57 protein-coding genes and 1 tRNA gene (2 of these 58 only partly in view) are annotated in these 56,417 nt (G+C 41.5%); 17 read left to right on the top strand and 41 right to left on the bottom strand.

Features of this window, described 5'->3' with window-relative positions; all coding sequences use genetic code 11:
- Positions 1-1,264: the 5' portion of a BMP family lipoprotein gene (locus ACZ5NL_RS04860; RefSeq protein ID WP_464843218.1), read on the bottom strand. 5 nt of this gene lie to the left of the window's left edge; the window shows 1,264 of its 1,269 coding nt (coding positions 1-1,264); it begins with the start codon at positions 1,262-1,264; its stop codon lies off the left edge, out of view.
- Positions 1,265-1,390: 126 nt separating this feature from the next.
- On the opposite strand from ACZ5NL_RS04860, the gene ACZ5NL_RS04855 reads away from it, so the two are divergent.
- From ACZ5NL_RS04855 to ACZ5NL_RS04845, 3 genes are all read left to right on the top strand, one after another.
- Positions 1,391-1,846, top strand: a complete 456-nt coding sequence (locus tag ACZ5NL_RS04855; RefSeq protein ID WP_464843217.1) for a hypothetical protein — start codon at positions 1,391-1,393, stop codon at positions 1,844-1,846.
- Between the two features lie 72 nt (positions 1,847-1,918).
- Complete coding sequence (glmM, locus tag ACZ5NL_RS04850; protein WP_464843215.1) at positions 1,919-3,268, top strand: phosphoglucosamine mutase; 1,350 nt, start codon at positions 1,919-1,921, stop codon at positions 3,266-3,268.
- 2 nt (positions 3,269-3,270) lie between these two features.
- Entirely contained in the window at positions 3,271-3,693 is a 423-nt protein-coding gene (locus ACZ5NL_RS04845) for an EamA family transporter (RefSeq protein ID WP_464843214.1), read from the top strand.
- On the opposite strand, the gene ACZ5NL_RS04840 is transcribed toward ACZ5NL_RS04845, so the two are convergent.
- The 9 genes from ACZ5NL_RS04840 to ACZ5NL_RS04800 form a co-directional block, all read right to left on the bottom strand.
- Positions 3,682-4,137 (bottom strand): flavodoxin family protein, encoded by a 456-nt coding sequence (locus ACZ5NL_RS04840; RefSeq protein WP_464843213.1) that lies wholly within the window; start codon positions 4,135-4,137, stop codon positions 3,682-3,684. The genes ACZ5NL_RS04845 and ACZ5NL_RS04840 overlap by 12 nt on opposite strands.
- Entirely contained in the window at positions 4,137-4,715 is a 579-nt protein-coding gene (locus ACZ5NL_RS04835) for a hypothetical protein (protein WP_464843319.1), read from the bottom strand. Before ACZ5NL_RS04835 ends, ACZ5NL_RS04840 begins: the two co-directional genes overlap by 1 nt.
- Positions 4,716-4,749: 34 nt before the next feature.
- The gene (locus ACZ5NL_RS04830) at positions 4,750-5,331 is read right to left on the bottom strand and encodes an AAA family ATPase (protein ID WP_464843212.1); all 582 of its coding nucleotides are present in this window, start codon (positions 5,329-5,331) and stop codon (positions 4,750-4,752) included.
- A 12-nt stretch (positions 5,332-5,343) separates the two neighbouring features.
- Positions 5,344-6,144, bottom strand: a complete 801-nt coding sequence (locus ACZ5NL_RS04825) for a hypothetical protein (protein WP_464843211.1) — start codon at positions 6,142-6,144, stop codon at positions 5,344-5,346.
- Entirely contained in the window at positions 6,144-6,419 is a 276-nt protein-coding gene (locus ACZ5NL_RS04820; RefSeq protein ID WP_464843210.1) for a hypothetical protein, read from the bottom strand. Before ACZ5NL_RS04820 ends, ACZ5NL_RS04825 begins: the two co-directional genes overlap by 1 nt.
- A gap of 68 nt (positions 6,420-6,487) precedes the next feature.
- On the bottom strand, positions 6,488-7,063 hold the full coding sequence (locus tag ACZ5NL_RS04815; RefSeq protein ID WP_464843209.1) for a hypothetical protein: 576 nt from the start codon (positions 7,061-7,063) through the stop codon (positions 6,488-6,490).
- Between the two features lie 29 nt (positions 7,064-7,092).
- Positions 7,093-8,295 carry a hypothetical protein gene (locus tag ACZ5NL_RS04810; protein WP_464843208.1) on the bottom strand — a complete coding sequence of 401 codons (1,203 nt, stop codon included), beginning with the start codon at positions 8,293-8,295 and terminating at the stop codon, positions 7,093-7,095.
- A 181-nt stretch (positions 8,296-8,476) separates the two neighbouring features.
- Positions 8,477-8,911, bottom strand: coding sequence for a class I SAM-dependent methyltransferase (locus ACZ5NL_RS04805; RefSeq protein WP_464843207.1), 435 nt, complete (start codon positions 8,909-8,911; stop codon positions 8,477-8,479).
- A gap of 229 nt (positions 8,912-9,140) precedes the next feature.
- Positions 9,141-10,337 carry a cysteine desulfurase gene (locus ACZ5NL_RS04800; RefSeq protein WP_464843318.1) on the bottom strand — a complete coding sequence of 399 codons (1,197 nt, stop codon included), beginning with the start codon at positions 10,335-10,337 and terminating at the stop codon, positions 9,141-9,143.
- Positions 10,338-10,467: 130 nt separating this feature from the next.
- Between ACZ5NL_RS04800 and ACZ5NL_RS04795 the strand changes: the two genes are divergently transcribed.
- On the top strand, positions 10,468-11,055 hold the full coding sequence (locus tag ACZ5NL_RS04795; protein ID WP_464843206.1) for a hypothetical protein: 588 nt from the start codon (positions 10,468-10,470) through the stop codon (positions 11,053-11,055).
- On the opposite strand, the gene ACZ5NL_RS04790 is transcribed toward ACZ5NL_RS04795, so the two are convergent.
- Entirely contained in the window at positions 11,035-12,159 is a 1,125-nt protein-coding gene (locus ACZ5NL_RS04790; RefSeq protein WP_464843205.1) for a D-glucuronyl C5-epimerase family protein, read from the bottom strand. The two genes, ACZ5NL_RS04795 and ACZ5NL_RS04790, sit on opposite strands and share 21 nt — an antisense overlap.
- Positions 12,156-13,691, bottom strand: a complete 1,536-nt coding sequence (locus ACZ5NL_RS04785) for a D-glucuronyl C5-epimerase family protein (protein ID WP_464843204.1) — start codon at positions 13,689-13,691, stop codon at positions 12,156-12,158. The genes ACZ5NL_RS04790 and ACZ5NL_RS04785 overlap by 4 nt, the downstream gene beginning before the upstream one ends.
- A 95-nt stretch (positions 13,692-13,786) precedes the next feature.
- Here ACZ5NL_RS04785 and ACZ5NL_RS04780 point away from each other — a divergent pair, with 95 nt between their 5' ends.
- The 3 genes from ACZ5NL_RS04780 to ACZ5NL_RS04770 are packed head-to-tail and all read left to right on the top strand — an operon-like array spanning position 13,787 to position 15,367.
- A complete protein-coding gene (locus ACZ5NL_RS04780) occupies positions 13,787-14,683 on the top strand; it encodes a thiamine-phosphate synthase family protein (protein ID WP_464843317.1) in 897 nt (298 codons plus the stop codon).
- The gene (locus ACZ5NL_RS04775) at positions 14,680-14,979 is read left to right on the top strand and encodes a VanZ family protein (protein WP_464843202.1); all 300 of its coding nucleotides are present in this window, start codon (positions 14,680-14,682) and stop codon (positions 14,977-14,979) included. The genes ACZ5NL_RS04780 and ACZ5NL_RS04775 overlap by 4 nt, the downstream gene beginning before the upstream one ends.
- The gene (locus ACZ5NL_RS04770; protein ID WP_464843200.1) at positions 14,954-15,367 is read left to right on the top strand and encodes a secondary thiamine-phosphate synthase enzyme YjbQ; all 414 of its coding nucleotides are present in this window, start codon (positions 14,954-14,956) and stop codon (positions 15,365-15,367) included. The genes ACZ5NL_RS04775 and ACZ5NL_RS04770 overlap by 26 nt, the downstream gene beginning before the upstream one ends.
- 82 nt (positions 15,368-15,449) lie before the next feature.
- Here ACZ5NL_RS04770 and ACZ5NL_RS04765 read toward each other — a convergent pair whose 3' ends face one another.
- Both ACZ5NL_RS04765 and ACZ5NL_RS04760 read right to left on the bottom strand, forming a co-directional pair.
- Positions 15,450-16,205: an MBL fold metallo-hydrolase gene (locus ACZ5NL_RS04765; protein WP_464843198.1), complete on the bottom strand. Its 756-nt coding sequence runs from the start codon at positions 16,203-16,205 to the stop codon at positions 15,450-15,452.
- Complete coding sequence (locus tag ACZ5NL_RS04760; protein WP_464843197.1) at positions 16,202-16,861, bottom strand: M48 family metallopeptidase; 660 nt, start codon at positions 16,859-16,861, stop codon at positions 16,202-16,204. Before ACZ5NL_RS04760 ends, ACZ5NL_RS04765 begins: the two co-directional genes overlap by 4 nt.
- Positions 16,862-16,945: 84 nt before the next feature.
- Here ACZ5NL_RS04760 and ACZ5NL_RS04755 point away from each other — a divergent pair, with 84 nt between their 5' ends.
- Complete coding sequence (locus ACZ5NL_RS04755; protein ID WP_464843196.1) at positions 16,946-18,070, top strand: MFS transporter; 1,125 nt, start codon at positions 16,946-16,948, stop codon at positions 18,068-18,070.
- Positions 18,054-19,115 carry an MBL fold metallo-hydrolase gene (locus ACZ5NL_RS04750; protein WP_464843195.1) on the top strand — a complete coding sequence of 354 codons (1,062 nt, stop codon included), beginning with the start codon at positions 18,054-18,056 and terminating at the stop codon, positions 19,113-19,115. Before ACZ5NL_RS04755 ends, ACZ5NL_RS04750 begins: the two co-directional genes overlap by 17 nt.
- 49 nt (positions 19,116-19,164) lie before the next feature.
- On the opposite strand, the gene ACZ5NL_RS04745 is transcribed toward ACZ5NL_RS04750, so the two are convergent.
- The 7 genes from ACZ5NL_RS04745 to ACZ5NL_RS04715 all read right to left on the bottom strand — a co-directional run bounded on the left by ACZ5NL_RS04745 (position 19,165) and on the right by ACZ5NL_RS04715 (position 24,730).
- A complete protein-coding gene (locus ACZ5NL_RS04745; protein WP_464843193.1) occupies positions 19,165-19,584 on the bottom strand; it encodes an ester cyclase in 420 nt (139 codons plus the stop codon).
- Positions 19,585-19,794: 210 nt separating this feature from the next.
- A complete protein-coding gene (locus ACZ5NL_RS04740) occupies positions 19,795-20,502 on the bottom strand; it encodes an acetate--CoA ligase family protein (protein ID WP_087035732.1) in 708 nt (235 codons plus the stop codon).
- A 35-nt stretch (positions 20,503-20,537) separates the two neighbouring features.
- Entirely contained in the window at positions 20,538-21,959 is a 1,422-nt protein-coding gene (locus ACZ5NL_RS04735) for an acetate--CoA ligase family protein (RefSeq protein ID WP_464843191.1), read from the bottom strand.
- Positions 21,960-22,092: 133 nt separating this feature from the next.
- Positions 22,093-22,857, bottom strand: coding sequence for a sugar phosphate isomerase/epimerase family protein (locus ACZ5NL_RS04730; protein WP_464843189.1), 765 nt, complete (start codon positions 22,855-22,857; stop codon positions 22,093-22,095).
- A gap of 45 nt (positions 22,858-22,902) precedes the next feature.
- Positions 22,903-23,571 (bottom strand): TIGR00266 family protein, encoded by a 669-nt coding sequence (locus ACZ5NL_RS04725; RefSeq protein WP_464843187.1) that lies wholly within the window; start codon positions 23,569-23,571, stop codon positions 22,903-22,905.
- 45 nt (positions 23,572-23,616) lie between these two features.
- A complete protein-coding gene (locus tag ACZ5NL_RS04720) occupies positions 23,617-24,330 on the bottom strand; it encodes an endonuclease III domain-containing protein (protein ID WP_464843185.1) in 714 nt (237 codons plus the stop codon).
- Complete coding sequence (locus tag ACZ5NL_RS04715; protein ID WP_464843184.1) at positions 24,299-24,730, bottom strand: DUF6849 domain-containing protein; 432 nt, start codon at positions 24,728-24,730, stop codon at positions 24,299-24,301. The genes ACZ5NL_RS04720 and ACZ5NL_RS04715 overlap by 32 nt, the downstream gene beginning before the upstream one ends.
- Positions 24,731-24,825: 95 nt before the next feature.
- On the opposite strand from ACZ5NL_RS04715, the gene ACZ5NL_RS04710 reads away from it, so the two are divergent.
- The 3 genes from ACZ5NL_RS04710 to ACZ5NL_RS04700 are packed head-to-tail and all read left to right on the top strand — an operon-like array spanning position 24,826 to position 27,039.
- Positions 24,826-25,281, top strand: coding sequence for a PadR family transcriptional regulator (locus ACZ5NL_RS04710; RefSeq protein WP_464843183.1), 456 nt, complete (start codon positions 24,826-24,828; stop codon positions 25,279-25,281).
- Between the two features lies 1 nt (position 25,282).
- Positions 25,283-26,263 (top strand): ATP-binding cassette domain-containing protein, encoded by a 981-nt coding sequence (locus ACZ5NL_RS04705; protein WP_464843181.1) that lies wholly within the window; start codon positions 25,283-25,285, stop codon positions 26,261-26,263.
- Positions 26,264-26,268: 5 nt separating this feature from the next.
- The gene (locus ACZ5NL_RS04700) at positions 26,269-27,039 is read left to right on the top strand and encodes an ABC transporter permease (RefSeq protein ID WP_464843179.1); all 771 of its coding nucleotides are present in this window, start codon (positions 26,269-26,271) and stop codon (positions 27,037-27,039) included.
- Between the two features lie 13 nt (positions 27,040-27,052).
- On the opposite strand, the gene ACZ5NL_RS04695 is transcribed toward ACZ5NL_RS04700, so the two are convergent.
- The gene (locus tag ACZ5NL_RS04695; protein ID WP_464843178.1) at positions 27,053-28,267 is read right to left on the bottom strand and encodes a phosphoglycerate kinase; all 1,215 of its coding nucleotides are present in this window, start codon (positions 28,265-28,267) and stop codon (positions 27,053-27,055) included.
- 127 nt (positions 28,268-28,394) lie between these two features.
- Here ACZ5NL_RS04695 and ACZ5NL_RS04690 point away from each other — a divergent pair, with 127 nt between their 5' ends.
- Positions 28,395-29,207 carry a restriction endonuclease gene (locus ACZ5NL_RS04690; protein ID WP_464843177.1) on the top strand — a complete coding sequence of 271 codons (813 nt, stop codon included), beginning with the start codon at positions 28,395-28,397 and terminating at the stop codon, positions 29,205-29,207.
- A gap of 4 nt (positions 29,208-29,211) precedes the next feature.
- Positions 29,212-30,549, top strand: coding sequence for a hypothetical protein (locus ACZ5NL_RS04685; protein WP_464843175.1), 1,338 nt, complete (start codon positions 29,212-29,214; stop codon positions 30,547-30,549).
- On the opposite strand, the gene ACZ5NL_RS04680 is transcribed toward ACZ5NL_RS04685, so the two are convergent.
- From ACZ5NL_RS04680 to ACZ5NL_RS04650, 7 genes are all read right to left on the bottom strand, one after another.
- Positions 30,550-31,161, bottom strand: a complete 612-nt coding sequence (locus ACZ5NL_RS04680) for a hypothetical protein (RefSeq protein ID WP_004069798.1) — start codon at positions 31,159-31,161, stop codon at positions 30,550-30,552. It abuts the gene before it with no gap.
- An 84-nt stretch (positions 31,162-31,245) separates the two neighbouring features.
- Complete coding sequence (locus ACZ5NL_RS04675; RefSeq protein ID WP_464843174.1) at positions 31,246-33,210, bottom strand: metallophosphoesterase; 1,965 nt, start codon at positions 33,208-33,210, stop codon at positions 31,246-31,248.
- Positions 33,211-33,262: 52 nt separating this feature from the next.
- Positions 33,263-33,865 carry a DUF447 domain-containing protein gene (locus tag ACZ5NL_RS04670; protein WP_464843173.1) on the bottom strand — a complete coding sequence of 201 codons (603 nt, stop codon included), beginning with the start codon at positions 33,863-33,865 and terminating at the stop codon, positions 33,263-33,265.
- Positions 33,866-33,894: 29 nt separating this feature from the next.
- Positions 33,895-34,959: an ABC transporter ATP-binding protein gene (locus ACZ5NL_RS04665; RefSeq protein WP_464843171.1), complete on the bottom strand. Its 1,065-nt coding sequence runs from the start codon at positions 34,957-34,959 to the stop codon at positions 33,895-33,897.
- 9 nt (positions 34,960-34,968) lie between these two features.
- Positions 34,969-36,813, bottom strand: coding sequence for an ABC transporter permease (locus ACZ5NL_RS04660; protein ID WP_004069808.1), 1,845 nt, complete (start codon positions 36,811-36,813; stop codon positions 34,969-34,971).
- Entirely contained in the window at positions 36,810-38,204 is a 1,395-nt protein-coding gene (locus ACZ5NL_RS04655; RefSeq protein WP_252743152.1) for an ABC transporter substrate-binding protein, read from the bottom strand. The genes ACZ5NL_RS04660 and ACZ5NL_RS04655 overlap by 4 nt, the downstream gene beginning before the upstream one ends.
- 89 nt (positions 38,205-38,293) lie before the next feature.
- The gene (locus tag ACZ5NL_RS04650; RefSeq protein ID WP_004069812.1) at positions 38,294-39,361 is read right to left on the bottom strand and encodes a CGP-CTERM sorting domain-containing protein; all 1,068 of its coding nucleotides are present in this window, start codon (positions 39,359-39,361) and stop codon (positions 38,294-38,296) included.
- Positions 39,362-39,475: 114 nt separating this feature from the next.
- Here ACZ5NL_RS04650 and ACZ5NL_RS04645 point away from each other — a divergent pair, with 114 nt between their 5' ends.
- A complete protein-coding gene (locus tag ACZ5NL_RS04645) occupies positions 39,476-40,603 on the top strand; it encodes a tyrosine--tRNA ligase (protein ID WP_087035701.1) in 1,128 nt (375 codons plus the stop codon).
- A 77-nt stretch (positions 40,604-40,680) separates the two neighbouring features.
- Here ACZ5NL_RS04645 and iadA read toward each other — a convergent pair whose 3' ends face one another.
- The 12 genes from iadA to ACZ5NL_RS04585 all read right to left on the bottom strand — a co-directional run bounded on the left by iadA (position 40,681) and on the right by ACZ5NL_RS04585 (position 54,309).
- Positions 40,681-41,862 carry a beta-aspartyl-peptidase gene (gene iadA / locus ACZ5NL_RS04640; protein WP_464843169.1) on the bottom strand — a complete coding sequence of 394 codons (1,182 nt, stop codon included), beginning with the start codon at positions 41,860-41,862 and terminating at the stop codon, positions 40,681-40,683.
- Between the two features lie 53 nt (positions 41,863-41,915).
- Entirely contained in the window at positions 41,916-43,295 is a 1,380-nt protein-coding gene (nhaC, locus tag ACZ5NL_RS04635) for a Na+/H+ antiporter NhaC (RefSeq protein WP_464843167.1), read from the bottom strand.
- A 266-nt stretch (positions 43,296-43,561) separates the two neighbouring features.
- Positions 43,562-44,083, bottom strand: coding sequence for an Lrp/AsnC family transcriptional regulator (locus ACZ5NL_RS04630; RefSeq protein WP_464843166.1), 522 nt, complete (start codon positions 44,081-44,083; stop codon positions 43,562-43,564).
- Positions 44,084-44,197: 114 nt separating this feature from the next.
- On the bottom strand, positions 44,198-45,376 hold the full coding sequence (locus ACZ5NL_RS04625) for an amidohydrolase (protein ID WP_464843165.1): 1,179 nt from the start codon (positions 45,374-45,376) through the stop codon (positions 44,198-44,200).
- Between the two features lie 46 nt (positions 45,377-45,422).
- Entirely contained in the window at positions 45,423-46,319 is an 897-nt protein-coding gene (locus tag ACZ5NL_RS04620) for an ABC transporter permease (protein ID WP_464843163.1), read from the bottom strand.
- Complete coding sequence (locus ACZ5NL_RS04615) at positions 46,316-47,299, bottom strand: ABC transporter permease (protein WP_464843161.1); 984 nt, start codon at positions 47,297-47,299, stop codon at positions 46,316-46,318. Before ACZ5NL_RS04615 ends, ACZ5NL_RS04620 begins: the two co-directional genes overlap by 4 nt.
- A gap of 72 nt (positions 47,300-47,371) precedes the next feature.
- Complete coding sequence (locus ACZ5NL_RS04610; protein ID WP_464843160.1) at positions 47,372-49,180, bottom strand: ABC transporter substrate-binding protein; 1,809 nt, start codon at positions 49,178-49,180, stop codon at positions 47,372-47,374.
- 417 nt (positions 49,181-49,597) lie between these two features.
- A tRNA-Leu gene (locus ACZ5NL_RS04605) sits at positions 49,598-49,685 on the bottom strand.
- A 53-nt stretch (positions 49,686-49,738) separates the two neighbouring features.
- Positions 49,739-50,383, bottom strand: coding sequence for an alanyl-tRNA editing protein (locus tag ACZ5NL_RS04600; protein WP_252743153.1), 645 nt, complete (start codon positions 50,381-50,383; stop codon positions 49,739-49,741).
- Positions 50,384-50,431: 48 nt separating this feature from the next.
- A complete protein-coding gene (locus ACZ5NL_RS04595; protein ID WP_252743154.1) occupies positions 50,432-51,865 on the bottom strand; it encodes an exodeoxyribonuclease VII small subunit in 1,434 nt (477 codons plus the stop codon).
- Positions 51,866-51,954: 89 nt separating this feature from the next.
- Positions 51,955-53,232 carry a dicarboxylate/amino acid:cation symporter gene (locus ACZ5NL_RS04590; RefSeq protein ID WP_087035689.1) on the bottom strand — a complete coding sequence of 426 codons (1,278 nt, stop codon included), beginning with the start codon at positions 53,230-53,232 and terminating at the stop codon, positions 51,955-51,957.
- Between the two features lie 330 nt (positions 53,233-53,562).
- Positions 53,563-54,309: a biotin--[acetyl-CoA-carboxylase] ligase gene (locus tag ACZ5NL_RS04585; protein ID WP_464843316.1), complete on the bottom strand. Its 747-nt coding sequence runs from the start codon at positions 54,307-54,309 to the stop codon at positions 53,563-53,565.
- A gap of 94 nt (positions 54,310-54,403) precedes the next feature.
- Here ACZ5NL_RS04585 and fba point away from each other — a divergent pair, with 94 nt between their 5' ends.
- Both fba and oadA read left to right on the top strand, forming a co-directional pair.
- Positions 54,404-55,252, top strand: a complete 849-nt coding sequence (gene fba, locus ACZ5NL_RS04580) for a class I fructose-bisphosphate aldolase (protein WP_464843159.1) — start codon at positions 54,404-54,406, stop codon at positions 55,250-55,252.
- Positions 55,253-55,330: 78 nt separating this feature from the next.
- A protein-coding gene (oadA, locus tag ACZ5NL_RS04575; protein ID WP_464843158.1) for a sodium-extruding oxaloacetate decarboxylase subunit alpha crosses the window boundary here: on the top strand, positions 55,331-56,417 show its 5' portion. 698 nt of this gene lie beyond the right edge of the window; the window shows 1,087 of its 1,785 coding nt (coding positions 1-1,087); the start codon lies at positions 55,331-55,333; its stop codon lies beyond the right edge, outside the window.

Below are 56,417 nucleotides of genomic sequence, written 5' to 3'. Positions count from 1 at the left end.
TGCTTTCCCACTGCTTTGCTAACTCCTCCATTTCTTGCCACGTTTGGGCATTTCTTAGGGCTTCTATCTGGTCTTTTGTAGTTGCCATTGGAACTTTTATCTCTCCGCTCTTGATCTTCTCTTCAAGCTCTTTCACAGCTTGCCATATCCAATCTGGAACCTGCTTTCTTGTCTCCTCGAGCTTGGCAAATAGCTCATCTTCGCTAGTAAAGCCGAGTTCCTTAAGCTTCTGCTTCTTGGTTTCCTCTGGAAGCGAGTTGAACATCTCCTTTACATCGTCGATAGTGCTTACTCCAACACCGCCCTCTTTTAGTCCGAGCTCCATTATTCCTCCTTGCCAGTTGCCCTTGACGGCCATTTCTACAGCCTTGTAAACACCGACGTCAACTCTCTTCATCATTGAAGCGATTATAACTCCCGGCTTAATCCAATCTTGTGCTGAATCTACACCAACGGCAAATGGTGGACCCATGTCTTTTCCTTGGCTTTGGAGGTATTCGTAAACTGCGTCAAATACACCCAATCCTACCGCACCTGCTATCTGGTAAATCACCCATGCTCCCTGCCCGAGCTGTGCTTGAGCTGCAGTTTTGCCCTTTGCAGGGTCTGTGAATGAACCAGTGTAAGTGTATAGGATGTCAATGTTGACGTCTTTTCCAGTCTTTTGCTTGTAGTAGTCTTCTGCCCAAGCCACACCAAACCTATATCCACCTTCAAACTTGTAGAGAACGGGAATTTCAATACCAAGAACGGCACCTACTTTGTCTTTACCGTCGTTTGCAGCTATTAACCCGGCTAAAGCTCCGATTAGAGCTGAGCCTTCATTCTCTTTAAAGAGAATGCTTACAACATTTGGCTTATCTGGGACAAATCCATCAACTATGGCGAACTTTTGGTTGGGGAACTCGTCTGCTACCTGCTTTATTGCATCGGTCATCATAAATCCAACTGCGATAATGATGTCATACTCTCCCTTTTGGGCTAAGCTTCTGAGGTTTGGCAAATAATCGGATTCACTGTTGCTCTGTACTTCCTTAAGCTCAAGGTTGAAGTCCTTTGCGGCCCTTGAAGCTCCTAGGTATGCCATATCGTTGAAGCTAAGATCACCTCTTCCACCGACATCATAAACCACTGCAATTTTCCCCGCGTATTGGGGAGTGCTTGTTTGTGTTTCTGTCTTTCCTCCTCCGCCAATACAGCCACTTACAGCAACGCTAAATAGTAAAATTCCTACTAAAAGCACTGCTAATCCTCTATTCTTCATTAGATCGACCTCCATGGGGAGTTATCGTATGAGAGTGAGAACAATAGGAATATATACTTTATGGTCATTTTTGGGCAACTGCCTCAGGTTTTTAAGGGGTTCAATTCTATTAACTGGGGGAAAGATATGCTTAAGGAGATAACAAACCTTGAAAGAGGTGTAGTTTTACTTACAGGGAATGCTAAGAAGCTCGCAAAGATATTTCTCAATGTGTGGCTTTCTAAAGGTAAAGTTTTCCTTGTGGAATACCTTCCCTTCGAGGTGGATTATCCGGAGAAGGTCTTTATAGGAGACATTGAAGAAGGATTCGAGTTTGACGGCTATGTGCTCTATTCAGTTTTATCCAGACTAAAACCAGAGAGAGCTAAGTATTATTCGTTCATAGCAGAACATAGGGATAAGCTTATCCTTATATACGAGCCCAAATACTTTAAAGACTCTGTTTTTAGATATGCGCTTAAGGACTTTATAGACTATCTGGTCGCTTATAAGCGTGAAACCATGGGAATGGAGAAGGTTGACGTGTACAAGCTTGAAGAGGGTAGAGTCACTAAAAAGAAAACCTACGTGAGGAGATTTTGAGGGGGATAGAATAAAAAATCTTTTAACTTAACCTCGTATTTCTTAGTGTTTAGCGCTCATTAGGTGATCCACATGGGGAAGTACTTTGGGACAAGCGGTATAAGGGAAGTCGTTAATGAAAAATTAACCCCAGATCTTGCTCTGAAAGTCGGGAAGGCATTGGGGACTTTCCTCGGCGAGGGGAGAGTAATCGTCGGGATGGACACCAGGACAAGCGGTGAGATGCTTAAAAATGCACTGATAAGCGGACTTCTAAGTACTGGGATAGATGTTATTGACATAGGTCTCTCTCCAACTCCATTAACGGGCTTTGCAATAAAGCTATACGAAGCTGATGCGGGAGTAACCATCACAGCTTCTCACAATCCTCCCCAGTACAACGGCATAAAAGTGTGGCAGCCGAATGGAATGGCATATACAAGTGAGATGGAAAGTGAGCTGGAGAGAATTCTTGAAGAAGAAAAGTTCCAGCAGGCATCTTGGGATAGAGTAGGAAAGCTAACAAAAGCTGATCCAAAAAAGGAATACATAAAAAAAGCTCTTGAGATGATAGAGCTTTCAAAAAGCTATAAAGTTGTTCTTGACTGTGGAAACGGCGCTGGTTCAATTTTATCTCCCTATCTTCAGAGGGAGCTCGGAAATAAGGTTGTCTCACTCAACTCCCATCCATCGGGATTTTTTGTAAGAGAGCTTGAGCCAAATGCTAAAAGCCTTTCAACCCTTTCAAAGGTTGTAAAGTCACTTAGGGCTGACGTGGGCATAGCACACGATGGAGATGCAGATAGGATTGGTGTTGTTGATGATCAAGGCAACTTTGTTGAATATGAAGTGATGCTTTCTCTCATAAGTGGATATATGCTGAAAAAGTTTGGGAAAGGGAAGGTTATTACCACAGTGGATGCAGGCTTTGCCTTAGATGATTACGTTAGGCCTCTAGGGGGTGAAGTTGTTAGGGTAAAAGTCGGTGATGTTGCGGTTGCAGAGGGGATAGTAAGAGAAAGAGCAGTCTTCGGAGGCGAGCCTTCTGGAACTTGGATAATCCCACAGTGGAATCTCACTCCCGATGGAATATTCGCTGGAGCCTTGGTTCTTGAGATGATCGATAAACTCGGTCCCCTGAGTGAACTAGCTAAAGAAGTGCCTAGATATGTAACTTTGAGGACTAAGATCCCCTGCCCTAATGAGAAGAAAGCAAAGGCTATGGAGCTTATAGCTAGGGAAGCTCTGGAGAGCTTTGACTATAAGAGGCTGATTGACATCGATGGAATAAGGATTGAAAACGATGAGTGGTGGATACTTTTCAGGCCTAGTGGTACCGAACCAATAATGCGCATAACTCTTGAAGCTCACACAGAGGAGAAAGCGAAGGAGCTGATGGAAAAAGCGAAGGAGCTTGTAGAAAGGGCTATAAGGGAGGCCTAGAGTTGGAAATTCCTATTTATATATTTTATGCTCTCTTATCGGCCATATTTGCAGCTTTGGTTGCAATATTTGGGAAAATTGGCCTTGAGGGGATAGATTCAACTCTAGCCACTACGATTAGAGCATTTATCATGTTTATGTTCCTGCTTCTGGTTTCAGTCTTTCAAGGAAAGTTGAAAGGAGGAATAACTTCAAAGCAATTTGCCTTCATAGTTTTGTCGGGTGTTGCGGGGGCGTTCTCTTGGCTTTTCTACTTCTTGGCACTAAAAACGGGAAGTGTCAAAGCTGTTGTGGCTATAGACAGGACTAGCGTGGTCTTTGCAATAGCATTTGCATGGATCTTGCTAGGAGAGGAAGTAACTTTGAGGGCCTTTATTGGAGCTTTGTTAATAGTTGCTGGTGCCATTTTGGTCTCACTGAAGTGAAGCTAACTTTTTTGCGAACTTTCTCGCATCTTCAATGTCCTTTTCGTCGGGATGATTTTTATTTATCCCTCCTATCTTAGCAAGCCAACCATTTGTGTCCCATCCTCTGCAGGAAAATTCTCCCACTATTTTAAATCCTTTCTTCTTTAAAGCCTTTCTGAGCTTCCTATGGTTGATAAAAGGAATGTTTATCCCTGCTGTTGAAAAGATAAAGGCCTTTCTCCCTTCCATCCATGGAAGATTATTTATAAGTTTAAAGAGTGCTCTATGGTGCTTCCAGTAGTAAATGCCTGAGCCAAAGCCTATGAGGTCGTATTTCAAGAGCTCTTCAGGTGTTATCTCCCATGGCTTAACGAGCTCTGCACTAAGAACTTCTGCTATTGCTCTAGCTATCTTCTCCGTGTTTTTATGGTGAATAGAGACGTAAACTATGATAGCATTCATCACGAACCCTCTATAACTTTTTTCAACCTTTCAATGCTTTCCTCAATGCGGTCTTTATCAAATTCAATGTAAACAAAGTCTGGGAATCTCTTTTTCAGAATCTCAAATAACACGCCTTCTCCGGGGATTAGTTTAAACTCCTGCTCTTTCATTAGCTCTTTCGACCGCTTTATCCTTTCCTCTTTGGGCAGATAAAAGAACTCTTGGATAACTTTGTAGGGGAACCTCTCTGGATTGCTTGAGGTTGTGTTAAATACTCCACACGTTGGTGAGCCTTTAACTCCAAGAAAGATGACCTTTTCTGGCTTTTCTTCTGTTAAAACTCTTCCAATGAAGTCCGCAATATCTTCCGCTTTTTCTTTCATTCCAAGCTTTTCAAAAATCTCTTTGCTCATGGGAGGCCTTGGCCAGCCTATGAGCTCATATTCGGGACAGGGGTATGTTAGCATCTTTATCCTGTTTTTATATTCTGAAAGAAAGCCTAAGAGCTTTTCACTTGTCTTGTACTCTTTTTCTTTTGCTCCCCGATAGACGTAAAAAGGGCTGAGAAGACAGGGTGCGAGAACTATCATAATCATAAACACCACCAATAAAAGGAAGCTCTAAAAACCTTTAAACTTTTTTAGACATCAAGGAGCCTATAATCTCTTCGACTTTTGCCTTTAACTCTTCCAGAGTTCCTTCGTTTACAATTAAAAAGTCAGCTAAGTCTTTAAGCTTGCTCGTATGATAAAGCTTCTCCTCAGCTTCATCGGCCTTTAAAAAATCTTCAAAGCTTTTTATCACCCTGTCTTTACCTGCGTTCCTCTTCTTTAAACGCTCGTATCTTATCTCTGCTCTGGCTTCAACATAGATTATAAACCCACCTCGCTTTTTTATTGCTTCAATCTCTCCCTTAGAGCGGACTCCATCAATAACCACATTTTCGCAGTTTCTTTTTTTGTCCAATGCAAGCCTTATCAAAATATCTTCTCCATAGGTCTCCTTTAGGTATCTACCGTATTCAATGAGTTTATCTCTTGTTGGCTCGCTCTTTTCTGGAATTTCTGGGAGCCATGAGTACTCGCTTAGGTTGTGGGTTAGGAGGTCGATTAACGGATCACTACATGAAACCCTGCAAAAACCTTTCTCCTCGAAAAACTTTGCAATTGTTGTTTTCCCGGCTGCGATTTTACCAACAACCCCTATTATCATCTGATCACCACATTACTTTTTCCATGCCCACCATATTAAGTTTGCCCCATCTGTGGATTCCATTAGTCCTTCAGCTACCATATCCACTACAAAGTCTATCATGGCATCTTTGTCGATCCTAACAGGCTTTTCAAAGCCGAAAAAGTATTTAGCTTCAAAGAACCCAATATGGAGAAATCTGAGGGGATTTAAAAATGCCGCATCGGTAGTAAATTTTAAATCGAATGGGAAATCTGCTATGACGAGCTTAATTTCCTTCTTTCTGGCGATATCTTTCAGTTTTTCCTCGTCTGGATAAAAGAGCTCTCTAAGGGAACCTTCTATCGGTTCGTGCTCTATTTTTGGGAAGGTGTACTTGATGCCAATCCTCTCAGTTTTTAACCCCAATTTTTCGGCAAAGCCTATCATGGCTTTTGCATTAAAGCTGAGAAAAACAAGGGCTCTCTCATTGACTTTTAGCTCAGGCCACTTTCGAGGAGGAAAGTTAAATTCCGCTTGGATTATTGGTATCAAAAATTCCAAAAAAGTCCCCTTGATTTTTCTTAGGCTTTCTTTGAGCTTTTTCTGCTTTATAAGCAAATCTAGTTTTGAGTATACTGTAACCTGCTTCACACCGAGTTCTTCTTTAAGCTTTCCGATTACAAAGCTGTTTCCAATTATTGCACTTTTATCACTTCTGTCTCTGGCTATTATGAACAGCTTATCACCCTCTCTATCGTACCTAATTTCATCTATTACAAAAGGCACTATGGGAAAACCGTTTTCTTTTCTTATCCTGTTAATCCTCTCGCTTATCTCCTCTATTGTGAACATCAGCTCACCTTGTATGCCTTGATGCACTCGTAGATTTCCTGGGCAATTTTTAAAGCTTCCTCTTTGTTGTCGGTTTCTTTCACTATAATTTTCCCGCTGGGGAATATGCTTATGTCATAGGTTTTTCTCACAAGTGCCAGAAACCTAGTTACTCGCTTTATCTGATATCCTTTCTCAGCTAAACATTCGCAGACCTCTTCTAGGTCAAGATCAAACTTTTCTCGCGGAGTTATGTTTATTGCCTTCATGCTTGTACATGGCTTCGCAACCAGCATAAAACCACCAAATGGAATTTATGAACTGTACTTCATAAATTTATTGAAAGAAAAGAAAGTTCAAATTATCATCGCCTCCAAAGGGCAAATCCCAGAATTGAGATCACCAAGAGTGCTCCCAATGAGAGCACCATTTTTGCTGAGATGCCTCCTTCTTTTGCGAGTGCTACAGTGTCTGTTTCTACGTCTTGGAGAGTAAAACTTACCTCAATTTTCCCTGCTGGGAGTGTAATCCTATTACCTTCAACTTCAATGGGAACATCACTCATATCTACCAAACTCGCTCCTTCTGGCAATATAACGCTTACTGGATTGTCTGAATTTAATGAAAGGGTCCACACAAGACCCTCTTGTTTAATCAAATCTGGAGTGGTGTAAGTAATCTTCACTATCTGAGCTTCTTGGGCGTTCACAGTAATCTCGTTTCCGTTTATGTAATATTCGAGGGGGTTATCGTTTTCGTCGGTAACAAAGATGTCTTCGTAATGATCCCCAATCAAAGATAATGTAACCTGCGTTGCATAATCATCAACGGGCACTTCAATTTCTACAGTTGCATATCCGTCTCCATAGGGGGTTATGTTTACGTTCTCTGCACTTACAAGGGGAATAAAAAGCAATAAGGCAAGCAAAGCCTTTTTCATACTTTACCACCTCCATAAAAAATTAGAAATCAGAGATGCCTTAGGATAAACTCATCCACTCTATGGAGCATGTCCAGGGCAATTGCAAAGTGCATCTTTGCTTCTGCTGGCTTTTTGTGTTTTAGGAGCTCGATTCCAAGTCTTACCTCTTGTATCGAAGTTTTAAGCTGCAGTTCTGCCTTTCTTGTATCTACTCCTTTTCTCTTGAGCTCTCTCAAGGCCTTTGCATCCTTCTGAATTCTGCCGTTAATCTCTCTGAGAAATGTTCTCATGTCTCTCATCTTTTCTTGGGCTTCTCTCTCGTGGAACTTTCTCTGGATAAATGCCATTGCCTTGTGAAATTCTTTTATGGTCTCCGTGTTCTCTCTCATGACCTGAAGAGCTTCGTCGTATTTTCCTTCATCTGCTAGAGCTTTAACTTCATCATAGACTTCTTTAAACGCTTCAAGTCTTTCTTGAAGTTCACTTGTATCGTAGCCTTTTTCTTCTGCCATCTCAATTACTTTCTCTGCTACCTCTATCCCTCTTGCACCTTTCTCCAAGAACTCATTTACTATCTTGTCAGCGTTTGCCTCTACAAGTTCCTTTCTTATTCTCTTTAGTTCCTCATCTAGCGCTGCTTTTTTCTCCCTCGCAACTTCGAGGTCTTCTTTAGCTTTCTCGAAATCTCTGGCTTTTATGTCCTCTAACACAGTCTTGTAAGCCTCCTTAGTTTCTTGTAAAAGCATTGTTGCGTTTTCTACATCAATCCCCTGTTTTTGAGCGATCTCTATAGTTCTCTCAGCCATTCTAAAGTAGCCTTCCATTCTCTTTATTTCCTCTGGCAACCTTTCTTTGAGCTCCTCTTTTCCTCTTTCAAAGCTCTTCAGAACTTCTCTGTAGTGATGCATTGCCGTTAAGCCATTGATTATGGTGTTGTAATAGTCGCCGCTTTCATAAGCAGCGAGGGCATCTTCTTTGTACTGTTCGGCCAGTTGGTAGTGTCTCATAACGCTTGAATTGTCTGGTAAGTTTGTATTGTTAATTAGTCTTGTTGTTATTTCGCTTACTCTTTCAAGGGCTGCAACAATATGCTCGGCTATTCTTTCCTCTTGAGTAATGTTCTGGATCTCTGGTGGCAAAGGTTCTGTTTCATTTTCTATGGTGGCATTCTCGTCTGCTAGGCTCAAGCCCGCTGGTATTATGCTTCCCACCAACAGGGCTATTAACACCCAAACTTTCAACCATTTCATGTCCATCACCATTCTTAACTAGGCTCTTTACCTATTTTAGGAACCCGGTGAAAAGAACGTTCCGGAACGTTTCATTTTTTGTATATGCTTCCATAAACAGCTTTCTATACATACAACCCATTAAAAATTATGAAAATCTGCATGTGAACGATGAGAAACGATATTTTGGACTAAATAAGGCTTAGATCTTTTTTAGAATGAGCTTCATAAAGGCCCCAGCATTCTTTAAACGGTGGGTCTTGAACTTTGCTGTCTTGGATATGTCAACGAGGTTATGCCATTCTTCCTCTGTTAACCCGTGAAGTTTGAAAACAAGTAACAAAGGAAATAATGGTAGATTTATCATCTTTGACAAGAGTTTTACATCTTTGGGCTTGGCATTGCGAACTATGTCATATACCCATAATTCTCCTCCTCTTTTTAAGACTCTAAACGCCTCATTGAAAAAGTCAAGTGGCTTGTTAAAATGGTGAATCGTTCCAACGGTAATGACGAGTTCAAAACTTTCATCCTCGAATTTTAGATCATAGGCACTCATCAGCTTAAATTCAATACTCACTCCCTCTTTTTGGGCGTTTTTATGGGCTATCTTGATCATCTCTCTGGAGATGTCCACACCAATGACCTCGAGATCAGGGTTGAGTTTTGCTATTTCTATCGGGAGGTAACCTGGCCAGTTCCAACATCAAGGATTCTCCCTTCTTTTAGCTTGGACGAGACTTCTAAAGCAATCATTTTATCTAGTGCCCTTTTTCTTTTAGCTAAAAAGCTGTATATGTGTGCACTTGAAGCGGAAGTTCTTCTATCCCCAAGCAAACTCCTCCAAAAGTTTAAAAAAGAAAAAATTACTTTAAACTTTTCACAAGCTCCTCCATAACCCCAAGGAACGTTTCAACTTCTTCAATACTGTTGTACACATGGAAAGAAGCCCTAACAGTTCCATTTATGCCAAGCTTTTTCATTACCGGCAATGCACAGTGATGACCGCTCCTTACCATAATGTTGTGCTCATCCAGAACGGCGGCAACGTCATGGGGGTGAAGCGGAGGGACGTTAAAACTCACAACCCCAGCATGCTTTTTGAGGTCTCTTGGCCCGTACCATGGAACTTCAAGCTCCGTTAAGCCTTCAGTTGTTCTTTTCACAAGCTTGTGCTCTTGCTTTTCAATTTTGTCTATGCCTATTTTTTCAATGTACCTTATTCCAGCAGCAAGACCTATTGCCCCTCCAATATTTGGCGTACCGGCTTCATAGCGCTCTGGTGGTTCGGTGAGCTTGTAATCATAAAGATTAACGTCTTCAATTGTTCCCCCACCTATTAACGGGGGCTCGAACACATCAAAGAATTCCTCCCTTATGTAAAGCACTCCTATTCCAGTTGGGCCCATTGGCCCTTTGTGTCCCGAAAATGCCAAGAAGTCTGCGTGAAGTTTGTTAACATCAACCTCCATGTGACCAACGCTTTGGGCTGCGTCAACAACAAATATTGCCCCTTCATCTTTTGCCATCTTCCCGAGTTCTTCCACCTCGTGAATAACTCCAAGAGCATTGGAAACATGCTGGATAGCCACGAGCTTTGCTCCCTTGATTTTCTTCTCCGCATCCGCTAAATCCAAGTTTCCTTCGTTGTCTCCTTCGATTATCTCCAGTTTCAGTCCAAGTTTTTTGGCTAATCTCTGCCAAGGGAGCAAGTCGGAGTGATGTTCGTAGGGAGTTGTCACTATCTTGTCTCCTTTCTTAAAAATCCCCTCCAAACCAAGAGCCGTTAAATTCAAGCTTTCACTCGTGTTCTTTGTGAACACAATCTCCTCAAATTTAGCTCCAATGAACTTTGCTGTGATTTCCCTTGCCTTCTCATATTCATGGGTCGCCTTTTGAGAGAGCCTGTGAACTCCACGGTGGACGTTTGCCCTATATTTCAAATAATACTCGTCCATGGCCTCAACAACTGGTTTGGGGGTTAGAGAAGTTGCGGTGTTGTCAAAATATATGACCTCCTGCGTTAAAGGGATATCTTTCCGAACATCTTCGGGTATTCTCATGCCAACCACCGTAGAATTTATTTTCATGGAACATATAAATGCTTTGCTTCTCATTTTTGTCCTCCCAAATATTCCGATTATGGAACAAAATTTTATAAAGATTGGAACAAAAGCACGGGTGGTGGTTTAAATGAAGGCTAGGGAGATAGGATTAATCGGACTGCTGCTGAGCTTATCTTTGGTATTGCAGATTTCCCCGCTTAAGGTTCCGACTCAATGGGGAATGACAATTGATCTTGTAGCCGTCCCGATAGTGGTTATCTACATTTTGTTGGGCTTTTGGAGCAGTGTAACAGCTTTAGTGTTATTGTTTTTGGGTTTGAGTTTAGTATCGTCTGCCTCTTGGTTGGGAGCCAGTATGAAGTTCTTTGCAACCTTGAGTGTGGTAATAGGCCTTGAAATTGCTAAAAGGATCACAAGGTTTGACTTCAAGAACTACAAGAAGGAGAGAGACCTTGTAATATTTGTGCTTGTGGCGTATCTGATAGGAATTGCGATAAGGATCCCCGCAATGGTTGCAATGAACTACTACTATGCCCTACCGCTGTGGCTGGGCATTCCAAGAGAACAAGTAATTCCAACTATTGAAGAGTGGTTCCATATTCCATTCTGGCTAGTGATAGGCATTCCAAATGCCATTCAAAGTGCTGTGGATGTTGTGATCGGTGTTCTCGTCGCTCTGCCGGTTATTAGGTCGCTACCGCACATCCTTGAGTGATCTCTTCCATTTTTCTGCATATTCTTTAAAGATCTCATTTTCCGTTTTTTCATAGAGCCATTCCAAGAGCTGGATATGGAGTTCGTGGTATTTTCTCATTGCTTTTCCATGAATGTTCGAGTATAAACTCCATCCTTCCTTATCAAAGTACGGAAGAGCCTTTGCAACAGAGACTGTCCCGTTGTCGAATAGCTCCTTTGCATAAGGGTCTTTTGTGACTTCCCAGTAGTAGTAGAGGCCTTGCAAAGCTATTATGTGGCCATTTAAAACCAGTTCATTTGAATTGTATCCATACTCTAGAATCCAAGGTCCATATGGAGAATTCACTACAAATCCTCCTTCTTTGTAGGGAATTTTAAAGGAGTTTAGTAGTAGTTTTGCTGTTTTTAGGTATGTTTTGTTTTTTGTTGTTTGGTAGGCTTTTGCATATAATCCTGCTCCCAAGCCTTGGGCATAACCAGAAACCCAGGGAACGGAAGAATTCTCAAAATGAAAATAATTCAAAAACAAAGCATACTCAATTTTGTCCTTTTTTCTGAGAACCATAACCCCTTCCAGCTCATCCAAGATTTTTAGGGCTTCTTCCGTGTTCCCATTCTTAAAGTACAGATCAGCCCAGTGAAGGCCACTTACCGGATACAGAACAAGCCCCCTGAAATTGTAATGCACAAAGGGGAGGGAGGTGTTAAGTCCCCCTTCAGCAAAGAAAACATTTCCATAAGGGCTTTTGTTTCCAAAGGTTATTGGGTAAAAGCTTCTTAGTGGAGATATGTATCTGGAATAATACTCATTGTTGGCCTTTAGGGTCAAGTGCAGCATCTTAACCTCCCCTATGCTCAGGTTTCCTTCCCTTTTCAAGACCTTTGCAAAGGTTCTTGTTGAGTAACCTGCTTCTACACTTGAAAACAAGAAAAGGACATTTGTGGTGCTTAAGAACTTGAAGAAGTTATCTAAAACAACCTTTTGGTTCTCGTTTAAGATATTCTCCAATGAACTGGCTTTTTCTATTATGATCCTCTTTGAAAATTCAAAGCTTCCAAGATATGAACCCGTTAAAAGGAGGAAGAGCAGTAGCAGAGAGTAGAATTTCTTTACCGGACTCATCCGAGATCCTCCGGTTTCAATCCTCTGTAAATTAGGTAATTGTTCCATTTTCTGGCATAATTCAGAAAGTACTCCTCGCCGGTAACATCGTATAGCCATTTTAAGAGCCTTATGTGGAGTCTGTGGTAGAACTCGCTCGCGTCCCCGTGAATGTTTGAGTATCTACTCCACGAGTTGGTGTCAAAGATTGGGAGTGCCCTCTTTGTGCTCTCTACTCCAGCTTTGAAGAGTTTCCATGCTTTTTCATCTTTCGTGATTTCCCAGTAGTAGTAGAGGCCTTGCAGAGCTATTATGTGACCGTTTAAGACCAGCTCATTTGAATTGTAGTTGTATTCCAGATACCATGGCCCGTATTTTGTATCTGCAACAAATCCGTTCATTTCTAAAGGCAGGTCAAATGAATTTAATAGCAGTTTTGCTGTTTTTAGGTATGTTTTGTTTTTTGTTGTTTGGTAGGCTTTTGCATATAATCCTGCTCCCAAGCCTTGGGCATAACCAGAAACCCAGGGAACGGAAGAATTCTCAAAATGAAAATAATTCAAAAACAAAGCGTAATCTTCGCCGTTGTAATTTCCGTAATAGAGGAGCCCCTGAAGCTCGTCCAGGAGTCTTAGAGCTTTTTCATTATCTCCCCTTTGGAAGTACAGGTCAACCCAGTGAAGGGCACTCACTGCATAGAGATTTATCCCCCTTCCCCGGTAGTATATGAAGGGCAAGGAGGTGTTTAGTTCTCCCTTTATCCTTATAGGGGAGTAGTAGGGAGTGCTGTCCGAGAATATCACAGTAAAAAAGTCCTTTTGTGGTGAAGTAAAGCGAGAGTAGTACTCGTTATTGGCTTTCAGAGTTAAGTTAAAGACCTTTAGGTCAACGGGTGTGAGGGCTTTCCATTTTGCAAGCTCCCCAAAAGCCCGTATTACATAGGAGGAATCCCTATAGGATATGAGATAGGTGATGTTACCTGTTTCGGAATACTTTTGCAGGAAAAAGCTGCTCAATTTTTTGTTTCTCTCGATTTCTCTCAGAATATCTTCTGGAATTTTTCCATAGAGGCCTCTTATTTCTTCGAGCAGGGCTTCTTCTGGAGATAGAAAAACATCTTTTGGAATGCTCTCACCGATAACTCCCGATTTATCCCTATCTGCTCTTATCCTAATGCTCTCATCTTGATAGTAGAGCTCCAAGGTAACAAGTACTTCTTCTCCATAGGGCAGCTTAAGTGTAATCAGGTTTTTAGCATGCCCTTTTTTTCCATACCAGTCTTTTACTCTTGCTTCCGCAATGAATGCAACGTTGACTTCTCCGTTCTCTCCTCTTGCATATCCAACAAAAACGGGCTTATTGAATTCACTTATCGTTTTATCTCCCACTTTTATTTCTACTTCTGAAAAGTCAAAAACTGCGCTTTTTTCTTCTATCTGCACGTATACTTTGACATTAGAGTTTATGGGGGATGAGTAGAGCCCATCTTCAACGGTAATGCATCCGAGAGAAAAAATTATCAGGAAAATGGGTATTATTTTAATTAGTTTCATATTTCCTCACAGTGGTTAAAAAGAGGGTTAGAGATATAAGCTTTTCTGGAAAAGGTTTATAACCTGGTTTTAAAAAAGAACAACTGGTGAAGAGCATGAAAACCCCTTGTGAATTCTGGGCTGAGGAAGTTATGCCCAACCTCAGGGCAAATGTTGCTAGGATTTTATACTCCAAAGGCTTAACTCAGGCGAAAATAGCGGAACACCTGGGAATTACCCAAGCGATGGTTAGCAAATATCTAACTGGTAAGTATAGAAGGCTAAGTGGTGAACTTGGTAAGGAGGTTGAAAAGGTCGCTCAAGAGGTTGCGGGGCTTATTCTGTATGGGGCAAAAAAGGAAGACTTGGTAAGGTTTTTGAACAGAAAGTTCTTTGAAATGTTCAGGAGCGGAATTCTTTGCAAGGGCTATTTGGATTACATTGGTAGCAGTGATGAGTCTCTATGCCGAGAAATATTCACTGAAGAGCCTTCAAGAACTCAGATTTTAGAAGAGCTTTCCTTGGCCTTAAGTGAGTTGCTTCGTGATGAGAAGTTTTTGGAGTTAATTCCTGAGGTCAGAAGCAACTTTGCCTATTCCCTTCCAAAACCAAAAGAAAAGAACGATGTTGCTGCCATTCCAGGGAGGATAACAGTGGTAAAGGGAAAAGCCTACGCTTTGCCTCCAGAATTTGGGGTGAGCGAACACATGGCAGAAGTATTAATTGGGCTTTCTGAAATTTTTCCCGAAGTTAGAAGTGTTTTGAACATAAGGTACGACGAGAAAATATCGGGTGCCCTTAAAAAGGCAGATTTTAAAGTTGGAACTGTAGAAAAAAGCGAGAGAAGTGAGGAAGAAACCGTTAAACTAATCACCGAAGAGTTTAAGAAAAAAGGGATTCTTGATGCTGTGATAGATAAGGGGGGATTCGGAATAGAACCTTGTGTTTATATCTTTGGCAAAAGCCCAATAGAGGTCGTTGAAAAAGTTAAAAAACTGGAGCGTTTCCTATGAGGCCTTTGAAGTATCTCTACCTCATCTTTCTAATTTATGCCAATCTCTCTCCTAAGGTGCCATCGGTTGGGATAGGAGGAGGGGATAAAATAGCGCATTTTTTGGAGTTCTTATTTCTCGGTCTGATTAGTGGGAGTAAGTTTTACATAGTTTTTCCAATTATTCTTGAATTTCTGCAGGTCTTTATCCCGGGAAGGAGCTTTTCCTTTATGGACATGGCCGCAAACCTAATAGGGTTTGGTGCCGGTTATTTGCTCTGGAGGTGGTGGAATGAAGGTAGTGACCGAAGAGCTTAGGTTTTCCACTAAAGGGGAAATAGATTTGGTGGATATAACCCCTGAAGTAGAGGAGATAGTAGAACGGAGCGAAATAAAAAACGGTCAAGTTCTTGTGTTTGTTCCCGGGGCAACTGGAGCCGTTGTAACAATAGAACACGAGAGCGGCCTCCTTGAGGATTTTAAAAGAATTCTAAAGGAACTTGTACCCAGAGGGGCTGGTTACAGGCACGATTTGATAGACAACAATGCTCACTCCCATCTAAGGGCTACTATCTTGGGACCCTCACTTGTACTCCCCGTTGTTGAAGGAAAAGTTGTCAGGGGAATATGGCAGCAGATATTTTTTGTGGAGCTCGATGTAAGGCCAAGAAGAAGGAGAGTGGTTGTTCAGGTGATGGGAGAGTGAAAACTCGCTTGGGTTTCTCATTTTTATGATTCTGTTCCAATGATTTTCCTTGGAGAAGGGCTTTTGAGGAGCTCTTTCTTGTTTAAATCTTCAAGTGCATAAAGTCCCTTCCAACTATTCCTGCCTCTCTGACCTTTTCTTCCAGCTTCTCATGGGTATAGTTTGAATGGCTTATATGCACGAAGAGCGTTTTTACTGCATTTACTTTTTGTGCGAGCTTAACTGCATCATCCACCCCGAGATGGGTTCTGGGAATTGAATGTTTGTGGGTCATCTCTGCGACGAGAATATCAGCTCCTTGAATTTCTTCCAATGTTTTCTCGTCTCTCAAAATTTCTGGCCCCGTGTCTCCAGTTATGGCGATCCTTTTCTCCCCTATCTCTAGGATGAATCCACCGGCAACTTCTCCGGGCTGGTGAACAACTGGAAAGTGGTTTATCTTGAAGTTCCCAAAATCATACCATTTGTTGAACTCTAAGGGGATGTATCTCCACTCTCTCTGACCCAAAAAAGTTTCTTGCAGGAGCTTCGCAATGCTAAGGGTTTTCTCATGGGAGTAAAAGCTAATCTCTTTAAAAACCTGCAGCTCAGGAAGCCCGGCAATGTGGTCAAAGTGGGGATGAGTTATAAAAACCCTCTCGATTTTTTCATTTAGGTGCTTTAGATGGTAATACAGATCTGGGGAGGGATCTATGAGAGCTTTTATCTTTGGGATGTATATAGAAAACCTTGTTCTTCTGTATTGGGGGAACTTCCTCGCCCTTGTGCAGTTCTCACAAGTGCAAAGGGCTTTAGGCGTACCGCTGTAAGAGCCGGAGCCCAGAAGGATAACCCTCATTTTCCTCCCTCCAAAATTTCCCTCCATACCGGGTTGTTGTGGACAATTACCCACCAATCCTTAAGTTCTTTCCTCTTTCTTCTCCAGTCTGGATGGAATTCCTCAACCAACGTCCAAAACTTTTTGGAGTGGTTCATCTCTATAAGGTGAGCCACTTCATGTGTTACGAGATAGTCAATGAGCTCCGGAGGTAAGGCCAGCATTGCTAAATTGAAGCTTAGGTTCCCCTTTGGGGAGCAGCTTCCCCATCTTGTCCTCTGTTTTCGGATGAAAATTCTTTTTGGCTTGACACCTAAACTCGTAGCACGTTCTTCAACAAGGGGCACCAATAATGTTCTAAGCCCGTTTTTTAGAGTTTTCTCAAGCCTTCTTTTGTCTGAAACGTCTAAAACTTTGTTATCGGTGAAAATCTTTCCATCTTTAAATGGGTAGAACTTTCCCAGATAAGGAAACCCTTGAAGGTTTTTTGCCCTCTCAATTTTCTCAAGCTTTGAGAGTATCCAATCCTCCTTTTCTTTTAGGAACCTTTTAACTCTTCTCGTTGGAGAGACGATATAGAGTTTTCCCTCTGGACTTACGTAGATTCTCACATATCTTACCCTTCTCACGCTGACTTCGTACTGGATCTTCTTCCCATTAAGGTCTATTTCCGGCATATTATCTCTTTGAAGCTTGAAGCTTAAGTATTTATCTAATGAGAACGATTTAATATCTTGGAGTCAAACTTCGGTGGGGTAAACATGAAGAAGATACTTTATGCAATCCTAATAGCAGGATTTTTTGCAATACTCGGCTCTACCATGAGTAAATCTCCAACCTTGCCACTCTATGCTCAAAGTTTGGGGTTGAGCAGGGGGGAGATTGGAATTGTTGCAGCGGCATCAACTATAACGGGTATTTTTATGAACTTTGCCTCAGGGCTTTTGAGCGATATCTATGGGCGAAAAAAGCTTCTTAAAATAAGCGGCTTTGTATTCTTCTCTGCGCCCCTTCTTTACTTCTTTGCTAACAATGCTATAGCGTTAGCTTTGGTAAGGGCCTACTATGGGATAGCAACTGCTATATTTGTTCCTGTTTCCCTTGCTTTAATCAGTGACTTATATTCTGAAAAGAAAGGTACTTTTATGGGGATTTTAAGTTCTGCAACTCTCGTGGGGAGAGCCATTGCTCCGTTATTGGCAGGAAGCTTAATATATTTCACAGGATTTTGGATTGTTTTTATTTTGTGTTCTTTCTTTGGATTTACAACCTTTGCAATAACTTTTACGTTACCTGAAGCAGAAGGAGAATTAGAGAAGTTTGAGTTTTCATTTAGTTCCACCCTCTTTCTTCTTGGTCTGTTGGATGCAGCTGTTTATATGGCTTATCAAAGTATTGAAACATTTTTACCTCTTTTCTACTTTCTTGAAGACAAAGCTTGGCTTTCGGGATTAATCCTTACAATTGAGATTTCGCTAATGGCAATTGTGAAACCCTACGCTGGTTACTTAAGTGACAAGATTGGGAGAATAAAGCCAATAATTGTGGGAATGAGCATGGTAAGTCTTGCCATGCTTATCTTTGCTCTCTCAAATTCCCTCTCACTAATAATCGGAGGGGCAGTTTTATTTTCACTCGGCGCTTCAGTAAGTGAAGCTTCAACCAAGCCTTTGGCAACAGAAATTTCAAAGCTTAGAGGCACAGCGTTAGGTTTTTTGGAGAGTATAAAAGACATAGGCCAAGCTCTGGGCCCAATCTTGGTTGGATTTTTAGGTTTTAGGTTTGGCTTTGCTTTTGTTGGAATCTTTGGGATGGTGATATTGGGAATATTTATGTTGATGTTTAAAGGGATGAAATCGAGGGATGAACATGACGCTTTCATTTGAACCTGTGTGGTTTGATTCCTTGGGAGCCAAGAGTTCATGTGTCTTCGTTAAAACACCTGATATCTCGATCTTAATAGATCCGGGTATTGCTATTATGCAGCCGAGTTTTCCAGCCACTGAAGAAGAGAAGATCGAATGGCTTATTGAGGGGGAGAAGGCAGTAAAAAAGGCCAGTGAAAAGGCCGATATTATTGTAATTTCTCACTATCACTACGATCACTACTTTCCAAGCGATTTAGATGTGTATGAGGGAAAAACACTCTTAGTTAAGAACCCAAATGAGTATATAAACGATTCCCAGAGAGAACGAGCCGAGTATTTTTATTCCAGTCTCTACAGGTATTATGGAGACCTAAAGTTGGAGGATATCTGGAAAGAACCAGAATCGCGAGAATATCCAAATCCAATGGAAGAGCTACCAATAGCAGTCTCCAAGGATTTCGGAGATTACAACAAGCGAAGGAAACAACTCCTTGAAAAAGGCCTTAAGTGGTTCAGAAATAGGGTCAATAAATGGAATCGAAACCCAAAAATTCCTGAGATGAGTTTCAAGAATCTTCGAGTTGTGTTTGCCGATGGGAGAGAATTTCAGTTTGGAGACACAAAAGTCAAATTTACGAAACCTCTCTTTCATGGAATAGAGTTTTCAAGAGTGGGTTGGGTGATTTCAACTGTTATTGAGCATGAAGAAGAAAAGTTAATCCATTCAAGTGATTTAAATGGCCCTATAATAGAAGACTATGCGGAGTGGATAATTAGAGAAAATCCAGATATCTTAGTCTTAGACGGCCCTATGACATATATGCTTGGTTACCTCCTCAATAAAATCAATCTAAGAAGAGCAATTGAAAATGCGGTTAGAATTGTGAAAGAGACAGACGCAGAGGCTATTATCTACGATCACCATCTCCCACGGGAGCGTCATTTTAGGGAACATACGAGAGAGGTGTGGGAAGTTGGAGAAAAGCTCAACAAAAGTGTTTTAACGGCCGCCGAGTTCTTGGGGAAGAAGCCAAAAGTTTTGGAAATCAAAAAAGGAGCTTAAAAATTAAAAAAATAAGAATATTCTTTGAGTACTTTTCTTAAATATCTACTTACCCTTTCGGGGGAAAAGCACCAAGTTGCTGTAGCATGTTAAGCATATCATATCCCCACCACATTTTTGCGATTTTGTCTCCTTCAAAGCGGTATATAGCAACTCCTCGGATGGTTACTTGCCTGTTGGTTGGGGGAATGCCCATCATCTCAGCCTTATGGGTTCCAGTGGCTGTCCATCGTTTTACTATCTTGTCGCCTTGGGCAATAGTATCTTCAATAGTTACATGAAAGTCCGGAAATACCTTATGGTTAAAGAGCACCCATTCTTTAAACTGTTCAAGAGTTTTAACATCTGGGTTAGCAGGGTCGTGGTTTACAAAGTTTGGCGCATGGAACTTGTCTATTAACTCTACATTTCCCGTGTTCCAGATTTCCTCTACTATTTGCTGGAGAATCTTTTCTTTTTCTGAGGTCATTTCTTATCACCTCCCTTCATGCTCTTCTGAATGTTATTCCGATATTGGCATCTCTGGCAATATCTGTTATTCAAAAAAGTTGATTGAGTTAACTTATTATTGGAAGTGTCAGTGTCCGAAAGATATATACTTTTGCATATTATGTCAAACTAAAGTAACATTAACTTTACATAAAGAAAAGTTAAAAATTAGAAACATGAAAGAGAGGCATCACTTTAAAATAATTCTTGCGTCAACTATGACTGCTCCTTCTCCCTCGGGATAAACGAAGACCGGGTTCAAGTCCATCTCTTTGATGTAATCCTTGAGGTCATCAACGAGCTGTGAAACTTTTAGCATCATATCTACGATGGCCTTCATGTCTGCTGGAGGCTCCCCCCTTGCCCCAGCTAGGATTGGATATCCTTTGATGCTCTTTATCATCGCCCAAGCATCTTTTTCTTCAATTGGGATTATCCTGAAGGTTACGTCTTTGAGAATCTCCACGAAGATTCCACCGAGACCAAACATTATTGCGTGGCCAAACTGTGGATCCTCTGTGACACCGATAATGATCTCTCTTCCAGGCTTGAGCATTGGGGCTATCAATACACCCAAAATTTCCGCATCTGGCCGGTATTTCCTTGCATTTTCGTGAATTTCTTCCCATTTCTGTTTGAGTTCTTCATCGTTTTTTATGTTAAGCATAACGACTTTTGCATCGCTTTTGTGGAGAATCTGTGGAGACATGAGTTTCATAACGACTGGATACCCTATTTCGTTTGCGTATTTTATGGCCTCATCGAGGGTTTTCGCAAGCTTTTCCTCTGGAAGTGGCAAGCCATAAGCTTTTAAAACCTGCTTTGCTTCGTATTCAACCAAAGCCTTCCTACCTTGGGCCAAAACCTCTTCAATCACTTTCAAAGCTTCATCTTTCATAATTACCCCCCCATAATAAGGAAATAAGGAGTGAATCACTCCTCCTTTAACTTTTCAAGATATTTGGAGTATTGTACTAAGCCAGCTAATGCTCTAACTCCTCTTTCTGGTGTTGGATAGACGGGAACTCCTTTTTCTTCAAGTATCTTTGCATAATACTCTGTCTTTTTACCGCCCATGGCAACCGCAACTATTGGTTTTTCACTCTTCTTTGCGTAGTCCGCTAAGATTCCTATTATTTCCTCCTCATCTAAGAGCGGCACTTGAAAGAGAACGATTACCACTATTGCATCAACGTTTGGATCGTTTACAAAAGCTTCAATTGCGTATTTGTACCTTTGGGCATCTGTATCTCCAACGACATCAGTCGGATTTCCTGCAACTGCGTGTGGTGGGAAGTGCTCCTTTAGATATTTGATGGTCTCTTCGCTAAGTTCGGCCATTTTAAGACCAAATTTGGCAACGGCATCACTTGCCATAACTCCCGCTCCACCACCGTCTGTAATTATTCCAACTCTGTCTCCTTTTGGAAGCTTGCACTTTGCAAATGCCTTTGCTACGTCAAACATGTGCTCAAAGTCTTCTGCCCTTAAAATCCCCGTCTGCTTGAACACTGCATCATAAATCACATCAGCCCCCGCTAGGCTTCCGGTGTGGGAAGATGCAGCCTTTGCACCATATTCTGTCCTTCCACTCTTGAGGGCTATAACAGGCTTTACCTTTGTTATCCTTTTCGCAGCTTCGATGAATTTTCTGCCATCTTTTACTCCCTCTATGTAGAAGGTGACGACCCTTATGGAGTCATCGTAAATGAAATAATCCATTAGATCAGCATCGTCTACGTCTATTTTGTTACCATAGCTTACCATCTTTCCGATTCCTATCCCAGCTAAAGCTGCCCAGTCGAGCATTGCTGCGGCAAAAGCACCACTTTGAGAAACGAAAGCTATTGGACCGCTCTTAGGTCTGTCCATTTTTTCCTCAGGCAGGAAAACCGTATCAACACCTGTATCAGGTACGTAAACTCCAACACAGTTGGGTCCTATGACCCTTATCCCGTTTTCCCTTGCTATTTGAAGGATTTCCTCTTCCATTTTCTTTCCTTCTTCGCCGAGCTCTCCAAAACCACCGGTAATAATTACTACTGCCTTTATTCCCTTTTCTGCAATTTCTCTCATTGTGTTTGGCACAAAGGGAGCTGGAATTGATATTACTGCTAAATCAGTGTCATCTGGGAGTTCTTTGACGCTCTTGTATACTTTATACCCCTCGATTTCATCAAGCTTGGGGTTTACGGGGTAAATGTTGCCCTTAAAAATGCCCTGCTCTTTGTTCCTTTTGAAGTTCTCAAAAATAACGTTTCCAACTTTTCCTTTTTTGTTTGTGGCTCCTATGATTGCGACAGCCTTGGGTTCGAAGAAGGGTTTGAGTTCTTCGACAATTTTTGGGCTTTTCATGGTATCACCTCTAAAATTTTATGAATAAAGTTCCACTTGAACTTTATCTTCTTGTGTATAAAAGTTTTATGTAGGTAAAATAAGCTCCCTGATGAATCAATAAAGGCATTATTGCCCAAAAATTGGAAGAATATCAAATATTGCTGTGAAGTTCACTCAAAAATTTGAGACTTTTAATAGCATCGTCGAAGGTTTTTATCTCTAAAGACATGGGAACTTTGGGTAGTTTTTTCATTACCTCTCTCCAAGGGACCGTGCCTTCTCCTAGAGCCAAATGAGAGTCTTTTGTGCCGTCATTGTCGCTTAAGTGTATGTACACTATCCTGTCTCTTAAGAGTTCAATAAATTCGTCAAAGTTTCCAGTTGTTGTGTTTAAGTGTCCCACATCAAATGTCACACCTATGTTGGTTCCATCAACGAGTTCTGCTATCCTTTCTGGAGTTTGACCATCAAGTATCCAGAAGGAGGGCATATTCTCTAAAGCAACCTTCACACCTATCTTTTCTCCCACTCTGTCTATTTCTTCTAGAGAGCGTTTTTGGACTTTTTCGTAAGCTTTGGGAAACTTTCCACTTAGTGGGGACTTGTGTGCTGGATGAATTACCACAAGCAAGGATTCCATTCTATGTGCTACCTCCAGAGTCTCAAAGATAATGTTGAGAGAAGCTCTCCTTATTTTTTCGTTTAACGATCCTATGTTTATATCGCTGAATGGAGCGTGGATAACGCTTTTTAAACCATTGTTTTCTAAAAACTCCTTGTGCATCTTATAGTTGTACCTGTTAAGCTCGTGATACCCTTCATTGACGATCTCAACAAAATCAACGTTGAGATTCTTAATTTTGTGGAGAGCGAGGCTTAAGCTTTTATCAAATAGACACTGAGTTGACACTCCCATCACTTTTTCTCACCGGAGAGGTATAAAAGAAAGGCTATAAAAATATCATCCTTGAGACTTTGGCAGGAAGGGAATAAGCCAGCTTAAAAAGCTATCTATGCTTCTTGTTTGTATGTATAATGTCCCAGTACCGTAGAACTCCGCTACAAGTCCTTCGCCACCAAAGATAGTGCTTTTTATTCCCCCAACCCTTCTTACCTTAAAATCGAGACCCTCTGTAAAGGCCACTAAATGGCCGGTGTCTATTATGAAGCGCTCATCTCTAAGCTCCTTTTTATATATTGCTCCAAAGCTTGAAAGGAATATCGTTCCTTCTCCGGTTAGTTTAAGCAGAAAAAGCCCTTCTCTTGAGAAAAAGGTCTTTGCACCGCCGAATTTAGTGTCTATCTCTATATTCTCAGAACTAGCTAAAAATGCTCCACTCTGAGCATATAGGGTTCCTCTCAACTCTAATGCCTCTATGTCTCCCATATACGGCGGGGCTAGGCCGATATTTCCTTTACCTCCTCTAGCTCTAAAGGTGTTTATGAATATGCTTTCTCCTCCAAGCATTGACCTTTTTAGGGCTTTAAAAACTCCGCCTGTCTTTGTTTCTATTTCTACATTTGGGCTCATATGAACCATTGCTCCGGGTTCTGCCTTAATGGCCTCCCCATCCTCCAATTCTACCTCAACCAAGCTAAAACTTGGTCTTTGAATAATCTCGTATCTCATTTATAACACCAAAAGAAATTTGGTGATTTAGGTATATAAGCCCTTTTATCTTATTTCTCTCTTGTCTATTTGACCTTTTGCGTAGGGGCAGAGATCCTGCAGGGGACACTCGTTGCATTTTGGGTTTATAGGCTTGCATATTCGTTTTCCGTGGTCAACCATTGCATGATTCACATATATCCATAGATCCGTGAGTATTAATTGTTTGAGGTATTCCTCGACTTTCTCCGGTGAAACCTTCGGAGGAGCTAAGCCGAGCCTTTTGCTGATTCTGTTTACGTGGGTATCCACTGGAATCGTCTGCTTTCCAAACCCGTATGCTAAAACTATGTTTGCACATTTTCTCCCTATACCCGGGAGCTTCATTAGTTCTTCAATTCTGTCTGGAACTTTACCACCATATTCTTCGAGAATTATTTGAGAAGCCCTTACTATCCACTCGCCTTTCGTTTTCCAGAGGCCAACACCGTTCTTCCTCAGAAACTCTTGCATCTCTTCAATGGGTGTGTTCGCTATCGTCTCGATGTTCTTGTACTTTTTAAACAACTCCCTCCACACTTTGTAAGTCACTTCATCCCTCATCCTTTGGGAGATTATGCAGTGAATCAGCGTTTTGTAAGGATCCCCAATGAGGATTTTTTCTCTAGGATAGGTCTCTATGAGTTTTTTGACTATCTCTTGGGCACGTTTTTTCTTTTCCTCCCAGCTCTCGTTAAATGTAAATCCATCAGACTTGGATGATTGTAAGTTTGTTTTCATCATGAACCACCAATACAGTGTTTTTTGCAAGCCTAACTTCTTTAAGTTTCTCGAATTTCTGGTTAAAAATCTTGTGTCCTCTGTGGTTCAAGATTAAAACCTCATCGTCAAAGACAACTGCAATAATGCTTTCTCCGAGAAGTAAATCTTTAATTTCCTTTTCAAATTCAAGTGTTGTGGAAAATATCTCTTCTTTGCTTAGCTCTATTGCCGTTAAGTCAGTGACCTTAATGACCTCTGGCTCTGCATATATGGCCTTGAACTTGAGAGGCTTTCCCAGCAGGTCTATTTCCAGAACATCACCTTCTCTGACTTCTTTTCCCTTGAGCTTTGTTTTTATGACTTCAATGAAATCGGGAGTTAGAGGTGCCTCAAACAGGGGTTTTAATATGAGTTTCACAATTCCCACCCCAGTAGTTGTACTTCGTGAACTAATTAAGGGTTTTTAGGGACAAAGTTTATAAAGATATATCTTTTGATATATCTGGTGATATAATGGAAAGGCCAAAATATAGGGGATATTTGAAGCTTCTTATCCTTCATTTGCTTGAGGAGAAGCCTCTACACGGCTATGGTATAATGGCGGAGCTTGAGAAAAGGTACGAAATACCGAGCCCAAGTGCTGGAGCAATTTATCCTTTGCTGGCTAATTTAAAGAAAAACAAGCTTATTGAGGTTGTTGAGACAGAAAAAAGAGAGAAAAAACTCTATAGGATTACGGAGAAGGGAAGGGGTTATCTTCAAGAGCATCAAAATGAGCTGAAGGAGGCTCTTGAGAAGGTTGATCGTTTTAAAGAATTTTCTAGACTTGGAGGCAGGAAGTTGTTTAAAACAATAAGAGAAATTATGGAAGTTTTGCCCTCACTTTCGGAGTCTCAAAAGGCTGAAATCTCGGAAGAAATTGAGAATTTTACGAAGAGAATAAAGCTGATACTTCTCGGAGGTGAGTAGAATGTATGCCATTGAAGTTGAGAATCTCGTCAAGAAATATGGTGACTTTGAGGCTGTAGAGGGGATTTCCTTTAAGGTCAAGAGAGGAGAAATATTTGCCTTTTTGGGGCCGAATGGTGCGGGTAAAACAACTACGGTTCATGTTCTAACTACTCTCCTAAAATTGACCTCGGGAAAGGCCATTGTAGCTGGACATGACGTGGTTAAGGAACCAATGGAAGTGAGAAAGAGGATAGGAATAGTGTTTCAAGATCCAAGCCTTGATAGGGAGCTGACTGCTTATGAAAACATGTATATTCACGGAAGGATATATGGATTGGGAGGGAATGAGCTTAAAAACAAAATAGAGGAGCTTTTGAAGTTTGTGGAGCTTTGGGAGTTTAGAAATAAGCCTGTAAAATATTTCTCAGGTGGTATGCAGAGAAGACTTGAAATTGCAAGGGCTCTTCTTCACGAGCCTGAAGTGTTATTTTTGGATGAGCCGACAATAGGGCTTGACCCTCAAACAAGAGCCCACATCTGGGAGTACATCAAATCCATGAAGGAAGAGCATAACATGACGATCTTCCTAACCACCCATTATATGGATGAAGCGGAGCAGTTAGCGGATAGGATAGCGATTATGGATCATGGCAAGATAATTGCTGAAGGAACAGCAGAGGAGCTCAAAAAGCTTGTCGGTAATGATGTTATATATCTCAAACTTGAGGCTCCAGAAGACCTCAAATGTCTCAAGGCTGAATTCATTAGAGGATGCAAACTTTTATCGGATGGAAGGGTTAGACTTGAAGTTGTAAACGCCGCAGAAGCTTTGCCTAAGATATTTGATCTTGCTAAGGAGCGAAATGTGAAAATTGTCGAGGTAACTTACCACAGACCAACGCTTAACGACGTCTTTCTGTACCTAACGGGGAGGGAGATTAGGGATGAAGAGGAGACAAATACTTTGGCATCAATGATAAGGATGAGAATGAGGAGGTGAAGTAAATGAGGGCTTTAACAACAATGGCATACAGACAGATCAAGCGATTTACACGGGCACGCTCAAGAGTTGTGGGAATGATAGTTAACCCATTAATATGGCTCGTGTTCTTCGGGCTTGGATGGAGTAAGGTTTTCGACAATCCAATGGCTAGGGCAATATTTGGAGGCGTTGACTACCTAACGTTTCTCGCTCCAGGTATATTTGCAATGACGATCTTCAATCAGAGCTTTATAGGTGGAGTCAGCGTCATATGGGACAAGCAGTTTGGCTTTCTCAAGGAAGTTTTGGTAGCTCCGGCTTCCAGAAAGGAAGGGATACTGGGCAGAATCCTTGGCGATTCATTGGTGACCTTGACACAGGGGACGATAATTCTCCTCTTGACGTTCCTCTTAGCGGAGAACCTTAAAATTAGTGGTATCTTGCCGGCTTTGGGGGTTGGATTTCTCCTCGCGGTTGCATTTTCAGGATTCGGAGTTAGCTTAGCCTTGAGGATGGAGAGCATGGAAGGGTTCCAGATGATAATGATGGTTCTCATGCTGCCTTTAATCTTTCTCAGTGGTGCAATGTACCCAATAGACACAATGCCCTCATGGATGAGAGCCTTAGCTTACATCAACCCCTTAACCTACGCAGTTGATGGAGCAAGACATTTCCTTGTTGGAGAAAACGTAACAAAATTTGCCCTAACAACTGACGTTGGAGTACTAGCGTTGCTGGCTCTTTTCCTTGTGGGAGTAGCCATGATTGAATTTGAAAAAGCTACAATAGGTTGATTTTAGCTTTTTCCTATTTTTCATAGCTTATTTTAAGTGCCTCAACAAGAGGAAGTTTTTCTCCAGCAAAAAAGGCTAACATTGCTCCACCGCCCGTGCTTATATGGGAGATTCCCTTTATGTTGTACTTGTATATGCTTGCTATTGAATGTCCCCCACCAACAACTGAGAATGCCTCACTCTCTCCTATGGCCTTAAAGACCTCCACAGTGCCCTTTGCAAACTCTTTTATCTCAAAGACTCCCATAGGACCGTTTGCAACTATTATAGCAGCCTCCTGAAGTATTTCTCGATACTTTTCTATTGTTCTGCTTCCTATGTCCCTGATCGGTCTCTCGTCAAAAATCCATTTTTTATCGCTCAACAGATCTACTTCGACTCTCTCACCTTTGTATTCAACTGCAAAATCTACTGGAGTTCTTACGTAAGGATAAAACTCATTCAGTATCTTTTCCGCCCAATCTATGAGTTTTATTAATCCTCTTTTCTCAAGAAAGCTTATGTTCGCATCCCCAAGATCAAACCCCTTTGCCAGAGTGAAGATTTGGCCGACCAAACCGCCTGTTAAAATCAAGTCGGCTTTTCCGTTCCTCAAAACATTCTCTGCAACTCTAAGTGAGTCCTCAACTTTTGCTCCACCTAATACATAGATTTTGGGTTTTTCCTCGCTTTCATATGCCTTATTCAATGCTTTTAGTTCTCTCTCCATTAAAAATCCGGGTATCATTGGTTTTAACCTTGCAAAGCCGACCAAAGATGGCTGTGATCGATGAGCTGCGGCGAATGCGTCTGTAACTACGTAATCTATCAGGGGGCTAAGCTTCCTAACGAAATACGTATTCTCACACTTTTCTAAGGGAGCTTGTTTGGTTTCCTCTGCCGCAAATCTGAGGTTCTCCAACATAAGTATTTCACCGGGTTTTAAAGAGGCTATCGCTTCCCTTGCACATTTTCCAAAGACATCTTCCACATATTTCACTTCAATACCTAGCAGGGAGCTTAGTATTTCGGCATGCTGTTCCGTGGTTAGGTAGTCTTCTTCATAGGGCTTGCTCTGATGAGTTCCAACAACAACCTTTGCATTGTGTTCGAGTAGGTACCTTACGGTGGGTAAAACAGCCCTAAATCGGGCATCGCTGATTATCTTTCCATTTTTGACAGGTGAATTTAAATCCGCCCTAAAAAAGACTGTTTTCCCGTGATAGTTAAATTCTGTCAGCTTAAACATTTTCTCACCTGAGAGAATGTAAATGAGAAATGGTTAAAAGATTATTTTAAACACCAATGGTGATAGGCGTATTATGCAAAACTAATTTATATGAAAAACCCCTATTTTATTATGTGAGCGTGATACTATGGAATGGACGTTGGAAATATTGAACTTTGCCTCTGATGAGGATATAATTCGTATCGTTCAACGACTCATTGAATCCTTGGGGTTTAAAGAAGCCGAGAGAGTAAGAGCTGAAGAGTGGAAAATCGACTTCATAGCCTTACGTGAGGATCCAATATCTGGGCTTGAGAAGTATGCAATAAAGGTAAAAACAAAAGGGTTAGCATCTTCTAAGGAAGTTGAAGAATTTGCAGAGGCCATCATAAAAGCTAAAGCAGATAGAGGGATTTTTCTTTCTGTTAGTGGATTCACAAAAGATGCAAAAGTGCTCCTGGGGAGAGAGTACAAGGGGAAAATAATTCCTTGGGATGGAGAGAGGTTTGTTAAGGAATTAAATGACAGGGAAATTCCAGTACCCCATGAGTTAGTTGAAAGGCTCAAAAAGGAGAAAATGGAGAAAGAAGAAGAGGCCAAAAGAAGGGGCATGTTGAAGGTTATACGTTTGGATGCACCATTGTTATACTCGTTTTCACCCAATAAAATTCTTGAAATGGTCGTATCGCTCATGGAATCTCGGTATAAAATCAAACGAGAGGACATTTTCCTAGAAGAGCTGGTAGTTGAGCTTTCTACCGGCTATATAATCCTGTGGTCTGCTAAAAAAGACACAGAGGAGGTAAAAGACAAAGCAGTAATTTTGTCAAAGGAAGAAGTAATCCCTTTTGTAAGCAGAGACGTTGAATTGGAAAGAAAAGTATCAAGAGCCCTCTTGGAAAGCGAGTCTGCAATAAAAGCTAGTGAAGTTGAAATAACATTCCCCCATTTCTCAAAATGAGGCGGTGATAGCTCTCAAATTAAAACTTGCAGATGAACTTGAGATTCCCCAAACGAATATCTATCTAAGTTCTAGAAGGAAGGTTTATGTCCCGAATAGAGCTCTATTGACACTCAAAGTGGGCATAAATTCTGCCAAGGCTGAAGTCGATCTTAAAACGAATGACATTAAAATAGACATAACCCCTCTTCCAAAGGAAAAGCTCATTGAAATAGCCAGAGAAGAGTGCAAAAAATCTCTCGGAGAGAACCCAGAAGAAATTTCTGTAGAGGAAAAAGATTCCGTAGCTATTATAAGTGGACAAACTAAACGGTTTGTTTTTGGGATTGCTCTGCATCTTTACAGTGGTAGGATCATGAAAAGAAAGTCAAAAATGAAACGTGAGGCAATATTCTCTGAAATCGCCAAACTGTATCCTGACGGAGAAGTGATATTCTTTGATGAAAAAGAAAATAGGGCAATAGTAGACGTGATGACTCCAAAGGAAGTCGTGGTTCTTGAATTCAACTTAGAGAACGGTGAACATAAAGTAGTTGCAAACCTCCTTCATCCTTATCAGATTGCAAATTCTGCTAAGAACCTTATTGAAAAGAATTTTGACATAAAGGGGCTTGAGCTTGTTGACTTCAAATTCTACGATGCAACCCATTTAGAGCTACTCCTTGAGAGTGTTGACGGGAAGATTAAGGTAAATGCCGATGGAAAAACGGGAGACATAATAGATTATTTCGTTGAGATAAGTCCTCAGAAAGCCAGAGAGATAATCCTCCAAAAATATAAGGGATGGGAAATAAAGAAGCTGGAGAAGGAGAATGAAGCTTACGAGGCTGAGCTTGAGAATGACAAATCTATTCTAAGAATATCCCTTAGCAAAGATGGAAAAATTTTGAACGAATTAGATAGACAGCTGAAAATTGAGGTGGTAAGGGAGATAGCGGAGAAATTCTTGGAAGAGAAAGGAATACCTGCAACCATAAAGGAGATAAAACTTAATGAGAACTGGAAAGTTAAATTTGTCGGAGAAGAAAGAGTGGGAGAGCTTCTGATAGGTAGAAGTTCTGGGGAAATACTAAAGAGCGACGTTTTCCTGACTGAGATAGTGATTGAGGAGAGCTACAAGAGGTATATACTGGAAAAGTTCAATGAAAAGAACCTCAATACGGAAAGGATAGTCGTTTACAAGGAAAAAGGATATGCAGTGATAAAACTAGTAGGCGATAAGTCGATTTACTATGCAAAAATAGATCTGAGAAGTGGCAAGATTTTGGAGGAAGACACGTTGCCCAAGAAAGGTTTGATGGCAAAGATAAAGAAAATCCAATTAGAGGCAAAATATAAGTAATTAGGTCATCAAGAGGCTTTCGATTAATTTTATTGCCTCTACTATTTTTGTTTCTGGTACTTCTTCCTCTGGCAGTTCCAAGTTTATTACGAGTCTCTCTTCTTGTGCTTCCTCATCTAACCCGTAAACCTCGAGCTCCTCTACGTCTACGTCTTCAAAGAAGTTCTCAATCTCTGGCCCTATTACCTTCTTGTCATTTCCGTAAACTTCCACTCTAATAAGGTCATCTTTGGAGGAAGCAACAACTGCTATTTCGTAATCACCAATCTTTTTTGTGAACTTAATAAGGTTTCCATAACCTAAAACCTCTTCAGTAAACCCAAGCTTTTTCATGACTCCCCTTATTCTCTCAATCTTTGCCTTCATCCTGTTTAGTATCTTATCTCTCAATTTATAACTCTCTTCGAGGGCTTTCTTTATGCCCTCACCAGCTTTTTCTACCTCACCTTCCCATATTCCGACTATCTTTATCCCAGAAGAAGTTGGTTTAAGCTCAATTTTTAGGTTCTCTATGTCAAAATCTTTTAAGTCTTCAATCTTAAGCTCGCTAAGGCTGAGTATCTCAAATTCGATTCTAACTAAATTGCCAAAAGCTTTCCCCTTAAATTTCAAAGGGCATCACCTAGAATGGGGAAGGCAAGTGGGTTTAAAAACTCTTCTATATGGGATCAATGAAAATAATAAAAAAGAGAGCAATCATTTCCTTCTCCTAAGTAGGGCAAGCGGAATCAGAGAGAATGCTAAAAGGGCTGCAGGTCCACACGTTGATTTGCTCTCTGTTGGAGATGTTGTTTTAGTTGTAGTTTGTGCCCCTCCGATCGTCTTTTCGAATGTTGCTCTATTTCCATAGAAGTCCACGGCTACTGCTCTTATGGTGTATTCATCTGCATCAACCCCTGGAATTTCTGCCATAAAGTAGTCTGCTTGTCCCCCGCTTGACTGCACTGCTGGATATTTTGTGACTTTCCCATTGGCTTCTATTTCCACGTAGATGTCTCTAATTCCAAGGTTGTCTTTGGCACTTATGTAAACCTTAAATGGCTTTCCTTTCATTGGTTTTGAAGGAGTCAAGTATGGAATGCTTATTTCAGGTTTTTCTGTGTCCTTGCCTTTGCTTATTACGAGCTGTGATACTCCTTCTGGAACGACTATTTCAAACAGTTCGTAGGTCTTATCTCCAATCTTTCTTTCTCCAAGAAGCTTGTAAGTGACGTTTGTAACACTTGCATCAACTTGTGCTCCTTCTGGGACTTCTATCGCAAACTTTCCGCTCTCTTCTCCGAGTAGGTTTATGAACTTGACGGCACTTCCAAAATCTGTCGTCCACCTAAATGTTATGAACTCTTGGGGAACTGGGAGGGAGATAAAGTCATTGAAAAGGTTTCCAAATCTCTTCTCAACTTCTGGAAGTTTGACATTCCCATTCTCATCTATTTCCACTATATTGGATCCATACCATGTTGGACTTCTGTTTGGTCTTGGGGGGTTTGTCTCTTTGTCAGGGGCTCCTGTTGATGTTAGTGTAACGAACCAGTGTTCGTTGCCGTTCTTATCTACATAGATGTGAAGCTTGTCGTGGTGAATGTGTCCACTCATGATAAGCTTTATGTTGTACTTTTCAACATCTTGGAGGAATCTCCTAGCTATGTCTTCCGTTGTTTTCTCTGGCCCCCCGATCCAGTAATAGCTGACATACTGAGTAAGGTTTGCCCAGTCCTTATCATCAAACGCCGTAAATCCTTCAATCCTTCCTCCAATCCACCCTTGAGGTGCGGAATACCAGTAGGGGTGATGGACAATCACTATTGGTATCTTGTCCGGGTGTTCTTCAAGAACCTTTTCCATCCATTCGAGCTGGTTCATATATGGGTGGGCTTCGTCTCCGTGGGAGTCTAGGGCTATAATGAGGAACTTTCCTATGGTGAGGTAATAGTCTGTTGGTCCTATCAGCTTGGGATAGTAGTTTGGTGGGTCATCGTGGTTCCCTTTGACTATTATCGTTGGCCTTCCAGCTGCGGCTGCCCTAGAAATTATGTCAAAGAGCATTTTGTATCCTTTGCTATCTCCGGCGGTATCAACAACGTCTCCAGTGTTTATTATAACATCAACCCTATTGTCCATGCTCCAATATGTATAAACACTGTCTGTGGCAACGTAGCTGTGGAGTGGAACGATTAGACCTCCATCACAAAGTTCTTGTATTTTCTTGATATCCCTCTGGAAGTATTCTCCGCATACGTAACCGAACTTAGTCCCGCTGGTAACGTGGGTATCGCTTACATGTGCTATTCTGAGTACCTTTGGATATTCCTTAAGAACCCATACACCGTTGGGTATAATTACTTCTCCTTTGTTTGACTTAACTTGGAGGAAATACACATCTGGAACAGCATTTTCAGGTATTTTGGCTTTTATTGTGTCCCCTTTCTCCAAAATTTCAAGCTTATACGGACCGTTCATAACTGAGACAATTGTAAGCTCTGTAATCTCAACGCCTTCTTGAGGCTGTATTTCTATTGTCTCTCCCGGAAGTGCTATAGCAGGAGCTCCGGGCATTGGCATCTTTAGGACATCTCCCGGGAGTGCTTCTGCACTTGCTGGGTTTACATTAATCAAGGACAAAGTCAGAAACGCCAGCAAAAATGCAAGTGTTCGCCTCATGGTATCACCAAAATAGTAGAGAACTTAAACATTAAAAAAGTTGTCACTCTTCTCAAGGGTTCCATCTTAACGCTGCAACTGCAAACCCCATAATCTTCTCTGCGAGTTCACTCTCTCCTCCAAGCTTTTTGTAAAGCCGATAACTTTCCCATATCTTGGAATAAAGCTTTTGGGCTTCCTTTACTTTCAATGCTCTGGTTGCTACATATAACCTCGTTAGGTGTATACCCATTTCCAGTAGGTAAAAGTCAGCTCGACTGAGAGGGGGCAAGAATAATGGGTGTATATCTTCATATGTTGGAACCAGTGAACACTCTAAGACATGCGTTCTTCCCAATTTGTCCTCTATTTCCCTCTCAACGAATTCTATTCTCCCTTCTATACTGGGAAGGCCCTTTATCTTCTTGATAGGGATCGATTTCGCATTTTCAAATTCTACTTCAACTGGTAGGTTAAGAGCGGCTTTTACCAATAGCTCGACGTCCCACGTTATGTGGAGGACTCCATAAGGATGCTCTTTTATATCATTGGCGCTCTTACCCTCAAAAAGCCTGAAATTCAATCTGTTGCCCTTTCTAGTAATTCCTACTGGGGTTATATTTGACTTTGTTGTAAGGAGGACTTCGTAGACCTTTCCCTCTTTTAAAATTTCCATTGCTCAACCTCCAAAGGAAAAAAAGAGAATTAGAGACTTTGTTTGGGAAGCACAAGGACATCGTTTCTGTCTATGTAGAAGGTCACTTCCCCTTGGGGTCTTAGATGGGCAACGTCTTTATCGTTTATTGTTCTGGCGATTATCCTCTTTTCTCCAAACAGTCCAACGACTTCAATGAAAAATCCATAGTACTCTATAAGGTCAACTTTGCCCGTTATTGCCACGGCATTTTCAATAGGATGCAGGCTGATGCGCTCCGGTCTTATTACTATAACAACTTTGTCGTTTTTCTCCTTGTATGTAAGTCCATCAAGTCTGAAGTTTTCAAATTCGACCGTTACCTTGTCTCCATCTCTTTCCACAACTTCAGCTGGAATTACATTGGTTTTTCCCATAAACGATGCGACAAACTCGGTTTTTGGCTCTTCGTAGATTTCCTTTGGTGTGCCCACTTGTTCTATCTGTCCTATGTTCATCACGGCTATCCTATCGCTTATCGCCATTGCCTCTTCCTGGTCGTGAGTGACATAGAGAACTGTAATTCCAAGCTCCCTTTGTATTCTTCTTATTTCCGATCTCATCTCCAGCCTAAGTTTTGCATCTAGGTTTGAGAGGGGCTCGTCAAGCAGAAGTAGCTTTGGCTCTACTACTAGGGCTCTTGCTATTGCAACTCTCTGCTGCTGACCACCACTGAGCTGTGTGGGATATCTATCTTCATATCCCTGGAGTTTAACTAATTCAAGAGCCCACTTTACCCTTTTCTCAATTTCCTGCTTGGGAAGCTTTCTTATTTTGAGCCCATAAGCAATGTTGTCGTAAACTGTCATATGGGGCCATAATGCGTAGTTCTGGAAAACCAAGACAGCCCCTCTTTCACTTGAGCTTTTGTAAGTTACCTCTTCATCGTCGAAGTATAAATGTCCTTCGTCGGGAAAATCTAAGCCGGCGATTATTCTCAATGTGGTTGATTTTCCGCACCCACTTGGTCCAAGTAAGGTAAACAGTTCTCCGTGTTTTATGTGGAGATTGATACCTTTCAAGGCCACGGTTTCACCAAAAGTTTTCACTATGCCCTCAAGTTTGACTTCAACCATATTCTCACCTCATGTTAATCCGATGAAGGAATACCTCTGCTTTGTGATAACATTAACCACCACAATCGCTGTTATCTGCACCACTATTAAGAGAACACCTAAGGCTGCTGCTATGTTTATACTTCCAGCCGCAGACATCAGTACTTCTTTCATGAATGCCGTTATTGGTGCTTGTGCCATGTTTATTGAACCGAGGGTTATTCCAACGCTTGTTTCGCTCATTGAATAGACAAAGCTCAGCATTGCTCCACCAAAAACATTTAGAGATATCAGAGGCATTAAAATTCCCGTTATCGTTTTCCATCTTGAAGCACCGAGGTTTATAGATGATTCTTCTAGGGATACATGAACCTGCTGCAGACCTGCATAAACAGACCTTGCCGCAAATGGGAGTCTTCTTATGGAGTAAGCAAGTATCAGCACCAATGCTGGATTAAATCCATAAAGTGATGTCGGATTTAATGGCGAATTCTCGGGAGTTACCGCTGAGAAGAAATAGAAGTATCCCATTGCAACTACAATTCCTGGTACTGCAATTGGAAGTATCACTATACTTTCCAAGATAGGACTCAGAACACCTTTGAATCTGCTTGTAGCATAGGAAGAGGTTATCGAAAGGAGCACTATGAGGATTACAGCAGCTCCGGAATATGTAAGGCTGTTTACGATAAACCTTCTGACGTCAGGATTTAATATCATCTCCTTGATGTAGTCAATTGTAAACCCTTGTGGAAGGACTGTTGTAGTCCATCTCTCAGAAAAGGCAAGCATGATCACACCCAATTGCGGAAAGATTGTAATTAACAATGCTGGGAGGAGGACCAAGTATATTAAGAGAGCTTGCCATGGTTTTGGATCGCTTATTCTCGGCTTCCACCTTCCACCTTTACTTAGCATTGCATATTGTCTCAAGCTTACGTACTTCCTTATACCAAGGAAAGCAATTATTGCTAGGGTCAGCATTATTATTGAAAGAGCGGCTATTTCTGGGCTTCTTTCTCCAAGGCCGTAGATGAATTTGCTGAATATCTGGTATGACATAAGCTTCTTGGCCAGTGGGTCTCCATGGAAGACGATTGGCGCTGCCAAGTCTTCAAGGCTGAATATGAAGACTAGAGTTGCCCCTGCAGCAATTCCGGGAAGGGCAAGGGGAAATGTTACTGTTCTGAAGAGGTGGAATCCTCTACTTCCAAGGTTTTCTGCCTGCTCCTCAAGAGTAGGGTCTATGTTGATAAAGCTCGCGTAGGCATTCAAATAAACGATTGGGTAATAGGCCATAGATTGGGCTAAAACTACACCTGCCAAACCATCTATTTTAATTCTAAAGGGAAGAATATGAAGGACTTCATGGAAAATATAGTTTATGAGTCCAAATTCACTAAACATCTGCTTTATGACATAAGCATTCACAAAAGGAGTTACCAACAATGGGATAAAGAGGGCAATCCTAAAGAAGTTCTTCCCTTTGAAGTTGTATCTCGCCATTACAAAGGCAAAGACGGTTCCCAAAATTGCCGTAAAGAGCGTTACTAATGCGGCAACAACAAGAGAGTTTAGCACAACTCCAAAATCCAAACCCCTGATTAAATATAAGCTCTCACCAGTTGAGGTTGTTAACTTTTGAGCGAACTCTCCTTGTGGAGGGAGTTGGATATAGTAAGAATCCATCAATATGCTCTTAAACCAGTGGAGGGAGATATTTCCATCATATGTAAAGGCAATGAGCAGCATAGACAAAACGGGAACTATCAAGAACACTATCAGATACAAGAGGGGAAAAATGTAAGAGAAAGCGACAAGGGGCTCAAACAACGGAGTCCCAAACAGTCTTTCACTCCATTTGCTAACCTTCATCCTTGCACCTCCGCGAGGACACTTTGGTATTTTTCTCTTGCAGCGTCTCTCCATTCTTGCATTAGGGTGTCTCTAAATGAAGAATCCTTTGCAAGCCTGTCGTTGATCTTCTTTGCATATTCTTCTGTTAAGGTTACAGTTTCTCCAGTATCTGGATCTTTGAACTTTACAGGCTCAAGGAGCTTAGCTTTCAGCTCTTTGTACTTGTCCTCACTTATCTTCCCTTCCTTGTAGGCTTTTACTAATGAAACCCATGCTCTGTGGAGTTCTTGGTTTGCATCGACTAATGTAGCTTTGAAGTAGAGTTGCATTGAGTTCACCGTTGCTAGGGCTTCATTGTCATCGAATTCTATTCCCTGTGTCTTTAAGGCACTCTCATAGGCCTTCTTTAGGTCGGGTCTCTTTTGTCCTTCAGGAGTATCAAAGACACTTGGATTGACTGGCAGTCTGTTTATCTCCTCATCAAGCCATATCTTCTGTCCCTCTGTTAGAACCCAATAGATAAATGCCTGTGCAGCTTCTTTGTTTTGGGAGTTTACAAGAAGGGCTATAGGATCACCGTTTATAATACTCTGTCCCTTTGGAATGATGTATTCACAAGCTGGATTCAGCTTCATTGCGGTGTATCCATAAAAGTCAATTGTGTTTCCAACGGCTATGTCTCCGGCAATTACGGCTTCTCTAACGGCGTCACTGGCATCATAGATCTTTGAATTTGCAGCAATTAGTGTGAGAATCTTCCATCCCTCGTCCCATCCAAAAGCCTGAAGAATTATCTGGTAAATCCTTGTGTTTGAAGTACTTCTTGTAGGATCGGCAATTCCCACTTGGGGTGGATCCATTGCAAAGGTCTCGCTTGCTATTTCTTCCCATCTCTGGGGAACAGGAAGGTTCCATCTCTTAAGAACGTCATGATTCACGGTAAATCCAAATGAAGATAAAGCAGCTGCAATCCAGTATATTTTCCCATCATTTCCTTTTCTTACCATGGGCATTCCAGCAATTGTTTCTTGAATCTGGGTGCCAATAAGCCCCAGAACTTTTTGATCATCTATAGGAGCAAGGTAATTGTTCTTGAAAAGATCGTCAAAGAGTGTTGGGCCTCCTCCCCATCCAATATCGGCTCCTTTTTCTATGTAAGTTGGCCATAATGACTCAGGAGCCTTTATGAACTTTATATCCTTAATATTGTATTGTTTTGCTATGTCGCTTTGGAGGAACATCTTCTTTGCCATCACTTGTATTGTCACGTCATGTCTCGTTAAAACGACAAGGGTTATTCCTTTTCCTTCTGTCTGTGTTCCTGTTTTGGTTTCTCCTCCGATACATCCTGCGGCAACTACACTGAACAACACGATGAACAAAACCGAAAGGCTCGCAAATTTTTTCATCAATGCTCACCCCTTTTGAAGTTCAGGTGCCTATTTTTAAATTTTGTCATAAAAATGTTAAAAGTTTAAAAGAAGGGAAAGATACAAGACTACTTCTTTCTTCTAAAGACCAGTGGGATTAGGATTAGGCCTACTAAAGCTGCTGGGCCGCAAACTCCTCCTCCACCGCCACCGGTTTGGGTTTCTGTTTTTGCTGCTTGTTCTAATGACCAGTGGATAATGTTTGTGACGAACGCTGGGCCATCTAAGTCAACACCGTGGTACTTTGCCTCCCATGTTGGGGTGTAGTCACCGTATGGGCTTTCACCGCTTACTATGAGAACGCTTTGCTTTCCATTGTCGAATTTAATTATCTCAACTGCCAAGAGTGGGAATACTCCAGTTTCTCCAGCTGTATAGGCATTTGCCGGTGGGTCGTTGTTCTCCACAATAGTACCGTCTTGTGAAGTCTTTACAATCCTATAAACGTTCTCTGGAATGTTTCCATCAACGAGTTTTTGCCAGTTTCCATTATCATCAACCCATGCAACTACTGCCGGGCCGTGGTAGAGGACTTTTCCTCCATGTTGGAAGTTTTGTGTGAGCTTTTCTTTGTCTGGGGTGTTGTCATCTGGCTGCACGAGACCAACAACTCTATAAGATGCTCCGGCGTTGCTTGTTGGGTCTTCAACAGAACAGAGATCAATTCTTAAGTGTCCAACACCGAGTTGTTCAAGAACGGAGTTTGCGATGTCTTGGGCTTGGGGACCGCTACCATAGTCACTATCGGCGGCAACCCAAAGAACTTTTCCACCTTGCTTAAACCACTCTGCAATGGCTTGGATTTCATCTGGTTGGAATGGGCTTGTTGGTTGGCCGAGGATAAGCATGTCAACGTTTGCAAGGGCATCGGCGGTTATCTTTTCTCCCAGGTGCTTAATGCCTAGAGTATCTGCGGCCATTGGATCGCCGAAGTAGCCCCATTCGACATCAGTAATAGTTTTTACAATTCCGTGGGCGAGAGTTTTGTTGGTTCCGTATTCAAGGACGTCCTCTGCGAGGTACTTCTCGTTTTCTCCGTGGGCTAAATCTACCGCAACTGTTGCTGCACTAGCAAAAGCCATACCAAAAAGACCAAACAACACAAAAACTGAGATTAGTATTGAAAGCTTCCTCATGGCGTTCACCAAAGTATTTTATAAAACTTGAAAGTTATAAGATTTTTGACTGTGGTGCGTGTTTCAAAGAAATGCTTAAAAGAGTCATTTCGTAGGTGAAGGTAGGTGGTGTAAATGGATATTGAAGAGAAAATAAGCTTGATAACGAAAAAACCTACTGAGGAAGTGCTGACACTTGAGAATCTTAGACATTTGCTGGAAATTGGAATGCCCTTGCAACATTACATTGGATTTGAAATAAGCGGTTACATTCATCTTGGCACTGGATTAATGGCTGGTGCAAAAATAGCCGACTTCCAAAAAGCGGGGATAAAAACGAGGATATTCCTTGCGGACTGGCACAGCTGGATTAACGATAAGCTCGGTGGGGATCTTGAGGTTATACAGAAAGTTGCCCTAACTTATTTTAAGGAGGGCATGAAGCAAAGCATTAAAGTCATGGGCGGGGATCCAGATAAAGTAGAATTCGTTCTGGCTAGTGAGATTCTAGAGAAAGGCGATTACTGGAGGACTGTTATTGATATTTCAAAAAACGTCACCCTGGCAAGAATGATGCGATCTATAACGATTATGGGAAGACAGATGGGAGAAGCAATTGATTTTGCGAAGCTCATCTATCCAGCCATGCAGGTTGCAGATATCTTTTACCAAGGAGTCAATATAGCACATGCTGGAATGGATCAAAGAAAAGCCCACGTCATTGCTATTGAGGTTGCTCCAAAGTTGAGATACCATCCCCTCGTTTGGGAAGGGGAAAAGGTAAAACCCGTTGCTGTTCACCACCACCTCCTCTTAGGTCTCCAAGAGCCTCCAAAATGGCCAATTGAAAGCGAAGAGGAATTCAAAGAGATCAAGGCAGCAATGAAAATGAGCAAGAGCAAGCCCTATTCAGCTGTCTTCATCCATGACAGTCCAGAAGAGATAAAGCAAAAGCTTAGAAAGGCTTTCTGTCCAGCAAAGGAGGTTAACTACAACCCAGTGCTTGACTGGGCTGAACATATAATCTTTAGGGAAGAGCCAACGGAATTCACAATTCACAGGCCAGCAAAGTTTGGTGGAGATGTGACGTATACAACATTCGAGGAACTCAAGAAGGATTTTGCTGAGGGCAAGGTACATCCCCTCGATTTGAAGAATGCCGTTGCAGACTACCTAATAGAACTCCTCAAACCTATTAGGGAATACTTTGAGAAGCATCCAGAACCGCTGGAGCTTATGAAAGAAGTGCAGATTACGAGGTGATCTTTTTTTAAAGTTTTGTTTTTTCTCCCTAAAACTGACATCGATAAAGAAAAAAGTTAAGAAATGTGCATACCCTCTTAGTACTCTTCAAATGTTCCAAATTTCACAGGTGTTCCTTCCTTTACCATAATTTCTCCTCTGGCTATGACGTATCTAATTTTGAGTGTATCCCTATCTAATATTATAAGGTCGGCATCTTTGCCGGGCTTTATCTCTCCTTTTTGATTTAACTTTAGGTGTTTTGCGATGTTTGTTGAGGTTATCCTGACGGCATCTTCAATTTTAAGTTTCTCAATTTTTATCATGTCTACGAATTCCTTATATAAGGAGTGCACGGGGGCAATTAACATCCTAATCAGTTCTTTCTTTTCGTTAAACTTAGGCATGCTGCCATTTCCATCTGTGCTCATAGTGATTCTCTCAACAGGAACATTGTTCTTTAAGAGAGTTTTGACGGCTTCACTGGGCTTTATCGCTTCATTAAATCCATATTCCGGAGAAACGCCTGCAGTTATGTCCACATAGCCTCCTTCCTTTCCAAACTCTATGCTTTCATTGAACAATTCCTCACATCTGTTTAGATGGGTGGGGGCAAACTGTTCTATAGGAATATCTGTATTTTCTATAGCCTTTAAAATCGGTGTAAGACCAGGCTTTTCACTTCCCATGTGAATGTGAATAACTCCAGCTTTTCCAGAGATAATGCCTCCCACTCTAGCGTCAGAGGCAATCCTGCGCAGTTCTTCTATTGTAGGATGTGAAGATCTGTGGTCTGATAATGCCATTTTAACTCCTATTACTTTGTCTATGAGAACGATATCTGACAGCACGCTCCCAGTAATTGTTGGAGACGGTATCTGGTATGCCCCTGTGTAAATCCATGCACTTATGCCTTCGTTTTCTAATCCCCGTGCTTTCATTAACAGCTCTCTTAGTGATCTGGCAACGCCATCTGTTCCTAAAACACCAACTACCGTTGTTATCCCTACTCTAGTCAACTGACTTAGCTGGACTGGAGGAGTTCTGTATTGAGGTCCTCCTTCTCCTCCGGCTCCGTTTATATGAATATGCTGATCGATGAAGCCCGGAATGACAATAGAATTTGAAGCGTCTATTATTTCAACTTTTCCAAGAGCTCTGATATCATCTTCGTGTATTTCCCTCTCAATCACTGTGATTTTTTCATGGGTTATAAGAATGTCTCTTTGTCCTTCCTTTTCAGGTGAATATATCTCCCCGCCTTTTATCAAGATATTCATTCTTAACCCTCCATTTTAACAAAAATTAGAGAAAAACAAAAACGGCGCTTTCTTCATTCTTCTTTCCATATTGCTATGCCTGTGTATCCGTATATCCATGCAGTTATGAAGCCAAGGTAGCACATTATAGCCCATGGAAGATATTGAGTGGTTGGAACTCCTAGGACTGTAGTCATATAAATACCAGCTGCAGACCATGGGATTAATGGAACTACAACAGTTCCCGAGTCTTCGAGGGTACGGGACAGCACAGTTCTTTTGATCTTCATCTTATCAAACAAATCCCTGAACATTGTAGCAGGCACTATTTCAGAGAGATAGGAGTTTCCAGTTCCCATTCCAGTCAAGATTCCTGTAATAGAAGTTGCAAAAATTAATCTACCGACACTTCCTTTTACGAACGTGTTCTGGAGATAGTCTACAATCTTGGAAATGCTTCCACTCCTTTCCAATTGTCCGGCAAAGATATATGCAAAGAACACTACTGCCATCGCACTTGCCATGAATGATATTCCCCCTCTGTTAAGCATTTTGTCCACGGCTTCGACGCCGGTGGCGATAGAGGGTCCTTTAGCCATAGTCTTAACGATTGTGGAGATATCATATCCCTGCCACATTGCAATTGGAATTGCGGAAAGAATTGCAACCCATAGAACTGGTATAGTTGGGTATTTCTTATAGGCTAAAATCAGCAGAAGGATTGGTGGAATTAATGTTACCGGGCTCAGGTGGAAGTTTTGGGATAATGCATTTAGTATTACATTGACCTTACTCCAATCAACACTTCCAGTTGCTTTCAGTCCAACTATTGCATATACCACGAGGGAGATTATGTAACCCGGAACTGTTGTGTAAAGCATTGATTTCACGTGGTCTAAAACATCAACTTCAGCTAATGCTGCTGCCAAAACTGTGGTGTCTGACACGGGACTTATCTTGTCACCTAAATACGCCCCAACTACTATTGCTCCAGCGGCTGCAGGCAAAGGAACTCCAAGTCCATAGGCGACTCCCATAAGAGCAACTCCAAAAGTGGCTGCAGTTCCCCATGATGTTCCCGTTAAGAGAGATGCTATACTTGTTATCAGTGTTGCAGCCACAAGAAACGTTTTGGGGTTTAGTGTCTTAAGACCAACATACATGAGATATGGGATAGTTCCTGATATCATCCAGATTGCAATTAATGGTCCTACCGTAATCAGAATTATCATTGCACCCATTGCTCTAGCGGCTAATGGGACTGTTCCTTCCTCAAAGAGTTCTTTCCATGAGAATCCATAGTAGAATACGTAGATTGCTGTTGTCATTATGCTGACAAACATCAACAAAATTGCTGTATCAAACTTCAGTATTAGCTTTCCTACCACCATTGTACCCAATATTAGTAGCACTACAGCAGTTGCACCCTTTAGTCCAACCTCTCGTTTTGGCATTTTCTTCACCCTATAGCGCGTTATTAGCCCTAGTCCCCCCATAATTGGGGACTAGGGTTTTGATTTGCTCATGTTTGATAGTACTGTCTATGAATAAAAACTTAACGTGTTAATTTTTGTCTACATGTTTCGTAAAATATTGACCCAAAAATGGTCTTAATTGCATCAGAACTAGTAACTGCTGATTAGATTTGATACTGAAAAATAGCTAAAAAATACCTAAAAGATTTTTCATTTGTGTGCCATCATTGTTCCAATTCCCTTCTTCAGAATTTTAGCTTGAAAGACCGATACCACGCCTTTGGGCTTCCAATCGCTGGATACACTTTATAGTTATCTACAATTGGTTTGTCTCTAAGAAACTTGTCTATATGGTATTTGAGGCTCTCTAAATTTGATTCAAAGAACCTTAGCAAGAAGTCGTAATCTCCACCTATGTATTCTGTTACTTCGTATATCCGTGGATTGGCAATTGCTTCAGAGATAAAGGTGTTTATGTCCTCTATCCTTGCCTGTCTGTTCAATTTAACTAAAACATCTGCATATGCAACGTTTGCCGCTTGAAGGAGGAGAAGTCCGACTATTTGTAGAATTCCTTCCTCTTGGAGCCTTAAACGTCGTCTTCTAGCTGTGGTAATAGAAATTCCAAGCTTTTCGGCAATCTTTGTGTCACTCGCCCTTCCGTCTTCTCGTAATATCTGATAAATCTTAATGTCAAGATCATCAAGTTTATTTTTGAAAATTTTCTTTAAGACGAGTATCTCGTCATTGTTCTCTCCTATTGTCATCTTAATTCCTCCATAATAATTCGGCTAGTTCTTTTTTAGGTTTTTTGATACTATGCCACAAAAAATGTGAATATGTGGAGGGATACTAAAGATTGTTGAAAAAAGGAATCGAATTCACTCAGAGTACACGATTTCTCCGTTTATCAATACCATTTCGGCTCTGTTTCTGATATCAAGTGGATCTCCATTGAACACTACAAGATCAGCATCTTTGCCTTCCTCTATGCTTCCCACTCTATCTGCAATACCGAGTATCTTTGCGGGTGTTATTGTTATGCTTTTAAGAGCCGTCTCGGGATCGAGCCCCTCTCTTACTGCGAGGGATGCCATAATCGGCAGCTCAAAAATAACTTGTCCTAGAGCATCGGTGCTTAAAGCAAATTCAACTCCGGCTTTGGCAAGTAAAACTGGAGATTTAATCGTGAGGTTTCTAAGTTCGGGCTTATGACGTGGAAGGAGAAGAGGTCCATGAACCACGGGGATGCTTTTCTTGGCAATTATGTCAGCAATTCTATATGCCTCGGTGCCGTGTTCTATCACGATATCCACATTAAATTCTTCTGCAATTCTTATTGCCGTTAAGATGTCACTTGCCCTGTGTGCATGAGCCCTGAGAGGAATCTCTCTCTTCAGAACAAGCTCCAGAGCTTCGAGCTTTATATCAAACTCCGGCATTTTATCTGGATCGTCTTTGGCTTTCTCTTTTTTCTCCATATATCTCTTTGCTTTGTACAGCCACTCTCGTATTAGACCTGCTGATGCCATTCTAGTTTGAGGAGTGCGCTTTTGAGTAACTCCGTATACATTTTTCGGGTTCTCTCCGAATGCAATTTTCATTCCAATGGGAAACTTAACAAGCATCTCTTCTACAGTCCTACCATAGGTCTTTATTGCTGCTCCCATGCCCCCAATGGGGTTTGCACTGCCTGGGAGGATTCCAAGGGTTGTTATTCCAAATTTTCTTGCCATGTCAAAAGCTGGATCATCGGGTTTAATACCATCTATTGCTCTCAAGTGAGGAGTTACTGGATCCGTCATTTCATTACCATCGTTTCCTTCCCATCTCAGTCCCTCTTCGAAAAGCCCTAGATGGGCATGGGCGTCAATAAATCCTGGAGTTATGACCTTTCCTGTGACGTCTATCACTTCGTAGTCTTTAGGGATTTGTGCATCTTTTTCAAGGATTTTTTCGATTTTTCCATTGCTTATTAAAATTGTTCCTTCTTTGATGGTTCCCAATTTAGACATCGTTAATATTGTCCCACCTTTTAATGCCAGTTTTTTGGACTTCAATATCTTCACCTCCTTGTTGGCAAACAAAAATATCCTAAAAACTAAATTACATCCTCTTGAGTCTTGGATTTACATATTCCTCGATGGCATAGCCTATTTGAGTGAATCCAAGGACTGTTATTGTTATCATAATACCTGGAGAGGTTATCCACCACCAAAGACCGCTGGAAATAGCCCCAGAATTTCTGGCCCAGTAAATAATCGCTCCCCATGATTTTTTGGAGGGGTCCCCCAGTCCAAGGAAGCTAAGTGATGCCTCAGCAATCATAGCTCCTCCAACTCTCATTAAGGTAAATGCCACAAGAAGAGGAAGCAGCTGTGGAAGTATATGCTTGAACATTATTCTTCTGTCACTGGCTCCAAGAGCTCTTGCTGCCTCTACGTAATCCCGTTCTTTTAATGATAACACTTGAGCTCTAACCATTCTTGCAATTCCCGGCCAGCTGAATATTGCGATTGTTATCACTATGTTTATGTAACCCTGCCCAAGAATAGAAGCTAGTAATATCATGAAGGGTAGTATTGGGATCAGTAGCATGACGTCTGTTACAGCCATTAGTCCCTCATCGACCACCCCTCCGTAGTAGCCTGCTATTAATCCGACTAGGGTTCCTATGACTACTGTTGAAACCGCTGCTGTGATACCCACAAATAATGAAATTCTAGCCCCATATACAAGCTCACTGAACACGTCTTGTCCTATGTCGTTTGTGCCAAGCAAGTGATCCCATGAGGGTGGCAAAAATGGTGCATCTACAATTTCCCAGGGATCATAAGGAGCTATATATTGAGGAGCGATTGCCATTGCAAATGGTATTGCTAGGAGTATTAACCCAATAATCCCTCGTCTGCTTGTTAATATTGTCCTGACAACTTCTAAAGATGCAAACAACTTGCTAAGGGGAGTTTCAGGAGATTTTTGTCCCTTAAGTATTTCCGTCATTGTGCACTCACCCTGGGATCTATTATTGGATACATAAACTCAACTATCGTTACCAACACCAATGTCAGAAGGGATGTGTAGACTACAATTCCTAAAAGCAGTGGATAGTCGGTCATATATACTGCATCATAAAGGAGCTTTCCTACTCCGGGTAATGAAAAAACAACCTCTATCAACATTGCTCCACTTACAGACCATCCTAGATCTAATGCGAGAGCTGTGACTACTGGTAAGCTGGCAGGTCTTAAAGCATGCTTGAAGAGGATTATCCTGTCAGGCATCCCTTTTGCTTTAGCTGCAAGAATGAATTCTTCCCCAAGGACATCTAGCATGGTATTTCTCATAAGCATGAAGTATCCTGCAAATCCCAAAACCACAAGAGTTACAAAAGGAAGCCACAAGTGGTAAATTACATCCTTCAGAAATTCCAACCGACTAGTATATTCGGTTCCATACGAATAAGCCCCATATAATGGCGCTAACCCGAAATAATATCCAAATATTATCAACAGCACTATACCAAGCCAGAAACTTGGCATTGACCTAATAAACATTACAAGGGAAACTAAAAACGAATCCGCTAAAGATCCTCTTCTATACGCAGCTATGGCTCCCAAGAAGATACCGATAAGTGCTGACGCTATTATTGAAGTGGTAACAAGGACTATTGTCCAAGGTAATGCTTCTTTGATAACTTTTGATACGGGTTCTAGTCTGCTAAAGGATATGCCAAGATTGCCATGAAGGAAGAATTCCTTTACGAATGTTTTGTACTGCTCCCAAAGTGGCTGGTCCAATTTGAACTCTTTTATAAGTGCTTCCCTCAACTCTGGTGAAATATTGGGGTTTTCTGCCAGATAAGCAAAGGCTCCTCCAGGTAATAACCTTGGGATAATAAAGGTTATACTAACGATTATATAAAACACAAATGCCCTTATTATTATCTTTCGGAGCACTTTGTATGCCCATCTTCCCGCCATTTTACCACCCTTTTAATTGTTAGTTGCTGAAATTGGAAAATAAAAATTTAAATGAGAAAAATTGATTAGATCTCACTTTCTCCGTCTAAGCAGTGCTGGGATCAACGCTAGTCCGATGAGTGCTGCTGGTCCACATACTCCTCCTTTCGTTGATGTCTCTGCTTGTGTTGAAGTTTTTGAAGCTGTTGCTTTTTCCTCGGAAGTTGTTGTTGAAGATTCCTTACTTATTTCCTTGTTGTAGAGGTTCATAATGCTGAACCAGTTATCTGGACCCATTATGTCTGAAAGCACCCATCCGTCCCATGTCTTAGTGCTGTATGCGAATATGAACTGCTGGTGAACCATATTTAAGACTGGAACGTTTTCTGCAAGTATCTCCTGAATCTTGTACACTATCTGCTTTCTCTCTTCATAGTCTACCGTGTACCTCTGTTTGTCGAGAAGCTCGTCCAGTCCGGGTATCACACAGTGTCCCTCGTTCCACCCACCTTCTGAGTGGAAGAGCATTCTGAGGATATCTGGATCGAGAGAGCCAATTCCACCTATTATCAGCATGTCAAAGTTTCCTGAGTCAAGATAGTTTGAGAGTGTTGTCCACTCTAAAGGTTGATATTTAACATTGACACCGATTTTCTTCAAGTTCTCTGCTATCATTTGACCCCATCTAACTCTTAATGGATCATATGATGGAGAATATATAGTTAGTGTTACATCTGACCCATCTGGAGCTTCTCTCCATCCGTCTCCATCAACATCCTTAAAGCCGATTTCATCGAGTAATTCCGCTGCCTTTTTGAGGTTGAATGGATATTTCTCTTCTTTTGATGGGAGATTTGGATTGTACCATTCTTTGAGTGTGGGCGGAATCCTTCCGAGGGATCCTGGTAATGCGTATCCTTGGTAAACTATCTTTACGACCTCTGTCTGGTTGATAGCATAGTGCACAGCTTGCCTGAACTTAACTTCACTCATTGGCCATCTCTGGCAGTTGAAGTACATAAATCTGGCACCAAATTCAGTCACGGCATGTAAATGAGCATCGGGAATTTCTTTAACTTGTGGAATGGAGCTGTATGGAATACTCCATGTCATCACATCAACTTCTCCTTTCTTAAATGCCATAAGCATTGCATCTGGGTTTGATATTACTGGCATAATGATTTCATCAATTAGTGGTCTGCCTAGGTGGTAATTTGGATTAGCTTTCAACTTATAATATTGCTGGGGCTTGTGTTCAACATAGATAAAAGGTCCAGATCCTATTGGGTTTTCATTTTTGTATTGAATTAGTGAACTCTTGTCTATATTTTCCCAAATGTGTTTTGGAACAATGTAGATTGAAGAAGCTATCATGTACAAGAATGGAGCATAGGGCTCTTTTAGGTAAATCTTTACGGTGTACGTATCAACAGCCTCTGCCTTGTCAATTACAGCGGCAACATCTGCAAATCTGGTCTGGCTCCCAATTTCTGCGAGGAGATTATACGTAAAGGCAACGTCTTCGGCGGTTACAGGTTTACCATCATGCCATGTAGCATTATGGAAAAGCTCAAATGTCCATACCTTACCATCCTCTGAGACACTCCAATCCTTGGCAAGTCTGCCAGCATATTTCATATCTGGTGTCATTATAGTGAGGGTGTCATATACATTGTCTAGAATCATAGCCTCCCAAGAGGATGTGTACGTAAATGGGTTCAATGTATTTGCTTCACCCATCATGGGCCATCTAAATGTTCCTCCGGCTTTCATCCATGGTTCTCTGTGGATATAATCAAAGATGTTGGCTTTGTTGGTTGCGGCACTGGCTTTTGGTGTTGCTAGAGAAAGCACTACAACCCCAACTAAAATCAAGCATATCAATTTTTTTGTTGGATGCATGCAGGAACCCCCAGTGGTTTTATCGTTGTTGTTGGTAGAACATAATAAATAATTTTCTTGTTAAATTTTAACCCAATAATCTTTCTTGATAGAGGTATGATAACTCGTTGGTGTTAATATTTTCACAAACATAGCGGTTAAATTTTTCTGGCTTTTTGCCAAGCTAGTCCCCCAATGCTCTTTATGTCATTTTCTAAAAAGTTTGAGATAACTCATTGTACTACCGAGATAATCTTGACATTCTTTTACTACGTTGTAGTAAGTAGAAACTCCGTAATGCATAGTTTTACTACGAGAAAGTGATTATGAAAAAAGATGCCAGTAACATCTATATCTTTGGAGAGGTGTTGGTTCTCACGCTCTTGATGAACTCTTTAGAAATGCTCATCAAATAAAAACAACTCGGAAGGTTGTTTTTGGTGCGGGGGCGGGGATTTGAACCCCGGAACCCCTACGGGACGGGACCCTGAATCCCGCGCCTTTGACCAGGCTCGGCAACCCCCGCGCGTTAGTAGATGAATTCTGCAGAACTTTTAAATCTTTCTAATTGATATGGTTTTAATCCTCGAGCCATATCTCTATTCTCTGAACTCCTTTTCCTATACTTGAGCGTTTAAGCTTCTTTATGTGGCCGATTTCTCTAATATCTTTTACATGTGTTCCTCCACAAGGCAGGATTTCAAAGTCCCTGATTTGGGTTAACCTTTTCTCTCCTTCCCACCAGATTTTGACTTCGCCTCCTTCATCAACGTAGCGGTTAAAAAGCTCGATTATCTTTTCTTTGTATTGGTTAAGGTTTTCGGGATATCTTACATCGTATCTACCCTTCTCTGAACTCATGCCGCTTCCATGTAGCTGCCAGTTTCCTTTTCCAAGAACTTCATTAAATACATGGTCTAAGAGGTGCAACGCTGTGTGTATTCTCATGAGCTTATAGCGCCTTTCCCAATCGAGTTTTAATTCTACTTCATCCCCAATGCTGAAGGCACTCGCATCTTCAACGACATGCCAGATATTTCCATCTTCATCTTTGTAGACATCTAGAACTCTAACTCCGTTTATAGTTCCCGTATCGTGGGGTTGCCCCCCTCCAGTGGGGTAAAATATGGTCTGGTCTAAAAGCAAGGCATTCTCCTTTATCTGGACTATCTTTGCCTTGGCTTCCTTCAAGTATGCATCCTCATAATAAAGTTTTCTCGTCATTTATACCACCTAATCAAAGAATATTAAAGAGAAATTAAAAACCTAATGCTACCTCTTCTTTAACATGAAAAGGGCAATGCCTATTAAAACTGCCGCTCCTGCTATTCCGGCTATCTGAGGGGTTGTTAAGTTTATTTTGTTTTCTTCTGATGGTAGCCTATACTTGATGTACGCCCTTGTAACGTTCCCTAAAAGGGACTGTATGTCCTCAAAGGGGGCACCGTATCTGACGAAAACGTTTGCTGTTATCAAAATTTTGTTTCCTTCTATTTTTGTTAAGAGAGTGTATCTGTTCCCCTTGACTTCCTTGCTTATATTCTCTGGAACTTCAACAATTTCCGCTTCTGGTGGAAGAATAAATTCAATTCTTAGGCTCTGATTTATCTCGTTTTGGGCTCTGTAGCCCAGCTGTGAGGGATTCAGAAGTGTTGGATCAAAGGAATATTCGTAGGTTCCGTTTACTAACTTAGTGAAGTTCTTCAAGACATAGTTGGCTTCTATTGTCAAGGGTCCCTCTTTATCCAAGCCCAATATGCTTGCATTTGCATCCTCCACGGTTATTCCTTGAGCTGCCATTCCTTGGAGGTAGTTTTGGAGGATCATGTTGGTAACATTCTCGGCTCCCATAAGGTTTATTTGAAGCTTCATGAGTTCTATTTGCTCCTTTGGCTCAAGGTATGTTTCCCTTACAAGAAGGTTGGTAGTTCCATCCTTTGAAATCTCTGCTTTTATATACTGCTCAGTTTTTACAGGTTGATACGTTTCCTCCCCTTTGTAGGGGGCTGTGTAATGAATATAAAACGCATTGTAGTCCCCGAAGAGCGCCCTGAATCCGTCTGGAGATAGGTTTTCTTCCAAGTAAATATCGGAGCTTACGATAATTTTATTCCCTTTAACTTTTGACCTTACGTAGAATTTGCTTTGTCCAAATTCCTTTGTGTATGCTTGGGGGTATTCAACCAGCTCTGCTCCTTCCGGAAGCTCTATAATAAATAAGTTATGGAGTTCTATTTTTTGAGGCAGTCCAGTGTCTGGAACTGGCATTGTTCCATATCCTCTAGTTGGATCCACTACTATTTCCCAGTAGTCATCATATGAATAGTACTTGGCAAACTTCTCTGCATACGCTGTAAAAACTACCGTGAAGTTGTCCTCCTTAATGCTAACCAGTTTGAACGTTTGGTTTTTAGTCCTTATTCCTGCATTTGCTAAACTGGCAATGTAGTTGTCCAGCTGCTCTTTTTCGAACTTTGCTATTGCTTCTTCTTCACTCATGTTTGTTTGGTTTAATATACTTGCGATCTCTTCTTGTATCTTGTCCTTAGGCCCTAGGATAGAAGTCATTACAGTTATTTGAGCATCCCCGTTTTGAAGCACCTTAACTTTGAGCGTAAATTCTTCTTTATAGTAATCCACAGTCTCTGCTTGGACAAAAGAGAGGCCTAGAAGGAGAATTATTAAAAAACTTCCTAACTTTTTCATTTTTATCCCCCAATTTCTTTTTCTAAAAACCAAATGGTGGTAGGGTATTTAACTCTATCCCTCATAAATTGAAAAAGAAGAAGAGGAAATCACCACTTACTCTCGTCAAGTTCTCCCTCAGTTTTTGCGACTATTGTTGTTCCTGCTAGGTCACCGGTAACGTTAACCATTGTTCTGCCCATGTCGAGGATAGCATCAATTCCGAGTATCATTGCGTAAGCCAAGGCAACGGGAGTTCCTGGCTCTAGGTGCAGTCCGACGCTCTCCAAGACCATTGCGAGCATTATTGCTCCAGCTCCAGGCACACCAGCGGTTCCAATTGAAGCCAGAACTGCCGTGATTACTATCACTAACTGCTGGCTAAATGGTAAGGGCTGTCCAATTGCGTAGGCAATGAACATTGCACAAACACCTTGGTATAGAGCAGTTCCGTCCATGTTAATTGTAGCACCTAGTGGGAGGGTAAATGAATAAATACTCCTCGGCACACCCATGTTCTCCTCTGCAACACGCATTGTTACCGGTAAGGTACCGCTTGAGCTTCTTGTGACGAATGCTGTTACCATAGCGTCCTTAGCCTTGCTGAGGAACTTGACTAAGTCTAAGCCAAATATCTTAAGGAGGAGTCCATAGACAACTACTATCTGAATTGTCAAGCCTAGGTACACTGCTACTGTAACTTTTGCCAAAGGTCCGACGACTTTTACTCCTTGGGTTGCCATGATGTAGGCTATTAAAGCGAATACACCTATTGGGGCGTACTGCATAACTCCTCTAACAATCTTGTACATCGCTTCCGCTAATCCATCAAAGGCATTGTAGAGTGTTGTTGCTGAATTTTTAATTCTCTCATTTTCGCTGTTCATGAGATAGCTAAGGGCTATTCCCAAGACAATGGCGAAGAATATCGTTGGTAAGACTGCACCACTTGCAAGGGATGCAAACGGATTAGTGGGCACGATGTTTAGGAGGGTCTGCACAAGAGAGGGTGCCTGTGCCTGTATTGCCTTTCCTTCTCCTGCTCCGAGTTGTAGTCCAAGGCCAGGCTTGAAGAGGTTGGCCATTATGAGTCCTATGAACACTGCAAAGGCTGATGTTACCAAGTAGTAGACCACTATCTTTACACCCACTCTTCCAAGCCTTGCTGGACTTATGCTTGCGGCACCGACGACCAGTGAAGCTAGAACTATTGGCATCACTAACATCTTTAAGAGCCTAACAAAGAGATCTCCTAGGGGTTTTATTGCAGTTGCTGCTCCTGGGTGTCCGATGGCTCCTACTATCAACCCGTACACTGCACCTAAAATCAGTCCGATAAATATTTTTCTCAAAATTGGGTATTCAAGATAGCTTTTTAGGAGCCCCATTGGGCTCACCTCCGAACATTGGTGTTATATAGCAGTCTATGGCGGGAGAATTTTGTACTTTGTAGTATATAACTTTTTCCAAGATAGGTAAAGTGTAAAGTTTGTTGGGTTTGTATAGCGAAATTTTTAAATAGTCTTGAGTCGTAATCTCCCGTAGTGAGGTAGTCTTCGGTATGTGGGGTTGTTAAGCCCGAATGGAGACTGCCGAAAGCCCTGAAGATGTGGGGAGTCACCGTTCCCCCCGAAAGCCAGCCAATGAAGACCGGAGGCTGGAAGCCTACTCATTACGAAATTAATACCCTACACACACTTTACGGGTAGGCAGAACGGTTATTCGAACCTTAATGAGACATCCCCATAAAGAATTTTTTCTTTTCTTCCATCCTCAAGCTCCAAGATTAATGCGCCAAGCTCATCAATGTCTAAAGCTTTCCCCCTAATCTCGCCCTCTTCTCTTATTACTTTGACATCTCTGTTTAGAAGTGCTTTCTCTCTCCACTTTTGCAGTATTTTCTCGTCATTCCCACGTAGAAACTCCTCGTACCAGTACTCCAACCGGCCTACAATGGTTTTAAATATCTCCTCTGTGGGAATTTGCACTCCTAGAACATTACTTATTGATGTTGAGGTGCTTAAGAGTTCTTCCGGAATTGGGTTATTGACGTTTAGTCCTATACCCAGGACTATGTAGTAAACCTCCCTTTCTGAAAAACTCCCCTCTGCTAAGATACCGCATATCTTTTTTTCATTTACAAGGACATCATTGGGCCATTTTATCCTAGCATCTATTCCAAATCTTTCTAGGGTTTCAACAACGGCTATTGCTCCAAGAAAAACTATTTTAACTATATGATCAGGGGTAGTTTTTGGTTTTAATATCACACTCATCCACAGCCCGCCCCTAGGAGATGCCCACATCCTAAACTTCCTACCATAGCCACTTTTTTGAGTATCAGCCACTATTATGGTTCCTTCCTCTTCATCAAGGGCTATTCTCTTAGCATATTCGTTGGTTGAATCTATTTCCTGAAAGTATATCACCTTCTTTCCAATGTTTTTAGTGTTAAGGCCGAGCATTTGTTTCACCATAATATATTTTGACATGCGGGATTATTTAGTTAACGATAGGTTTAAATTTCCTCTTCCCTATGTATCACCAGAGGTGAATAGTATGGAAGCATACAACAACATTGGGATTAGGAGGAGACTTAAGAGGTTTTTTAGAAGGGATGGGAGGGCTTTGATTTTTGCAATGGATCATGGATTTGAACATGGGCCAACTGATTTTGAAGAAAACTGGGAACACATTAACCCCAGAATCATAATTCGAAAAGTTGTCAGAGCTGGGATAGATGGAGTAATGATGCTCCCAGGAATAGCGAGAATATCTGGAGAAGAGCTTGTTGGTAAGGATGTCGGTTTGATGATAAAACTTACCAGCAAAACAGAGCTCAGACCAAAGGAAGAGTGGCTTATGCAAGATCAACTTGGGTTTGTTGAAGATGCGATTAAACTTGGAGCCGATGCCGTAGCAGCAACGGTTTACTGGGGAAGTCCATATGAGGGAGCAATGATGAGACAGTTTGCGGAGATAGCAAGCTACGCTCACGATTTAGGTTACCCTGTTGTGCAGTTTGCCTATCCTAGGGGACCGTACATTAATGAAAAATACGGCAAGAAAGAGGACTATAGAGTTGTTATGTATGGAGCAAGGGCTGCTGCAGAGATGGGAGCGGATATGATTAAAACTTACTGGACTGGGTCAAGAGAAACATTTGCCAAAGTTGTTGACGCCGCTTCAGGCGTTCCGGTTCTCTTAAGCGGTGGAGCGAAGACAGATAATCCTCTGGATTTCTTAAAGATCGTCTGGGAAGTTATTGAAGCTGGAGGAAGCGGAGCAGTTGTTGGAAGAAATATATTCCAGAGAGAAAACCCGGAGCCGATGATTAGAGCACTTTTGAGGGTAATCCACAGAAATGAAGATCCAGAAGAGGCCGCAAAGGCTGAGGGGTTAATTTGACTTTTCTTAATATTTTTATTCAAATTTGTCCAGTGTGATTTTTAAACCTCCTTTCTAAACATCTATTGGGTGGTGGGAATGGTTGAGATAATTGATACCACATTTAGGGATGCTCACCAGTCACTTATTGCTACAAGACTATCAACAAGGGATATGCTTCCAATAGCCGAAAAGATGGACAAAGTCGGCTTTTACTCTATGGAAGTATGGGGCGGAGCAACTTTTGATGCAGCTCTAAGGTTCCTAAGAGAAGACCCCTGGGAGAGATTAAAGCTTTTAAGGGAGCACATAAAGAGAACAAAACTTCAAATGCTGCTTAGAGGACAAAACGTTGTTGGCTACAAGCACTACCCAGATGATGTAGTGGAAAAATTCGTTGAACTTGCTTACAAAAATGGAATTGACATCTTTAGGGTCTTTGATGCCTTAAATGACGTTAGGAATATGAAAACCGCAATCAGAAAGGCCAAGGAAGTGGGGGCTGAAGTTCAAGGAGCAATAAGTTACACTACCGGGAAGATATTCACTTTAGAGTATTACCTCCAGAAAGTTGATGAGCTAATTGAGCTGGATGTTGATTATATCACAATCAAGGATATGGCTGCTCTTTTGGATCCCCAAACGGCCTATGAACTTGTGAAGGAGATCAAAGACCGCTATGGGGTAAAGGTCAATGTTCACACTCACGCAACAAGCGGTCTGGCCTCGGCAACCTACTTAAAAGCAGTTGAGGCTGGAGCGGATTTCATAGACACGGCAATTTATCCTTTAGCGAATGGTACAGCTCAGCCTGCAATTCAGAGCATCTATTACTCTTTAAAAAGCGAAGACAAGCCTAAAGTTGATATGAAGCTGATTTTTGAAATCTCCAAGTATCTGCGGAGGATTCTTGAAGAAAAATATGAGCACCTAATGAACAAGAGGGCTCTCCATGGAGATCCAAACGTTCTAATTCACCAAATTCCCGGCGGTATGTATTCAAACCTTATCTCCCAGCTCAGAGAAATGAAGGCTCTCGATAAGCTTGATGAAGTTCTAGAAGAAGTACCGAGAGTTAGGGAGGAACTCGGCTATCCACCTTTGGTAACGCCAACTTCTCAGATAGTTGGGACTCAAGCAGTGTTTAACGTTCTGTTTGGGAGGTATAAGATGATAACCGAGGAGA

Source organism: Thermococcus aegaeus (assembly GCF_055393685.1).
The sequence above is the reverse complement of the archived record's forward strand: the minus strand, read 5'-3'. Positions and strand labels throughout refer to the sequence as shown.

Excerpts from the sequence above, each read along its gene's own strand:
- ACZ5NL_RS04695 (WP_464843178.1), bottom strand. The coding sequence starts at position 28,267 with ATGTTTAAGCTGACAGAATTTAACTATCACGGGAAAACAGTCTTTTTT.
- ACZ5NL_RS04725 (WP_464843187.1), bottom strand. The coding sequence starts at position 23,571 with ATGAGATACGAGATTATTCAAAGACCAAGTTTTAGCTTGGTTGAGGTA.
- ACZ5NL_RS04815 (WP_464843209.1), bottom strand. The coding sequence starts at position 7,063 with ATGAAAAAGGCTTTGCTTGCCTTATTGCTTTTTATTCCCCTTGTAAGT.
- ACZ5NL_RS04800 (WP_464843318.1), bottom strand. The coding sequence starts at position 10,337 with ATGAGAATACCCGAAGATGTTCGGAAAGATATCCCTTTAACGCAGGAG.
- ACZ5NL_RS04615 (WP_464843161.1), bottom strand. The coding sequence starts at position 47,299 with ATGGCGGGAAGATGGGCATACAAAGTGCTCCGAAAGATAATAATAAGG.
- ACZ5NL_RS04765 (WP_464843198.1), bottom strand. The coding sequence starts at position 16,205 with ATGAGGGTTATCCTTCTGGGCTCCGGCTCTTACAGCGGTACGCCTAAA.
- ACZ5NL_RS04670 (WP_464843173.1), bottom strand. The coding sequence starts at position 33,865 with ATGGAAATTTTAAAAGAGGGAAAGGTCTACGAAGTCCTCCTTACAACA.
- ACZ5NL_RS04770 (WP_464843200.1), top strand. The coding sequence starts at position 14,954 with ATGAAGGTAGTGACCGAAGAGCTTAGGTTTTCCACTAAAGGGGAAATA.
- glmM (WP_464843215.1), top strand. The coding sequence starts at position 1,919 with ATGGGGAAGTACTTTGGGACAAGCGGTATAAGGGAAGTCGTTAATGAA.
- ACZ5NL_RS04810 (WP_464843208.1), bottom strand. The coding sequence starts at position 8,295 with ATGAAATGGTTGAAAGTTTGGGTGTTAATAGCCCTGTTGGTGGGAAGC.
- ACZ5NL_RS04620 (WP_464843163.1), bottom strand. The coding sequence starts at position 46,319 with ATGACGGAAATACTTAAGGGACAAAAATCTCCTGAAACTCCCCTTAGC.
- ACZ5NL_RS04655 (WP_252743152.1), bottom strand. The coding sequence starts at position 38,204 with ATGAAAAAATTTGCGAGCCTTTCGGTTTTGTTCATCGTGTTGTTCAGT.
- ACZ5NL_RS04755 (WP_464843196.1), top strand. The coding sequence starts at position 16,946 with ATGAAGAAGATACTTTATGCAATCCTAATAGCAGGATTTTTTGCAATA.
- ACZ5NL_RS04675 (WP_464843174.1), bottom strand. The coding sequence starts at position 33,210 with ATGAGGCGAACACTTGCATTTTTGCTGGCGTTTCTGACTTTGTCCTTG.
- ACZ5NL_RS04780 (WP_464843317.1), top strand. The coding sequence starts at position 13,787 with ATGAAAACCCCTTGTGAATTCTGGGCTGAGGAAGTTATGCCCAACCTC.
- ACZ5NL_RS04790 (WP_464843205.1), bottom strand. The coding sequence starts at position 12,159 with ATGAGTCCGGTAAAGAAATTCTACTCTCTGCTACTGCTCTTCCTCCTT.
- ACZ5NL_RS04595 (WP_252743154.1), bottom strand. The coding sequence starts at position 51,865 with ATGAAAAAGTTAGGAAGTTTTTTAATAATTCTCCTTCTAGGCCTCTCT.
- ACZ5NL_RS04660 (WP_004069808.1), bottom strand. The coding sequence starts at position 36,813 with ATGAAGGTTAGCAAATGGAGTGAAAGACTGTTTGGGACTCCGTTGTTT.
- ACZ5NL_RS04830 (WP_464843212.1), bottom strand. The coding sequence starts at position 5,331 with ATGATAATAGGGGTTGTTGGTAAAATCGCAGCCGGGAAAACAACAATT.
- ACZ5NL_RS04795 (WP_464843206.1), top strand. The coding sequence starts at position 10,468 with ATGAAGGCTAGGGAGATAGGATTAATCGGACTGCTGCTGAGCTTATCT.
- ACZ5NL_RS04705 (WP_464843181.1), top strand. The coding sequence starts at position 25,283 with ATGTATGCCATTGAAGTTGAGAATCTCGTCAAGAAATATGGTGACTTT.
- ACZ5NL_RS04600 (WP_252743153.1), bottom strand. The coding sequence starts at position 50,383 with ATGACGAGAAAACTTTATTATGAGGATGCATACTTGAAGGAAGCCAAG.
- ACZ5NL_RS04840 (WP_464843213.1), bottom strand. The coding sequence starts at position 4,137 with ATGAATGCTATCATAGTTTACGTCTCTATTCACCATAAAAACACGGAG.
- ACZ5NL_RS04650 (WP_004069812.1), bottom strand. The coding sequence starts at position 39,361 with ATGAGGAAGCTTTCAATACTAATCTCAGTTTTTGTGTTGTTTGGTCTT.
- ACZ5NL_RS04690 (WP_464843177.1), top strand. The coding sequence starts at position 28,395 with ATGGAATGGACGTTGGAAATATTGAACTTTGCCTCTGATGAGGATATA.
- ACZ5NL_RS04745 (WP_464843193.1), bottom strand. The coding sequence starts at position 19,584 with ATGACCTCAGAAAAAGAAAAGATTCTCCAGCAAATAGTAGAGGAAATC.
- ACZ5NL_RS04740 (WP_087035732.1), bottom strand. The coding sequence starts at position 20,502 with ATGAAAGATGAAGCTTTGAAAGTGATTGAAGAGGTTTTGGCCCAAGGT.
- ACZ5NL_RS04610 (WP_464843160.1), bottom strand. The coding sequence starts at position 49,180 with ATGCATCCAACAAAAAAATTGATATGCTTGATTTTAGTTGGGGTTGTA.
- nhaC (WP_464843167.1), bottom strand. The coding sequence starts at position 43,295 with ATGCCAAAACGAGAGGTTGGACTAAAGGGTGCAACTGCTGTAGTGCTA.
- ACZ5NL_RS04735 (WP_464843191.1), bottom strand. The coding sequence starts at position 21,959 with ATGAAAAGCCCAAAAATTGTCGAAGAACTCAAACCCTTCTTCGAACCC.
- ACZ5NL_RS04710 (WP_464843183.1), top strand. The coding sequence starts at position 24,826 with ATGGAAAGGCCAAAATATAGGGGATATTTGAAGCTTCTTATCCTTCAT.
- fba (WP_464843159.1), top strand. The coding sequence starts at position 54,404 with ATGGAAGCATACAACAACATTGGGATTAGGAGGAGACTTAAGAGGTTT.
- ACZ5NL_RS04630 (WP_464843166.1), bottom strand. The coding sequence starts at position 44,083 with ATGACAATAGGAGAGAACAATGACGAGATACTCGTCTTAAAGAAAATT.
- ACZ5NL_RS04785 (WP_464843204.1), bottom strand. The coding sequence starts at position 13,691 with ATGAAACTAATTAAAATAATACCCATTTTCCTGATAATTTTTTCTCTC.
- iadA (WP_464843169.1), bottom strand. The coding sequence starts at position 41,862 with ATGAATATCTTGATAAAAGGCGGGGAGATATATTCACCTGAAAAGGAA.
- ACZ5NL_RS04730 (WP_464843189.1), bottom strand. The coding sequence starts at position 22,857 with ATGGGAGTGTCAACTCAGTGTCTATTTGATAAAAGCTTAAGCCTCGCT.
- ACZ5NL_RS04750 (WP_464843195.1), top strand. The coding sequence starts at position 18,054 with ATGACGCTTTCATTTGAACCTGTGTGGTTTGATTCCTTGGGAGCCAAG.
- ACZ5NL_RS04720 (WP_464843185.1), bottom strand. The coding sequence starts at position 24,330 with ATGAAAACAAACTTACAATCATCCAAGTCTGATGGATTTACATTTAAC.
- ACZ5NL_RS04760 (WP_464843197.1), bottom strand. The coding sequence starts at position 16,861 with ATGCCGGAAATAGACCTTAATGGGAAGAAGATCCAGTACGAAGTCAGC.
- ACZ5NL_RS04665 (WP_464843171.1), bottom strand. The coding sequence starts at position 34,959 with ATGGTTGAAGTCAAACTTGAGGGCATAGTGAAAACTTTTGGTGAAACC.
- ACZ5NL_RS04825 (WP_464843211.1), bottom strand. The coding sequence starts at position 6,144 with ATGTTCACAATAGAGGAGATAAGCGAGAGGATTAACAGGATAAGAAAA.
- ACZ5NL_RS04855 (WP_464843217.1), top strand. The coding sequence starts at position 1,391 with ATGCTTAAGGAGATAACAAACCTTGAAAGAGGTGTAGTTTTACTTACA.
- ACZ5NL_RS04585 (WP_464843316.1), bottom strand. The coding sequence starts at position 54,309 with ATGCTCGGCCTTAACACTAAAAACATTGGAAAGAAGGTGATATACTTT.
- ACZ5NL_RS04835 (WP_464843319.1), bottom strand. The coding sequence starts at position 4,715 with ATGATTATGATAGTTCTCGCACCCTGTCTTCTCAGCCCTTTTTACGTC.
- ACZ5NL_RS04700 (WP_464843179.1), top strand. The coding sequence starts at position 26,269 with ATGAGGGCTTTAACAACAATGGCATACAGACAGATCAAGCGATTTACA.
- ACZ5NL_RS04645 (WP_087035701.1), top strand. The coding sequence starts at position 39,476 with ATGGATATTGAAGAGAAAATAAGCTTGATAACGAAAAAACCTACTGAG.
- ACZ5NL_RS04590 (WP_087035689.1), bottom strand. The coding sequence starts at position 53,232 with ATGGGGCTCCTAAAAAGCTATCTTGAATACCCAATTTTGAGAAAAATA.
- ACZ5NL_RS04775 (WP_464843202.1), top strand. The coding sequence starts at position 14,680 with ATGAGGCCTTTGAAGTATCTCTACCTCATCTTTCTAATTTATGCCAAT.
- ACZ5NL_RS04820 (WP_464843210.1), bottom strand. The coding sequence starts at position 6,419 with ATGCTGGTTGCGAAGCCATGTACAAGCATGAAGGCAATAAACATAACT.